The organism is Citrifermentans bremense R1 (assembly GCF_000426865.1).
GTDB lineage: Bacteria > Desulfobacterota > Desulfuromonadia > Geobacterales > Geobacteraceae > Geomonas > Geomonas bremensis.
Window position 1 is genome coordinate 56822 of record NZ_AUGE01000005.1, and the last position, 56923, is coordinate 113744.

The 56923-nt window shown below is 60.7% G+C and carries 53 protein-coding genes and 3 tRNA genes (2 of these 56 cut by a window edge); 12 read left to right on the forward strand and 44 right to left on the reverse strand.

Annotated features, from left to right (window positions below):
• Nucleotides 1–684 carry the beginning of a type VI secretion system baseplate subunit TssK gene (gene tssK, locus K419_RS0104820; RefSeq protein ID WP_026840593.1) on the reverse strand. Its footprint begins 711 nt before the window's first position, so 684 of the gene's 1395 nt are visible here — the first part of the coding sequence; the start codon lies at nt 682–684; its stop codon lies beyond the left edge, outside the window.
• Nucleotides 681–1169: a type VI secretion system lipoprotein TssJ gene (gene tssJ / locus K419_RS0104825; protein WP_026840594.1), complete on the reverse strand. Its 489-nt coding sequence runs from the start codon at nt 1167–1169 to the stop codon at nt 681–683. Before tssJ ends, tssK begins: the two co-directional genes overlap by 4 nt.
• Nucleotides 1170–1444: 275 nt before the next feature.
• Here tssJ and K419_RS0104830 point away from each other — a divergent pair, with 275 nt between their 5' ends.
• Nucleotides 1445–1642 (forward strand): twin-arginine translocase TatA/TatE family subunit, encoded by a 198-nt coding sequence (locus K419_RS0104830; RefSeq protein WP_026840595.1) that lies wholly within the window; start codon nt 1445–1447, stop codon nt 1640–1642.
• Between the two features lie 53 nt (nt 1643–1695).
• Nucleotides 1696–2196 (forward strand): molybdopterin-guanine dinucleotide biosynthesis protein B, encoded by a 501-nt coding sequence (gene mobB / locus K419_RS0104835; protein WP_035496904.1) that lies wholly within the window; start codon nt 1696–1698, stop codon nt 2194–2196.
• 184 nt (nt 2197–2380) lie between these two features.
• On the opposite strand, the gene K419_RS0104840 is transcribed toward mobB, so the two are convergent.
• The 7 genes from K419_RS0104840 to K419_RS0104870 form a co-directional block, all read right to left on the reverse strand.
• The gene (locus K419_RS0104840) at nt 2381–5224 is read right to left on the reverse strand and encodes an MASE3 domain-containing protein (RefSeq protein ID WP_026840597.1); all 2844 of its coding nucleotides are present in this window, start codon (nt 5222–5224) and stop codon (nt 2381–2383) included.
• Between the two features lie 201 nt (nt 5225–5425).
• Nucleotides 5426–5776 carry a cytochrome c3 family protein gene (locus K419_RS24030; RefSeq protein WP_026840598.1) on the reverse strand — a complete coding sequence of 117 codons (351 nt, stop codon included), beginning with the start codon at nt 5774–5776 and terminating at the stop codon, nt 5426–5428.
• On the reverse strand, nt 5777–6688 hold the full coding sequence (locus K419_RS24035; protein ID WP_026840599.1) for a CxxxxCH/CxxCH domain c-type cytochrome: 912 nt from the start codon (nt 6686–6688) through the stop codon (nt 5777–5779).
• A gap of 24 nt (nt 6689–6712) precedes the next feature.
• Nucleotides 6713–7825, reverse strand: a complete 1113-nt coding sequence (locus K419_RS24040; RefSeq protein WP_318842528.1) for a cytochrome c3 family protein — start codon at nt 7823–7825, stop codon at nt 6713–6715.
• Nucleotides 7800–8819: an NHL repeat-containing protein gene (locus tag K419_RS21615; protein WP_226377621.1), complete on the reverse strand. Its 1020-nt coding sequence runs from the start codon at nt 8817–8819 to the stop codon at nt 7800–7802. The genes K419_RS24040 and K419_RS21615 overlap by 26 nt, the downstream gene beginning before the upstream one ends.
• Nucleotides 8820–9571: 752 nt before the next feature.
• Nucleotides 9572–9841, reverse strand: a complete 270-nt coding sequence (locus K419_RS0104865) for a hypothetical protein (protein WP_156912174.1) — start codon at nt 9839–9841, stop codon at nt 9572–9574.
• Nucleotides 9842–9937: 96 nt separating this feature from the next.
• Nucleotides 9938–13831: a multiheme c-type cytochrome gene (locus K419_RS0104870; RefSeq protein WP_026840602.1), complete on the reverse strand. Its 3894-nt coding sequence runs from the start codon at nt 13829–13831 to the stop codon at nt 9938–9940.
• Nucleotides 13832–14471: 640 nt separating this feature from the next.
• Between K419_RS0104870 and K419_RS23450 the strand changes: the two genes are divergently transcribed.
• A complete protein-coding gene (locus tag K419_RS23450) occupies nt 14472–14627 on the forward strand; it encodes a hypothetical protein (RefSeq protein ID WP_156912175.1) in 156 nt (51 codons plus the stop codon).
• Nucleotides 14628–14710: 83 nt separating this feature from the next.
• Here the strand turns inward: K419_RS23450 and K419_RS0104880 are convergent.
• A tRNA-Gly gene (locus K419_RS0104880) sits at nt 14711–14785 on the reverse strand.
• A gap of 134 nt (nt 14786–14919) precedes the next feature.
• On the opposite strand from K419_RS0104880, the gene K419_RS0104885 reads away from it, so the two are divergent.
• From K419_RS0104885 to K419_RS23020, 3 genes are read left to right on the forward strand one after another with little or no spacing between them, the layout of a single operon-like run.
• The gene (locus tag K419_RS0104885; protein WP_026840603.1) at nt 14920–15543 is read left to right on the forward strand and encodes a nucleotidyltransferase domain-containing protein; all 624 of its coding nucleotides are present in this window, start codon (nt 14920–14922) and stop codon (nt 15541–15543) included.
• Complete coding sequence (locus tag K419_RS0104890) at nt 15543–15977, forward strand: acyl-CoA thioesterase (RefSeq protein WP_026840604.1); 435 nt, start codon at nt 15543–15545, stop codon at nt 15975–15977. Before K419_RS0104885 ends, K419_RS0104890 begins: the two co-directional genes overlap by 1 nt.
• Nucleotides 15941–16183, forward strand: a complete 243-nt coding sequence (locus K419_RS23020) for a hypothetical protein (protein ID WP_226377622.1) — start codon at nt 15941–15943, stop codon at nt 16181–16183. Before K419_RS0104890 ends, K419_RS23020 begins: the two co-directional genes overlap by 37 nt.
• 114 nt (nt 16184–16297) lie before the next feature.
• On the opposite strand, the gene gluQRS is transcribed toward K419_RS23020, so the two are convergent.
• From gluQRS to K419_RS0104930, 7 genes are all read right to left on the reverse strand, one after another.
• A complete protein-coding gene (gluQRS, locus tag K419_RS0104900; RefSeq protein ID WP_026840606.1) occupies nt 16298–17230 on the reverse strand; it encodes a tRNA glutamyl-Q(34) synthetase GluQRS in 933 nt (310 codons plus the stop codon).
• 97 nt (nt 17231–17327) lie between these two features.
• Nucleotides 17328–17639 carry a pyrimidine/purine nucleoside phosphorylase gene (gene ppnP / locus K419_RS0104905; protein WP_026840607.1) on the reverse strand — a complete coding sequence of 104 codons (312 nt, stop codon included), beginning with the start codon at nt 17637–17639 and terminating at the stop codon, nt 17328–17330.
• A gap of 28 nt (nt 17640–17667) precedes the next feature.
• Nucleotides 17668–18015 (reverse strand): hypothetical protein, encoded by a 348-nt coding sequence (locus tag K419_RS0104910; protein WP_026840608.1) that lies wholly within the window; start codon nt 18013–18015, stop codon nt 17668–17670.
• Between the two features lie 210 nt (nt 18016–18225).
• The gene (locus K419_RS0104915; RefSeq protein ID WP_026840609.1) at nt 18226–18765 is read right to left on the reverse strand and encodes a PEP-CTERM sorting domain-containing protein; all 540 of its coding nucleotides are present in this window, start codon (nt 18763–18765) and stop codon (nt 18226–18228) included.
• Between the two features lie 227 nt (nt 18766–18992).
• Nucleotides 18993–20405, reverse strand: coding sequence for a type I glutamate--ammonia ligase (glnA, locus tag K419_RS0104920; RefSeq protein WP_026840610.1), 1413 nt, complete (start codon nt 20403–20405; stop codon nt 18993–18995).
• 39 nt (nt 20406–20444) lie between these two features.
• Entirely contained in the window at nt 20445–20783 is a 339-nt protein-coding gene (locus K419_RS0104925; protein ID WP_012531513.1) for a P-II family nitrogen regulator, read from the reverse strand.
• Nucleotides 20784–21015: 232 nt separating this feature from the next.
• A complete protein-coding gene (locus K419_RS0104930; protein WP_226377640.1) occupies nt 21016–23097 on the reverse strand; it encodes a glutamine synthetase III family protein in 2082 nt (693 codons plus the stop codon).
• A gap of 375 nt (nt 23098–23472) precedes the next feature.
• Here K419_RS0104930 and K419_RS0104935 point away from each other — a divergent pair, with 375 nt between their 5' ends.
• Entirely contained in the window at nt 23473–24216 is a 744-nt protein-coding gene (locus tag K419_RS0104935; protein WP_226377623.1) for a peptidoglycan DD-metalloendopeptidase family protein, read from the forward strand.
• A gap of 262 nt (nt 24217–24478) precedes the next feature.
• On the opposite strand, the gene hrpB is transcribed toward K419_RS0104935, so the two are convergent.
• The 9 genes from hrpB to K419_RS23025 form a co-directional block, all read right to left on the reverse strand.
• On the reverse strand, nt 24479–26962 hold the full coding sequence (gene hrpB / locus K419_RS0104940) for an ATP-dependent helicase HrpB (protein ID WP_026840613.1): 2484 nt from the start codon (nt 26960–26962) through the stop codon (nt 24479–24481).
• Between the two features lie 7 nt (nt 26963–26969).
• Nucleotides 26970–27644 (reverse strand): HAD family hydrolase, encoded by a 675-nt coding sequence (locus K419_RS0104945; protein WP_026840614.1) that lies wholly within the window; start codon nt 27642–27644, stop codon nt 26970–26972.
• A gap of 21 nt (nt 27645–27665) precedes the next feature.
• A complete protein-coding gene (locus K419_RS0104950; RefSeq protein ID WP_226377624.1) occupies nt 27666–28463 on the reverse strand; it encodes a phosphatase PAP2 family protein in 798 nt (265 codons plus the stop codon).
• A gap of 178 nt (nt 28464–28641) precedes the next feature.
• Nucleotides 28642–28716: transfer RNA gene (locus K419_RS0104955), tRNA-Glu, on the reverse strand.
• A 41-nt stretch (nt 28717–28757) separates the two neighbouring features.
• Nucleotides 28758–28831, reverse strand: a tRNA-Gln gene (locus K419_RS0104960).
• 41 nt (nt 28832–28872) lie between these two features.
• Nucleotides 28873–29424: a 2-oxoacid:acceptor oxidoreductase family protein gene (locus K419_RS0104965; RefSeq protein ID WP_026840616.1), complete on the reverse strand. Its 552-nt coding sequence runs from the start codon at nt 29422–29424 to the stop codon at nt 28873–28875.
• Between the two features lie 75 nt (nt 29425–29499).
• On the reverse strand, nt 29500–30240 hold the full coding sequence (locus K419_RS0104970; protein WP_012531520.1) for a thiamine pyrophosphate-dependent enzyme: 741 nt from the start codon (nt 30238–30240) through the stop codon (nt 29500–29502).
• Nucleotides 30241–30258: 18 nt separating this feature from the next.
• A complete protein-coding gene (locus K419_RS0104975; protein ID WP_026840617.1) occupies nt 30259–31329 on the reverse strand; it encodes a 3-methyl-2-oxobutanoate dehydrogenase subunit VorB in 1071 nt (356 codons plus the stop codon).
• 115 nt (nt 31330–31444) lie between these two features.
• A complete protein-coding gene (locus tag K419_RS23025) occupies nt 31445–31648 on the reverse strand; it encodes an indolepyruvate ferredoxin oxidoreductase subunit alpha (RefSeq protein WP_012531522.1) in 204 nt (67 codons plus the stop codon).
• Nucleotides 31649–31842: 194 nt separating this feature from the next.
• On the opposite strand from K419_RS23025, the gene K419_RS0104980 reads away from it, so the two are divergent.
• The gene (locus tag K419_RS0104980; RefSeq protein ID WP_026840618.1) at nt 31843–32352 is read left to right on the forward strand and encodes a MucR family transcriptional regulator; all 510 of its coding nucleotides are present in this window, start codon (nt 31843–31845) and stop codon (nt 32350–32352) included.
• A gap of 193 nt (nt 32353–32545) precedes the next feature.
• Here the strand turns inward: K419_RS0104980 and K419_RS0104985 are convergent, their stop codons facing one another.
• Nucleotides 32546–33346 (reverse strand): pseudouridine synthase, encoded by an 801-nt coding sequence (locus tag K419_RS0104985; protein ID WP_026840619.1) that lies wholly within the window; start codon nt 33344–33346, stop codon nt 32546–32548.
• Nucleotides 33347–33595: 249 nt separating this feature from the next.
• On the opposite strand from K419_RS0104985, the gene K419_RS0104990 reads away from it, so the two are divergent.
• Nucleotides 33596–34861 (forward strand): DUF445 domain-containing protein, encoded by a 1266-nt coding sequence (locus tag K419_RS0104990; RefSeq protein WP_026840620.1) that lies wholly within the window; start codon nt 33596–33598, stop codon nt 34859–34861.
• 74 nt (nt 34862–34935) lie between these two features.
• Here K419_RS0104990 and K419_RS0104995 read toward each other — a convergent pair whose 3' ends face one another.
• Together K419_RS0104995 and dnaE are read right to left on the reverse strand one after the other, a co-directional pair.
• Nucleotides 34936–35895 (reverse strand): acetyl-CoA carboxylase carboxyltransferase subunit alpha, encoded by a 960-nt coding sequence (locus K419_RS0104995; RefSeq protein WP_026840621.1) that lies wholly within the window; start codon nt 35893–35895, stop codon nt 34936–34938.
• Nucleotides 35896–36025: 130 nt separating this feature from the next.
• Entirely contained in the window at nt 36026–39496 is a 3471-nt protein-coding gene (gene dnaE / locus K419_RS0105000; protein ID WP_026840622.1) for a DNA polymerase III subunit alpha, read from the reverse strand.
• Nucleotides 39497–39903: 407 nt separating this feature from the next.
• On the opposite strand from dnaE, the gene K419_RS0105005 reads away from it, so the two are divergent.
• Together K419_RS0105005 and K419_RS21620 are read left to right on the forward strand one after the other, a co-directional pair.
• A complete protein-coding gene (locus K419_RS0105005) occupies nt 39904–40134 on the forward strand; it encodes a CDGSH iron-sulfur domain-containing protein (protein ID WP_012531528.1) in 231 nt (76 codons plus the stop codon).
• 254 nt (nt 40135–40388) lie between these two features.
• Entirely contained in the window at nt 40389–41087 is a 699-nt protein-coding gene (locus K419_RS21620) for a pirin family protein (protein WP_035496907.1), read from the forward strand.
• A 227-nt stretch (nt 41088–41314) separates the two neighbouring features.
• On the opposite strand, the gene hisS is transcribed toward K419_RS21620, so the two are convergent.
• From hisS to K419_RS0105030, 3 genes are all read right to left on the reverse strand, one after another.
• Nucleotides 41315–42598 carry a histidine--tRNA ligase gene (gene hisS, locus K419_RS0105020; RefSeq protein ID WP_026840624.1) on the reverse strand — a complete coding sequence of 428 codons (1284 nt, stop codon included), beginning with the start codon at nt 42596–42598 and terminating at the stop codon, nt 41315–41317.
• A 92-nt stretch (nt 42599–42690) separates the two neighbouring features.
• The gene (locus tag K419_RS0105025; RefSeq protein ID WP_026840625.1) at nt 42691–44067 is read right to left on the reverse strand and encodes a GGDEF domain-containing response regulator; all 1377 of its coding nucleotides are present in this window, start codon (nt 44065–44067) and stop codon (nt 42691–42693) included.
• Between the two features lie 74 nt (nt 44068–44141).
• Entirely contained in the window at nt 44142–46475 is a 2334-nt protein-coding gene (locus tag K419_RS0105030; RefSeq protein ID WP_051292895.1) for a DNA internalization-related competence protein ComEC/Rec2, read from the reverse strand.
• A gap of 396 nt (nt 46476–46871) precedes the next feature.
• Here K419_RS0105030 and K419_RS0105035 point away from each other — a divergent pair, with 396 nt between their 5' ends.
• Nucleotides 46872–47330: a hypothetical protein gene (locus tag K419_RS0105035; RefSeq protein ID WP_026840627.1), complete on the forward strand. Its 459-nt coding sequence runs from the start codon at nt 46872–46874 to the stop codon at nt 47328–47330.
• A 16-nt stretch (nt 47331–47346) separates the two neighbouring features.
• Here K419_RS0105035 and K419_RS0105040 read toward each other — a convergent pair whose 3' ends face one another.
• From K419_RS0105040 to K419_RS0105095, 12 genes are all read right to left on the reverse strand, one after another.
• The gene (locus K419_RS0105040; RefSeq protein WP_026840628.1) at nt 47347–48234 is read right to left on the reverse strand and encodes a radical SAM protein; all 888 of its coding nucleotides are present in this window, start codon (nt 48232–48234) and stop codon (nt 47347–47349) included.
• A gap of 87 nt (nt 48235–48321) precedes the next feature.
• Nucleotides 48322–48756, reverse strand: coding sequence for a hypothetical protein (locus K419_RS0105045; RefSeq protein ID WP_226377625.1), 435 nt, complete (start codon nt 48754–48756; stop codon nt 48322–48324).
• 445 nt (nt 48757–49201) lie between these two features.
• Nucleotides 49202–50449: a serine hydroxymethyltransferase gene (gene glyA / locus K419_RS0105050; protein WP_026840630.1), complete on the reverse strand. Its 1248-nt coding sequence runs from the start codon at nt 50447–50449 to the stop codon at nt 49202–49204.
• A gap of 93 nt (nt 50450–50542) precedes the next feature.
• Nucleotides 50543–50998, reverse strand: a complete 456-nt coding sequence (gene rpiB, locus K419_RS0105055) for a ribose 5-phosphate isomerase B (protein ID WP_026840631.1) — start codon at nt 50996–50998, stop codon at nt 50543–50545.
• A gap of 2 nt (nt 50999–51000) precedes the next feature.
• The gene (gene fabF, locus K419_RS0105060; protein WP_026840632.1) at nt 51001–52233 is read right to left on the reverse strand and encodes a beta-ketoacyl-ACP synthase II; all 1233 of its coding nucleotides are present in this window, start codon (nt 52231–52233) and stop codon (nt 51001–51003) included.
• Nucleotides 52234–52320: 87 nt separating this feature from the next.
• Nucleotides 52321–52554, reverse strand: a complete 234-nt coding sequence (gene acpP / locus K419_RS0105065; protein ID WP_012531540.1) for an acyl carrier protein — start codon at nt 52552–52554, stop codon at nt 52321–52323.
• A gap of 139 nt (nt 52555–52693) precedes the next feature.
• Nucleotides 52694–53434: a 3-oxoacyl-[acyl-carrier-protein] reductase gene (gene fabG, locus K419_RS0105070; protein WP_012531541.1), complete on the reverse strand. Its 741-nt coding sequence runs from the start codon at nt 53432–53434 to the stop codon at nt 52694–52696.
• Nucleotides 53431–54366, reverse strand: coding sequence for an ACP S-malonyltransferase (fabD, locus tag K419_RS0105075; protein ID WP_026840633.1), 936 nt, complete (start codon nt 54364–54366; stop codon nt 53431–53433). Before fabD ends, fabG begins: the two co-directional genes overlap by 4 nt.
• A gap of 130 nt (nt 54367–54496) precedes the next feature.
• Complete coding sequence (locus K419_RS0105080) at nt 54497–55477, reverse strand: beta-ketoacyl-ACP synthase III (RefSeq protein ID WP_012531543.1); 981 nt, start codon at nt 55475–55477, stop codon at nt 54497–54499.
• Entirely contained in the window at nt 55474–56532 is a 1059-nt protein-coding gene (gene plsX / locus K419_RS0105085; RefSeq protein ID WP_026840634.1) for a phosphate acyltransferase PlsX, read from the reverse strand. The genes K419_RS0105080 and plsX overlap by 4 nt, the downstream gene beginning before the upstream one ends.
• A gap of 54 nt (nt 56533–56586) precedes the next feature.
• The gene (gene rpmF / locus K419_RS0105090) at nt 56587–56769 is read right to left on the reverse strand and encodes a 50S ribosomal protein L32 (protein WP_012531545.1); all 183 of its coding nucleotides are present in this window, start codon (nt 56767–56769) and stop codon (nt 56587–56589) included.
• 15 nt (nt 56770–56784) lie between these two features.
• Nucleotides 56785–56923, reverse strand: the 3' portion of a protein-coding gene (locus K419_RS0105095; protein WP_026840635.1) for a YceD family protein. Its footprint extends 398 nt past the window's final position; only the last 139 of its 537 coding nucleotides appear in the window; its start codon lies off the right edge, out of view; the stop codon is at nt 56785–56787.

Sequence of the window (56923 nt, forward strand, 5' to 3'; positions counted from 1 at the left end):
GTATCCCTCCAGCCAGCGGCAGCGGGAGGCCAGCTGTTCCCGGATTTCCTGGAGCAGATCGAGGAGCGCGGATGAGCCGGCCAGGGTGATGCAGGGGGGGATAAAGTCACGGGAAAGGACGGCAGTTTCGCCGCGCAGCGCGAGCCGGGCGACAGGGATGAGCAGGTAATCCCCCAACGACTCCAACTCGCTCTCCCAGAAAAGCTGCAGGGCCAAGGCCATCTGCCGCACCTCCGCCTGAGCCCCCCCGGCGTGGAGATCGGCACGGGGGGTGGCGTCGGAGTCGGCAACGAACCGCGTAGCTACCTTGAAGAGGGGGGCGCCAGGTAGCAAGGTGGTGACGTTCTGGCCGGCGGGACTCCATTTCTTCAGGCCAAGGTAGACGGTGCAGGCATCCCTTCCCGCCACAGCCTCTTCCAGGACCGGCCTGGACTCGACCCGCGCGTTCTCAGGGACGACGGCATAGGTGCCATCGGGAAAAAGGAAGGCGCCGGAGATTTCGAGGCTAGGTATCCCGCCGGCCGTGCACCTGATCTCCATCCGATGCACGCCCCAAAAGTCCGGCATGAGGCACAACTGGTACGGAGCCAGTTGCGACTGCAACGAGCGCTCTGACAGCTGGAAATGCTGGGGCTGCAGAAACAGCCCCTGGTGCCAGAATATAGGCCTCTCGATTGGCGTCATTTCACCCTCACCTGTCTTATTTCCTGTGCCCCCAGTTCGATACGGAGCACGCTCTCCCTCTGGTCCTCGGGAATTGTCGCGAGCGCGGTCATCTTCTTTTTGCCTGTGCTGTAGTAGCCGGTAGCTATTCCAAGGTACCGTGCACCGTTTCCCCTCTCGGCAATCTCTTTCAGTTCCTGCCCAGGCTGCACCACCACCTGCCGTACGTGCACCACCGTCCCGTCGAACCTGCCGCATTCAAGAAGTTTCGGCATCCCCTCGGTTCCCTGGGCCAGCCGCGTGAAGCTCTCGGCATCGCTTAACTGGTAGAGGCAAAGCACGAGCGCATGGGAGTTTTTCTCGTAGCGGTTCAGTTGAGGGTCCGCCGCAATTTCGAACAGGACCGAGTCCTTCGAATCATTTCCCCGCGCGCCGGCCGTTCCGCCGCCGGTCGAGCAACCGACACCAATTAAAGCCAGCAGCACCGCAACAAGCATTCTTTTCATGATCACTCCATCAGCCGTTTCCCAATGGGAACAGGCCCCCTACCCAAAGAGGAATAAACGTTGTGTTTCCGGTAGCTTGAAAGACGACCGCAGTTACACCCCCGACGACAGACAAGATTAACATAGTTTTATTAAGTGCAAACTTCGCGGAGATAAATTTTATTTTGGGCGGAAGGAATCGGGACGGACAGATTCTGCTGCCTCAACGCGCCCTAATTGTGATATAAACGGTGCTGTCTCAAAACCCACATGAGAAGGCAATCGGGAGGTATCAAATGTTTGGATTCGGCATGCCGGAGCTCATCGTCATTCTGGTCATCCTGCTGGTGGTTTTCGGCCCCGGCAAACTCCCGCAGTTGGGGGCATCGTTGGGAGGGGCAATCAGGAACTTCAAGAAGGCTCAAAATGAAGACGGCAAGGTGATAAACCCGCCGGACGAAGGGAAGCAGGACCAGGCCAGAAAGGAGCAGTAAGCGCCTTTACGGACGGCCAAGGGAATACGGGCGCAGCCCATGGAGGAGTGTTGATGGTAAAGGCAGTTTCATTCGTCGCAAAATCGGGGACGGGCAAGACCACTTTGCTCGAAAAGGTAATCGTGTCCCTTAAGGCCCGCGGCTACAAGGTCGGCGTCATCAAGCACGATGCGCACCGCTTCGACATCGACCACCCCGGCAAGGACAGCCACCGCCTCACCGCGGCAGGCGCCGACACCATGCTGATTTCGTCGCCGGAGAAACTGGCGCTGGTGAAGAGACACCGGGAGGCTCCTGCCATAGAGGAACTGATCGAGACCTATTTCTCCGATGTGGACATCGTCCTTACCGAGGGATTCAAGAAGAGCGGCATGCCGAAGATAGAGGTGAACCGCCTGGAACGGAGCGCTACGCTGCTTTGCCGCGGCGAGGTAACGGACCCGACGCTGATCGCCGTTGCCAGCGACGCTCCGCTGGAACTCGACGTGCCGGTGCTGGGCTTGAACGACCCGGAGGCCGTTGCCGATTTCATCGAGAAGACTTTTCTGCAGTAAAAGTTGCAGTTGGAAGGGGTTGCCGCGCCGCAGCCTAGACCAGCGAAGGGCAATAAAAAACCCGGCAAGCCAAAAGGCGCCGGGTTTTTTATTGCTGGCTCTGAAGTCCGCTGCAAGATCCGCTACAGGTCCGCTATCGGCCTCCTCACCCGAAGACAATTATCTTCTGTGACATCCGGGCTGTTCACCGTCTGCAGGCGAACCCCTTTACCTTTTCGATGCACTCCTTGAAGTTGATCGGCTTGGAGATGTAGTCGTCCATGCCGGCGTCGAGGCAGCGCCGCTGGTCTTCTTTCATGGCATGAGCCGTCATGGCTATGATGGGAATCCGCCCCCCCTGCTCCTGTTCCCGGATGGCGCGAGTGGCCTGAAAGCCATCCATACGCGGCATCTGCACATCCATCAGTATCAGGTCGTACTCCCCTTGCCGCCACATCTCAACGACCTTTGAGCCGTCCTCGGCGAAATCCACCGAGAACTGCAGCCTCTGCAGCATCGTTGCCAGCACCTGCCTGATAGTGGCGTCGTCTTCTGCAATCAGCAGGCGCAACCCGGCGAGCTCCTGTCCGCCGGGATCGGGTGCGACGCTCTCGCTCACGGCTACCTCGGCAGGCTGTTCGTCAGGGTGCGGGACGACCAGGCGCGCAGTGAAGGTGAAGGTGCTTCCCACCCCCTCCCCGCTTTCGAAACCGATCTCCCCCCCCATCCGCTGAACGATCTCCTTGCTGATGGCAAGGCCAAGGCCGGTCCCCCCGTAGTTGCGGGTATTGGAATCGTCGATCTGGCTGAAGGCCTGGAAGAGCAGGTGCCTCTTGTCCTGCGGAATCCCTATGCCCGTGTCGCTCACACGGAAGCGCAGCAGCAACTCTCCCTCAGGCGTTTTTTCCGCCACCTCGACCTGCACCGTTACCCGCCCCCGCTCCGTGAACTTCACGGCGTTGCCGACCAGGTTGGTCAGTACCTGGCGCAGCCTGACCTGGTCGCCGGCCACATGCGCCGGCAGGTCCTGCGCGAGGTCGAGCTCCAGCTCGAGCCCCTTGCGCTTCGCCTCGGGAGCGGCGATATCTACCGCCTCAGCTACGCAACTCTTGAGGGAAAAAGGCTTTAAATCCAGCGAATACTTCCCGGCTTCCACCTTGGAGAGATCGAGGATGTCGTTCAGTATCTGCAACAGCGATCGCCCCGAGCGGTAGGCGGTCCGGATGTAATCGCTTCGCTCCAGATCGGAAGGGGATTGCAGTGCCAGGTCCAGCATCCCCAGCACCCCCGTCATAGGGGTTCTCAGCTCATGGCTCATATTGGCAAGGAACTGGCTCTTGGTCCTGCTGGCCGCTTCTGCCGCCTGTTTGGCCTGCTGCAGATTCTCCTCGGTGGTTTTCCGCTCCATTGCTATGGAAACCTGATCCGCCACCGCCTTCATGAGCGAAAGGTCGTCCTCGCTGAAGGTTTTCCTGGTCCTGGTCCCGAAGGAGAGAGTCCCGAGCACCCGGCCGTGCGACATGAGAGGATGACAGGCATAGGCCGTGATGCCGAGCGATTTCACCAGTTCCGTACGTGGATCTGGCACCTCCGGAATGTTCTCGGCCACTATGCGGCAAGCATCCCTGGCAGCACAGCCACAGACCGCCACCCCGTACTCTAGGTACCGCAGGGACTCCGCGCATTCGGCGCTTATGCCGGCGCAGGCATTCAGGCGCAGACATCCCGCCTGCTCATCTACCAGGAAGTTGAAATAGGCATCGCAGGAAACATAGGACATCACCTTCTGGCACAACTCATCGACCAGTTGCTGCGGCGCGTCGCTTTCCAAGAGCCTGCTCGCGTTGGAGGCCAGCAGGTCCAGGCGCAGGTTCCCTCTTTGCAGGGCGGCTTCACTTTCCCGGCGCTCGGTGATGTCAACCGCCATGCAGACCACGAAACGCCGGCCATCCTGCAGGGTTCCCGGTGAAGATGCGCTGATGTTCCAATAACGAGAGCGCCCGTCACGGGTGAGAATCGACATCTCCCACCGAAAGCTCTGCCTGTTGCCGGCACAAAGTTCACTTACGGCCGTGCGTACGGCATCACAGTCCGCGGCAGAAACCGCCCGGTCGAGCCAGGCCTTCAGGGTCGGGATATCTTCCACAGCGTACCCGGTGAGTTCAGTCCAGGAACCGCTCACCTGTAACACCTCGCCATCCTCGGCATGCATGATGACAGGGATGGGCGCGTCTGCTATGGATCTGCGGAACTGCTCCCTGCTGAGCTCGAGGCTGCGAAACAACAGGGCAGCGGGATCCTCAATCCCCGTCACCACGATGGCCCGGTATACCAGGAAGGCGGAAAGAAGGAGAAAGAGATGCCCCAAGAGGTTTGCCGAACCATAAACGCTAACGTACTTGGTGAAGGCCACATCGGCCGCGGCCGCCGCCGTCAGCGACCAGATGAGCGCCCGCAGGACACGGGTATCGAAGGCCTCCTTCTTGGCAAGCAGCAGCATGGTGGCAGCTGCCAGGACGGCGATAATAACGTATTCGCTGTACACCTTGAACGGCGTCAACCCTGATCCTTCTACGAAGCAGTCAGGGAAGTTGCCCGAGAATACGGCGCTGACCAGCAAGGCGGTGATGCAGGCGAATGCAGTCAGCGTAACCGCCACCTTAAGCCTGCGGACGATGAACACAGGGGCTATGAGGAAGGAGAGGCTGAAGACGTATCGCGAAGCTATCCAGAACTGGGTGGGGAGATTGGCGTCATACCCGGGGAATATCGACAACCCCTTGTAGGCCAGTGTGTGCAAAAGCTCAAAGGTACCGGAAGAGAGAAAGGAGATGGCGAGAAACAAGAAGTAGTGATTATCCAGCTGCCTGCGTGAGTTCCATGCCACCACGAAAGAACCGAGCAGTACCAGGATGCAGAAGATTTCCACCAGGGCATGAAACAAGAGGTAAGAGCTGAGGCTGCTTACATAGAGTCCGCATACGGCAAAAGTAAATACGATGAAAGGAATTGCGGCGTCTCCGTCAGCTAGATCTGTCTTTGTTGCCATGCCACTCCTCGTATTCCAAGTCGCTCGGCCAGAATTCCTCAGCAGGTTAAGACAAGTAAAGCCGAAAGTCAAAGAAATCAAGGAGGCCGCAAAGGGGGACAGCCGCAAAGGGGGACAGGCTACTTTTTGTTTTGGAAAAGTAGCCTGTCCCCTTTTTATCCTTTTTTATCGCCAAGACCGTACTAGAAACGCGCCCCCGGCTCAGACATGCGGGTGGCAGGAGAGGCAGCCCGAGGTCGGGTGATCGGTTTCGGGAATTCCGGCGCGGTAGTGGACGGTCTGAGTGTGGCAGACCTGGCAAAGGCCCTGGTTGGTCGAAGTGTTCACCAAACCGTTCTCTATGTCGTTGAAGACGATCTCCTTGCCGTTGATGACGGCTCTGATCATCTTGAGGTTAGCGGAGCCGTGCGGGTCGTGGCACTGTGCGCAGGCCATGGCGGGGCTCCCCCCCTTGGTCAGGAAGTGGGTGCTCATGTTTTGGAAGGCTCCGGTGACCACCACCGAGGCGTTGTCGTGGCAGTACCTGCATTCGGCGTTTAGGCTCCCCTTCAATTACGGCTGCAGCCTGCTGCCGCCGTTTATGTGCCGCGCGTTGCGCTCGTGGCAGGCGGTGCACCCCCTCCCTATCGCGGAGGTCCCGTGTCCGGCCGTTGCAGCAAGGCTCTTGTCCGGCGCGGTGGCCCCGTTTATCACCGACAGGGCGCCGGTGTGGCAGCTCTCGCAGGTTACCGCTCCGGTGGTCCAGTTCACCTGCGCTGCATGGCAGGGGGTGCAGGTGCCGGTGCCGTTGCGCTGGTAGCCGAGCGTGCCGTTGAGGTCGATGCTCTGGTTGACGTGGTTGGCGCTGCTTAGGTTGTGGCAGGCCTGGCAGCCGGTCGAGTTTTGCGTGGTCAGCATCGGCCCGTAGGCGGCAGCCGAGGTGCTGAAGTGGGCGAAATGGGCGCCGCTTGCGATGAGAGCGCCGCCGAGACCTGGGGCCGTGGCATGGCAGGAGCCGCACGCGCCGGTGGCCTTCATGGTCCAGTTGGGCGAGGAGTAGACCCCTCTGCCGTTTGAGTGGCAGTAGCTCGTGGTGCAGGTGTCGGAGACGTCGATCTCGGTACCGAGGGCTGCGCCGGCGAAGGACATTTCCTTGATCCCGTTCACGTGCTTCGAGGCGTCCTTGATGCTGCTGTTGGTAGCGGCCGTTGCGGCGTGGCACACAGCGCAGCTGTAGCCACGCGAGAGGTGGCCCGTGTGGGCGTTGGTACCGGGGGCCGCGTCGTGGCAGGCGGAGCACTCCCCTGGGGTCCCGACGATGCTGTTCTTGCCGAAGGCCCAGGACGCGGTCTTGTAAACCGGCAGCGCACTGGAAGGTACCCCGTTACTGTGGCAGTAGTTGGTGAGGCAGCTCCCCGAGCCGGTCGGATCGTAGCTCGGAGTGGCGCCGTAGTAGGTCGCCGTGCCGGAAGGCGTCCTGAACACCTGTTGGAAATCCCCACTGGCGTGCTAGTTGCCGGAGTGGCAGGCAGCGCAGGTTAAGCCCCTGCTTGTGTGTGCCAGGTGCGGGGTGAGCGACTCGTCCTTGAAGACGCCGCTGGTAGCGTAGTTGGAGCTGCCGCTGCTGGCGTAGCCGCTCGGGCCGGCAGCGTTTATCTGCGGCGGATTGCCGTGGCAGGAGTTGCACCCTGCTGCGAATGAGCCGTCGACGCTGTCATGAACGTGGCAGCTGCGGCAGACGTTGGGGTCGAGGCTTGCGTGTTCGGGGGGGTAATTCCCGCCCGGAGCCGGGATGGCGTGGCAGGCCACGCAGACGCCGTCGGGGCCGGCCCAGTTGCTTCCTGCGTCCTTGTACTGGTTGACGACCTTCGTGTTGGTGGTCAGCGGTTTCATGTAGCGGCGCACCAGCCAGACGTTAGGCGCGGTGCCGTCCAGGGGGTCTACGTGGGCGGCGTGGCAGTCGGCGCACTGGATGTTTTGTCCCTTGCCGTTATGCGCCCGTTTGCCGGCGTGGCAGTTGGTACAGATGTTCACCTCATTGGCGCTCCCCCCCCTCACGTCGGTGCGCAAAAGCCGTCCTCTAGAGGAGGAAAGGAGCCCGAAGGTGGAGGAGGAAGCGTTGTCGAAGGTGCGCGCGTTGGAGTCGGCGTAGTGAGGGGCGTGGCAGGTGGTGCAGACCATCTTCCCACTCGGGAACAGCATGGCGGAAGTCGGGTTCGCCGAATTGGCGTTGACCGGGTCCTTGAAGAATTTTGACGGTGCCAGCTTCACCTTCGAGGTGGCGCTCGTGTAGTTGAAGTTGACCGGATGGGTGCCGCTTTGGACATCGCGCTGGTTGCGCTGGCGGTGGCAGTCGAGACAAAGGGTGTCGCCTGGGCGTCTCAGCAACAGATCTCCGGTGAACGAGTGGTGATTGTGGCAGCTGGTGCAACCGATTACTCCCGCCTTCGTGGGCCGAAGCGCGAGTATCGCTGGATCTGTCGAGATTTGCGCAGCTGCGGCCGGCATATTGACCGGTCCGGCCCAGTTGTGGGAGGTCTGCAACTGCTCGGACGGAAAGAGCCCCGTGTCGGTTGACCCGAACGGGTTCGCTATGTCACTGGCCGAGAACCCGCGCGCCATCGTCTGCGGGTTGTGGCACTTCAGGCAAAGGTTGTTGACACCGTCGGCGTCGACTAGTGTGGCTACGTAGACGCCGTCGATGAGCGCTATGGTATGACACCCCATGGTCCCAGAGCAGGACATATTGGATATGTGCGGCGACTCGATGGCAAAGGCAGTCGAGATGCGGCAGACCCGGGTTCCCCCCTCCGTCGATGCCGAACAGGTGCAGGCGCCCGTTCCCGTTCGCGACTATGAGGCGCTTGTTGAGCGGATCGAAGCCGAGCGCCATAGGATCCATGAAGGTGCCGCTCACCAGCCCGCTGAACCCGATGAACTTCAGGAAGGTGCCGATTCCAGCCGGGTCGAGCACCTGCACCTTGCTCATATGGAGGTCCGTCACGTACATCCGGTTCAACTGGCCGGCTTGGTCGTATTCGAAAGCCGCGCCTACTGGATATTGGAATTGGAGCGGGCCGGTGCCGTAAGTCCCGATGGACTTGACGAAAGCGTTGTTGCTGCCGGCGTCGAAAAACTGCAGACGGTGGTTGCCTGCATCGGCCACCACCACCTGGTCGGCAGCCTTCTCGTAGGAGACCCCGACCGGGAAGTCGAACTGCCCGGAGGCGTTACCGATCCCCCCGATGGTCTTCACCAGAGTTCCGGCCGAGGTGAAAATGGTTACGTTGTGCGCTTCGTTGTCGGCGACCCAGATATAGCCCCGGGCATCGACCGCAATGCCGATGGCGTATTTGAACTGCCCCAGCCCCGAGCCGAGGAGCAGCTTCTGGGCACCCTGCTGATCGAGCAGTGCTACCGAGGTCCCCATGCTCACCACCAAGTTGCCGCGGTTATCCAGGGCCACCGCGCGCGCGGGGGATGCTGTCCGGAACAACTGGAGCAACTTCCCCGAGAGATCGAACTTGTTGACGCCACCCTTGCGGGGGTCCGCCACGTAGTAGAAGCCACGCGGGTCCATCGCAATGGAGACCGGGGTGCCCAGGTTTTCGTACATGGGCGGTGTCAGCACAGTCGTCACCGGCGCCGTCCCGGCCATCGCGGTTGTCGTGGGAAAACGAAGCGAGCATGGCCAGCAGCATTGCGGCCCACCCTACCTTTTTCTGCAAAGAAACCAGCATGATAACTCCTCCTTGGTACAAGGTAAAAACTGCGCGTCAGCCATGGATGGATCAGGCGCAGGCGCGCCTCCGGGAAACCGAGACGCAGCGTAGCCGCCGGTCAAAATTAAGCGGTTGCTAATGCTCACGCCGTTCCTGAAATAGTTTTTTTATATGAATTATTTATTATTTTTTCCAATTGGAACCAATCAGTTACGGTTCTAATGTTCCGTCTATTGGAGTTTTCTAATATTGAGGAAAAGAGGGTTTCCTGCGAGGTATGAATTTCTTCCTTCTTCAGCGAGAGCAGCAGAGGCTTTCAAATTAAAAGGAAGAATGAATACAGATGCGGAAGGGAGGAAACTCGGGGTAAGGAGTGTGGCATTGGGGGGTGCGACGCTGGCGCAAAAGAAAGTTAAACCGTGGTACAGGCCGCGCGATTACAGGTGAGGCGAGGCGGCAACTGATTTGACACGGGGAGGGCAGCCTCAGGTTTTACTTTCGGGATGTTTTAGAGGGGTTGAAACGAGAAAACCCCGACCCACTGAGCGAAGGCTTCGGCAGATCGGGGCAAAAAATGAAGAATCCCGTAGATTCTCTGGCAGTTATTCTAACAGGTGGTCTTCTTATAATGTCAAACTTGCCCTCCCTACTGCGGCGGCTGCTCGGCGGGGGGAGTATGCGGTACCCAGTTGCCGCCGTCGAAGATGTACTCGATGTTGCTGGTGCTGCCCACCCAGATCATGCCCACTACCGCCTTGGGCGGAGCGGTGTCGCTCACCACCTTGCCGGTTGGCGGCAGCGACGGGAGGTCGCTTTCCGTGGCCAGCGTCGTCCCCCCGGGTACCGGTTCCGCAGCGCACACCGTGGCCCACAACAACAGAGTTCCCATAAAGCCGGACGCAATCAAGATCGTCACAAACCGTTTCATTCGGATATCCTCCTCAAATAGTTCCCGCTCGTAATCTCCCTGCACGGCTCGGACCGAGATCAGAGGTCCGAGCCTCCCCTAGTCCTAGTGGCACCCGAAGCAGGTCGACTTGAAGGCACCCTGCACGTTGAGCGTGCCGTTTCGGTGCTGCGTCGGGTTGGTGATCGTCGTCCCCTGCCCGTTCACGCTGCTCACGTCGGGGTGGCACAACTGGCACTGGTTCAGGCTCGAGGTCGGACCCTGGTTGCCGTGGTTCCGGCTGTGCCATACCCTGGCGTCCGCAGGCGGATTGCCGTGGCAGGCCGCACACTGCTGACCGGTCGCATTCCAGGCCGAGGTCCGCTGCGCACCACCGTAGTTCACCGTGATCAAATCGTAGTCATCGCTTCCCTGGTTGTAGGAGTAGTAGCTGAAGCTGCCCGCCTTCACAGCGTGGCAGGATACGTTCGAGCAGCTCTTCCCGGAATCGTACAGCGGCACAGAGCCCCCAGTGAAGCTGTACTGGGTATCGACGGCAACAGTCACGTTCGACTGGTGGTCCTTGATGGGGAGCACCATGAGGTGGCTGGCCGCCCCGCCGCTGTGGCACGGCGTGCAGTTGTTCCACCCCTCCGAAGCCTTGGCCGTCTTCGCCACGTGCGTCAGGTGCGCTCCGCCGCCGCCCGAGTAGGACTCGAAGCGTGCCCCGGACCAGTTGTTCATAGTGCCGAAGCTAAGACCGGCGCGCTTGGGCAGTGGCGGATAGCCGTGGCAGGCGTCACAGGTGCCAAAGGGCTTGAAGGCACCTCCGGCAGCGTTATGCCGATGGCAGTTCAGGCAGCCGGTGGTCGGGTGGCCGGTCTCAGGAACCCCATTGCGGAAGTGCGCGGTCACGGTGTGGCAAACCTGGCAAAGCCCGAGGTTGGTCCCCAGGTCGACCAGCCCCGTGGTGCTGTTGGTAAAGGTGATGGCGACGCCATTGATCATGGATCTGATCATGGAACGGTTGGCGCTGCCGTGGGTGTCGTGGCAGGCGACGCACCCCATGGTCTGGCCGCTCCCTTTGGCGGTGAAGTGGCTACTCATGTTGAGGAATGCCGGGCGAACCAGAGCCGCGTCGTTGTGGCAGGAGGCACACAGGGCATTTCCGGAAACGGACAGGCGGATGTAGGAACCGAACGACCCGGAGATGTGCCGGCTGTTTTGATCGTGGCAGTCGGTACACCTGCTGCTTGCGGCGTAGCGGCCATGACCGGTGTTGTCGAAGTTCGCCTGGTACGGCGCGGCTACCCCGTTCGGCAGTACCGACGGCTGCGCCGCGTGGCAGGAGGTGCAGGACAACCGGCCGCCGCTCCAGGAGGGGACGCCGCCCGGATGGCAGCCGACGCAGGCGGAACCCGCGCCGTTGATGAGATCCACCGAGCCGTTTAAGTGGGTGGCAGGATCGAAGCCGTGGCAGTTCTGGCAGACAGTCACCCCGTTACCGAGGTAGTTCCCCGGGCCATAGGCGAGGGTTACGTGGGCGCTGTGCCCACCGGTGGCCATCGGCTGCGCGCTGGCCGCGCTGCCGCCGTGGCAGGTGGTGCAGCTGTCTTTCACCTGGTAACTGGCGAAGCTGTCCGCCATGGCCTGGCTGACGGCACCCGAGGCGACGAGATTGGGGATCGCCAGGGTTGCTACCGAGTTGTCCAGCTGGGCGTTGTCGAGGTAATCGAGGGAGTCGAGCAGCAGTTGCTGCGTATACCTCGGGTTGTGGGCGTAGGCCCCTGGCTCGCTGGCCAGTAGCACGTAGTTGAAGGCGGCCCCCATGGTGTTGGCCCCGTTCTCTGCGGAGCCCCAGTTGGTGGTGCTGAAACCGGCAGTCGGGGAGGTCGTACCGAAGCCTTTGGCGGCAAGCTGCGCCTTGAGGATCTCCAGCCCGTTCAGGAGGGCGGCGCGCTCAGCGGCAAGCCCCGCCTCGCTAAGGGAGCTACCGTGGCAGCCGGCACAGACCGGCAGCGCCCCGGTGACGAAGGTGTGGCCGTTGCTGGCGTTCTTGTGGCAGGCGACACAGGGGCCGCTCGCGTCGCTTAGGCCGAGCCTGGTGTGGGTAGACTCGCCGCTGTAGCTGCGCCCCGGGAAGTGGTACCCACCCTTGGCGTAGCTGGTGCCGCCCACCGCCATGAAGTGCGGATCGATGAACTTGAGGTTGCCGAAATCGGCGAAGTTATCGCGCCGGACCGCGATGCTCTGCCCGTTGTTGGTGCCGCTGTGGCAGCCAAGGCAGATGTTCGACTTGCCGAGGTTCGGGTTCTGGTAACCGGGGTCCTCGGCATAGGGGCGCACCGGAGTGACCGAGCGCAGGATCCCGTTGCTGATGTCGCTGTGGCAGCCGACACAGTTCAGCACCTCCTTGGTCTTGTCGGCCGCGCTTCCCCAGGCTGCGGTAACCTTGGCGCTGGACCAGGCCACAAAGCCGGTTGTGGTGTGGCACTGCACGCAGCCCGCCTTGGTCTTGAAGTCCTCCCCTTTCCAGGGAGCATCAGCGACTGCGGCGTGTGCCGAGCGCGCCCACTGCTGACGCACCGCGAGGTTTGAGCTGCTGTCGGCATGGCAGTTGGAGCAGTTGGAGCGCGAGGTCACGTAGGAGGCCGGGTAGCCGGCGGCGGTCATGGTGTTGAAGTGCACGGGGGTCGCCCCTGCGGCACTTCCTGCGGTACTGTGCGGGTTATGGCAGGCGATGCAGGGATTGGCGCCGATGGCAAACGGGTGGTTGGCGACGTTGCCATTGGAGTCGCGGTGGCAGCCGTTGCAGACGCTGTCGGCGACGTCAGGCCGGTGGCCGCCCCCCGTGTGGCAGGTCGAGCAGGTCAGGCCGCTGGCATTGTGGGGCGAGCCGGAAAATGCCGTGACGATCGAGGTCGGGTGGCAGGTGGCGCAAAAATTGGATCCGACGGTCCCGGCACTTGCGTAGGCGATCGTGAACGTGGAACTGTTCACCGTGTTGGTGTTGACCGGCGTCGGCATCGCCGAATTGGTGTGACAGGTTATGCAGTGTATCCCGGCCGTCTTGTGCGATCCGGTCGACCACAAAGAGAACGCCGTGGAAGGGTACAACCCCTGCGAGCTGTGGCAGCCGTTGCAACTGGTGCGCATGTAGCCGGTTACCGAGTTGGTGACGGTGATCTGTACCGTGTCGGAGGCAAGCGTCTTGGTCCCCGCCATCTCCGCCAGTTGCAGAACGTAGGTACCCGGAACGACGGGGATGAAGGAGGGGGTCAGGGTGTTCCAGGCGCTTGTGTCGACGGTGGCGGGACCGCTTACAAAGCTCCAGGCGAGGGTGCCGCTTCCGGTGAGGGTACCGGTCAGGTTGACCACCTGGTTGGTCTGCGCTACCTGGTCCACGCCGGCATTGACGGTGGCCTGCATGAACGTTGCGGTCACCGTTCGCGGCGCGGTGACGTTGGCGACGGTGATCTTGACGGCACCACCGTAGGGGTAGCTGACAGGACTTCCGTAGATATCGGCCACGGTGCCGCCGGTCACCCCCATGAGGTAGCAGTTGGTATAGGTTGGCGTTGCCGTCAGAACAGCCGAGTTGTTATAGGAGACCAGTACGGAGGTGGCAGAGATGCTGCCGGGCCCTATGGCGGAGGCAGTTACCTGGTACTGCCTCGCGATGAAACCGGCCACCAGGGATTGCGTGGTGCCGTTTGCCTTGTTGAAGGTCGTCGCATACTGGCTGGTGTAGTTGCCGAGAGGCACCGCAGTGCCGCTCTTGGTCAGGGCGGAGATCTTGTATCCCACATTCGCCGAGACCGTCACCGGCACGTTGGCGCTGGTGGTGAAGTTGGTGTACACGACACTGCCGGCAGTGGTCTGGGTGGCATTGTTGCGTACCTTGAGCGTTCCACCCGTCGTACTCAGCTTCGTCTGCAACTGCCATGTGGTCGCGGCCCAAGCATACAGACCCCCCGCCGTCAGCAAGCAGACGAGAACAGATAGTACTCTCTTCAACATAAAGCCCCCCTTGTCTTTAGTAAAAGACGGTCAGCGGCGACTTTCCGCTGAACGCGGTGCCATCTTGAAACATTTCCCGAACCATCCGTACAACAACTCTTAACGCTGCGCTGCAGTTGTCAGGGGCATAGTCGGGCTCCTGTCACAAAGCAGCTGATAAGCTCAATCCAATGAGCACAGAGCGACATTAGCGACCACAGGTACCTGTTTCCCAGACGAGGACTCACTCAAATACAAAGACTTAGAGTTAATCTACCTCTCATTACAAGATTTGGTCCAAAATACTACAATGAATATAATTTTAAAAAAACTCTTCTAAAATAGCTGGATGAGGGAGTCGGCAGACTGAAGACAAGTGACACTGCCAGTGGGACCTGTCTTTTGGCGGGAGCAACCGCGAATTCACTAATGCGAAACATATTGCTGGCGATGCTGTGCCGGCGTAAGCTTCACAGGTTCAGTGCGATGCCCGATATTGCCCCACCCGATCATAGCTTCAACCTTGTTCATCTGCCGTAGATGAATAGATACACACTAACCTGTTTTAAAAAAACATGCCTACTACTGACAGCAGTACCCTTCTGAGAGTGTAGTTATAATTGTGACTGCCACTGATGGGATTTGAGATAGGGAAAATGGGGTGCAAGTGCACTTGAGGGAAGGACTGGTGAACCTGATGGGACACGCCAGCAAGCAGATGATCTACGAGCTGTACGGGCGCTACGTGGAGGGGCTGGAACAGGACCGCTTGAAGATTCTCGCCTACTTCGGGCGGGACTTCAAAAAGGGCAGATAAGCGAAAGCCCCGGCTGCATGCGGAAGTTCATGCGAAAGCCGGGGCTTAAAGAAAAGAATCCGTAAGGATTCCTTGTAGATAGATGGAGCGGGAAACGGGATTCGAACCCGCGACTTCAACCTTGGCAAGGTTGCACTCTACCACTGAGTTATTCCCGCTCAATGGAGATCCTGTTTATAGCAAAGACGCCTCCCGCAGTCAACCTCTTTTTTTTAATGACAAAGAAAATTTCCGGCCCGCACCAGCGCCAAATGTCGTATCATATCGCGCACTACTGGCTATACTCTCCATCATGAGAAAAACGGACAAAATACGCAGCCAAATAGCGTGCGAGGCCGCGAGGCTCATGTACGAGGACGGGGTGAGGGAGTACCGCGATGCCAAGAGGAAGGCGGCCAAGCGCTTCGGGCCGGAAAAGGCGCTTTCCCTCGGATCGCACCTGCCGACGAACGCGGAGATCCACGAGGAGCTGGCCAGGCTCATCGCCGCCAACGAGGAGGATGTCCTTCCGGAACGCCTGCTGCGGCTGAGGCAGACAGCCCTCTCCTACCTCGACCTATTCACCGACTTCTCTCCTTACCTGGTGGGGTCGGTCCTGTCGGGAGCCGTGACCAGCAAAAGCGACATCGACATCCACCTCTTCACCGATTCCACAGAGGCGGTGGAGACTCTACTTGAGGAGCGCGGCATCGCATTCCAGACCGAAACGGTACCGGTCAGGAAGCATGGCGTCATCAAGGATTACACCCACATCTACCTTGAAGACGACGGGGTGGTGATAGAGTGCTCCGTCTACCCCGCAGACGAGCGGCGCAACCGCACCGTAAGCAGCATCACCGGAAGACCGATGGAACGGGCCGGCGCCTTCCGGCTGAAAAAGATCATCGCCCAGTCGCTGGGCGAAGAGGAGCGATAATGGAAAACCGCAAGGCAGAACTGATCGAGACGCTGCTCCCCAAAGACACCAATTCCTACGGCAACATCTTCGGCGGCGTCATCATGAGCATCATGGACAAAACGGCTGGGGTGGTCTGCTGGCGCTACGCCAGGAAAAGGGTCGTCACCGCCTGCGCCCACCGCATCGACTTCTACACCCCGATAAACGTCGGGGAAGTGGTCTATTCGAGAGCGACCATCATCCATGTCGGGCGATCTTCAATGGAGGTCGAACTGGAAGTGGAGGTGGAAAACGTCACCGACGGCTCCACGCGCCGTGCCGCAAGCGGCCTTTTCACCATGGTGGCAGTCGACGAAAACTGGCACACCTCCCCGGTGCCGCAGTGGCAACCGGTGACCGAGGAGGAGATCGAGAAATGGCGGGAAGTAGAGAAGAGGAGAAAGGGTGCGTGACGCGGAGGCTCTTACTGCTTTGCGCGCTCGCCTTACTGGCGGGGTGCGAATCGCTGAACGATACGCTGGTGAGGCAGATGTACATCGATCACGGGGTGAGCCGCGAAGTCGGAGACCAGATCAGGGAGGGGCTGGAACGGCGACAAAAGGCTCCTGCCGCGAAACTGCCGAGGAAACCTGCACCGCCATTTCTCGACCTGGGCTAGATCCTGCAACTCCTGCAACTCCTGCAACTCCTGCAACTCCTGCAACTCCTGCAACTCCTGCAACTCCTGCCACGAACCCACCTTGTCTCTCAACAGTTTCTATCTTTGAAATGGTCAGAGCGGGAAAGGACCGGGCTTTTTCGGGATGGAAGCAACGTCCAGGTGAGATACCCCCCACTGCAGCATCTCCGCCGGAGGGGCTTTTTCCAAGGCGACCGGGGGGGACTGCCCCAAGAACCTGAGCGCACCTGCCAAAAGCTTCCCCCCCTCTTTCGACAGGTCGCGACCGTGCGCCAGAGAAACGGCGTGGTCCCGCTTGCTCAGTTTCGCACCGTCGGGGCCGGTCACCAGCGGCAGATGCCAGTAGCTGGGCGTCGAGTAGTTGAACAGCCTCTGCAGGTAGATCTGGCGCGGCGTCGAACTGAGAAGGTCCGCACCTCGCACCACCTGGTTCACCCCGGCGGCCGCATCATCGACTACAACAGCCAAATGGTAGGCGTAAGGGCCGTCGGCGCGATGAATGACGAAGTCGCCGCAAGAAGCCGTCAGATGCTGGCCGTAGAGCCCCATGATTCCGTCCTGGAAGGAGATAACCTCGTCGTACACCTTCACCCTGAGCGCCCTCTCCACCTTATCAGGCGGCACCCCCTCGCGGCATAGCCCCGGATATACCAGCCCATCCTCATGCGGCGCGGAGGCTATTTGTGCTATCTCGCTCCTGGTACAGCCGCAGGGATATGCCAGCCTCCGCCGCACCAGTTCGTCGGCGGCCTCACGGTAATAATCGGTGCGCCTGCTTTGGTAGAAGACCTCGCCATCCCACTGGAAGCCGAGCGTTTCCAGCGTCGAGAGCATGTCGGCGGCAATACCCGGAACCACCCGCGGCAGGTCCAGGTCCTCCATGCGAAGGAACCACAGCCCACCCGCTTGTCTCGCCAGGATGTAGCTTCCCACTGCAGCGACCAGCGAGCCGACATGCAGCGGCCCGGTGGGAGAGGGAGCGAAACGCCCGATGACCGGGGTATTTTCGGATGCACTGTTTCTCATACTGATGAAAACCTTTGGACACGGAGAACTTCTGAAGAATCGTGGGCTAACCCCGAGTTCTCAGATTCTCTCCGTGGCACAGGTTTGCCTTCCCGGTTTAGAGGAAGGAACAGATGTAGTCGGAAACGGCGGTAACGTTGACCTTGAAGCTGGCGTTTTCGGGCACTTCGAACGCCTCTCCACCCTTGATGGCGACCGGGTCGGGAGAACCGGGCAAAACCACCGTCATCTCGCCGGAAAGGATCTCCATGAGCTCCGCGGAGCCGGTGTTGAAGGTGTATTCGCCCGGGAGCATCACCCCCAAGGTCTTGCGCGACCCGTCAGGGAATATGACGGTGCGGCTGGTCACCTTGCCCTCGAAATAGATGTTGGCCTCTTTTACCACACTTACGTTGTTGAATTCGGACACTGCACACCTCCTGATTTTGATTAAAGTTCTACTTGTTCCAATCCCCGGACTCCCACCGCTCCAACGCAGCCTGCGCCCTGAATCCTGTCAGCCCGGGCAGGGCCGAAAGCCGCACCAGTACCTCCCGGCAGCGGTCGGGCTCTTCGCGCATGGCGTACACGGCAGCCATGCCGGCAACCCTGACGTCTTCGTTATCCAGCAGCGTGAGAAAAAGGTCCAAGGCCCCTTCGCGCAGCACTGCAGCGTAAAACCTGTCCAGGTCCTCCACCTGCGCAGCGGAGACCTCTTCCTGCAGATTTTCCATGGCCTCGGCATGCCTGATCGCAGCTTTGCAGAACCACTCGATAAGTTTGGCGGCCTTCGCTTCTCGCAGCACCTGCTGCCTCCTCGCACTTTGCTCCTGTCCCCGTGGTGAGCCTGGAAATTCCGCACCTTAGCAGTTTTTGGGGACCCCTTCAACCTAAATGAGTAAGGACACTTGTTGTGGCGGCACACAAAGGTAAATCGCCAAGGGCGAAGTCGCCAATGAACAAAAAAACCGCGATTGCTCGCGGCCATTTTCTCCTAATTCCGGCTGCCTACGGCTTCAGCTACGATGCATCGACCGGAACAGACCGAGAGCGCCAAAGCCCGCGCCCAGCAGAAGCAAAGTGGAGGGCTCAGGAACCGCGGCAGGCGCTACCGCGGAGAAATCAGCCTTGGCCGATCCTTCCGTGAGACCAGGGGCGTTAGCGGTCACGAAGAAGGTAAAGGTATGGGTCCCGGCCGTAAGGGCCAGATCATCGAACACGCCGTGGAAATAGCCGGAACCGTCGTGGAAGGTCGAAGTCCACCCGGTGAGCAGGCCGTCAAAGTAGAAAGCGAATTCATCTCCTACAGCATACTCATCGAACGCAGTAACGAGGGGCATGACGCAGTCGCTGCTCGTTGAGATGCTCCAATCGGAACTCCACCACTCGTCTTCGTTGGGCGTGGTGATAAAACCGATCGGTCCGATGCCGTCAAACCAGGCAAACTCGCCGCTCCATCCCAATGCGGGGTCAATGACGACGGTGGCCTGGCAGGGAAGGGCTGAAACAGTCAAAAAGGAAGAGAACGCGAGTGCAGCAAGAAATTTTCTCGACATGAGACACCTCCCGGATTGAGCTACCTCCTGATGTGTAAGCCGCACGTGAACTCCCCAACCGCTCCAATGGTTCCCGATACGTATCTACAAGTTAGGCCATTGCAATTATCGAGTCAATTCTTTCCACGCGCCCCGGTGCCCCACCTCGATAGCCGCTATCGCGGACCACAAATAGGAAAAGGCGGGGTTTCCCCCGCCTTTCTATGCTGCCTTTATGCCTGAAGCTATTAAATGTCGAAGTACAGTGCGAACTCGAGCGGTACCGGACGCATACGGACCGGGTTGACTTCGGCTTCGGTCTTGTACTCGATCCACTTCTCGACGACGTCCGGGGTGAAGACGTCACCTTTGTAGAGGAACTCGTTGTCCTCGGTCAGCGCCTTGAGAGCCTCCTCGAGGGAGCCCGGTGCCGACGGGATGGTGGCGAGTTCTTCCGGGGACAGGCCGTAGATGTCCTTGTCCAGCGGCTGGCCCGGATCGATCTTGTTCTCGATGCCGTCGAGGCCTGCCATCAGCAGAGCTGCGAAGGCGAGGTAGCCGTTGCAGGACGGGTCCGGAGTACGGTACTCGATCCTCTTCGCCTTGGGGTTCGAGGAGAACATCGGGATACGGAGCGCAGCCGAACGGTTACGGCTGGAGTACGCCATGTTCACCGGAGCCTCGAAGCCCGGCACCAGACGTTTGTAGGAGTTGGTGGTCGGGTTGGTGAAGGCGCAGAGGGCACGGGCGTGCTTGATGATGCCGCCGATGTACCAGAGAGCCATCTGGGAAAGCCCGCCGTATTTGTCGCCGGCGAAGAGGTTGGTGCCGTCCTTCCAGAGGGACATGTGGCAGTGCATGCCGGAACCGTTGTCGCCGTAAAGCGGCTTCGGCATGAAGGTTACGGTCTTGCCGTTGCGGTTTGCCACGTTCTTGATGACGTACTTGAACCACTGCAGCTGATCGGCGATGTCGACCAGCGAGGAGAAGCGCATGTCGATCTCTGCCTGGCCGCCGGTAGCGACCTCGTGGTGCTGGCACTCGACGCGGATGCCGACTTTCTGCAGTTCCAGGACCATCTCGTTGCGGAGGTCGTTCTGGGAGTCGGTCGGGGCAACCGGGAAGTAGCCTTCTTTGTGGCGCGGCTTGTAGCCGAGGTTCGGGAACTCTTCGCGGCCGGTGTTCCATGCGCCTTCGACGGAGTCAACGGCGTAGAAGGAGGAGTTGGCGGTGGAGTCGTAACGGACGTCGTCGAAGATGAAGAATTCCGCTTCCGGTCCGAAGTATGCGGTGTCGGCAAGGCCGGTCGACTTCAGGTAGTTCTCGGCTTTCTTGGCGATGTTACGCGGGTCGCGGGTGTAGTCTTCTTTGGTGATCGGGTCGAAGATGTCGCAGATAAGCGAAAGAGTGGGAATTGCGGTGAACGGGTCCATCTTCGCGGTCTTCGGGTCCGGAATGATGATCATGTCGGAGGCATGGATCGGCTGCCACCCACGGATGGAGGAGCCGTCAAAGCCCTGCCCTTCTTCGAAGGTGTCCTCGCCGAACTCGCTCATCGGCACGGTGAAGTGCTGCCAGATGCCGACGAAGTCCATGAATTTGAAATCGACCATAAGTACGCCGTTTTCTTTTGCAAACTCCACTACTTGTTTAGGTGTCATCTACAATCTCCTTTCAAATTAAGTAAAAACCAGTGCCGATTAGAGAGCGTCCTCGCCCCTCTCACCGGTCCTGATCCGAACTACTTCCTCCACTGGAGTCACGAAGATCTTGCCGTCGCCGATCCGGCCGGTCTTGGCAGCCTGCTCGATGGCGTCGACAACCTTGCCGACAACTTCGTCAGATACGATGATTTCCATCTTGATCTTGGGAATGAAATCGACCACGTACTCCGCGCCGCGGTAAAGCTCGGTGTGCCCTTTCTGGCGACCGAAACCTTTCACTTCACCGATGGTGATCCCCTGGATGCCGATCTCATTGAGTGCTTCTTTCACTTCATCAAGCTTGAAAGGTTTTATGATTGCTTCGACTTTTTTCAAGGCAGTTATCCTCCGCTTGTTGTTCAGTGCGCCGCGAATTATAAATAGCTTGCCATTGATTTGCAAGGTTATAAATCCCGGACTGATGGTTTGCTCAGCAGCAGGTTGCCGAACTCTTGTTGGTCAACTTATATTAGAACAATCCTGAACTGATCGTGCCTTGACTGTGGCGTAGCTATAAATAGGAGCCCCCGGCAGGAGGCTCCTATTTAGGCAGATAAAGATCCAGGGATTACAGGACGAAAAGCATCTCCCTGTAGGTCGGCAGAGGCCAGTATTTGGCACCTATGATTTTTTCCAGCGCATCGCCAGTGGCGCGCAGTTCAAGCATTTTGGTAAACACGCTTTCCCTGAATGCAGCGGCCTGCTTCTCGGCATCGGCGATGTTCAGCGCGTTCTCAAGCGCCTTCTCCAGCGCTTTGGTATTGGCGCTCATCAAAGCCAGTTTCTCGCAGAGTTCATCCAACAATTCCTTCTGTGTCGAGACGTCCAGCTTGCTGGATACAGCGGCGACCGCATTGACAGAGTTTGCCACCGTTGTCGCATACTCGATGGCGGTAGGGATTATGCTTTGGTTGGCCATGTCGATCATGGTCAGCGCTTCGATGTTCAGGGTCTTGACGTACTGCTCGACCATGATTTCGTAACGTGCATGGACTTCCTTTTCGTTGAAGACATTGTGAGCAGTGAACGCCTTGACCGCTTCCTTGGAGACCAGTTCCTTGAGTGCGTCAGGAGTGTTGGGAATGTTCGGCAGGCCACGTTTTGCTGCTTCCTGAACCCACTCGTCGGAGTAGTTGTTGCCGTTAAAGATCACACGCTGGTGTTTTTTAGCGGTTTCCTGAAGCAGCTTGTCGAGGTCGGCGTCGAAGTCGGTGGATTTCTCCAGCACGTCGGCAAACTCTTTCAGCGCCTCGGCAATGATGGTGTTGATGATGATGTTGGGGCCCGAAATGGAGAAGGAAGAACCGAGCATCCTGAATTCGAATTTGTTGCCGGTAAAGGCGAAAGGGGAGGTCCTGTTCCTGTCGGTGGCGTCCTTGGGCAGCGAGGGAAGGGTATTTACGCCGATGTCCATGAGACCGCTCATGGAGGACGATTTCGCTATGCCTGCAACGATCTGGTCGATGATATTGGCAAGCTGCTCGCCGAGGAAAACCGAAATGATCGCCGGAGGTGCTTCATTGGCGCCCAGGCGATGGTCATTGCCGGCATTGGCGCAGGAGCAGCGCAGCAGCCCGGCATAGGTGTCCACAGCCTTGATGGTAGCCATGAGGAAGGTCAGGAACTGGGCGTTCTCATGGGGGGTGTGGCCGGGCTCCAGCAGGTTCTGGCCGTCGTTGGAACTCATGGACCAGTTGTTGTGCTTTCCGGAACCATTGACGCCGGCAAAGGGTTTCTCGTGCAGCAGGCAGACCATGTCGTGTCTGAGGGCGACCCGCTTGAGAACTTCCATGACCATCTGGTTGTGGTCGGTGGCGATGTTGGTGTTTTCGAAAATCGGTGCTAGTTCAAACTGTCCGGGTGCTACTTCGTTGTGCTGGGTTTTGGCAGTAACGCCCAGTTTCCACAGTTCCTCGTTCACTTCCTTCATGTACGACAGCACTCTTTCCTTGATACTGCCGAAGTAGTGGTCTTCCATTTCCTGCCCTTTTGTGGACATGGCGCCGAAAAGGGTTCTGCCTGCCATCATCAGGTCGGGTCTTTTCAGGTAGAAAGACTTGTCCACCAGGAAGTATTCCTGCTCGGCTCCGACAGTCGAGGTTACCCTGGTGACACTGGTGTTTCCGAACAGCTTGAGAACACGCACGGCCTGCGTGGAAAGCGCTTCCATGGAACGAAGCAGAGGAACCTTCTTGTCCAGCGCCTCACCGGTGTAGGAGCAGAAGGCGGTAGGGATGCAGAGAGTGATGACGTCAGCCTCTTCTCTCAGGAAGGCAGGCGAGGTGCAGTCCCAGGCTGTGTATCCCCTGGCTTCGAAGGTTGCCCTCAGGCCGCCGCTGGGGAAAGAGGACGCATCCGGCTCACCCTTGACCAGTTCTTTACCGGAGAATTCAAGCAGTACCCCGCCATCCGTCGGCGAAATGAAAGAGTCATGTTTCTCCGCGGTAATGCCGGTCATCGGCTGGAACCAATGGGTAAAATGTGTTGCGCCTCTTTCAACGGCCCACTCTTTCATTGCCGATGCGACAACATCTGCGATGGAGGGATCAAGCGGCAGACCTTCGTCAATGGTCTTCTTCAGGTTCTTGAAAACACCTTTCGGCAACCTATCTCTCATAACAGACTGGTTAAATACGTTTTGCCCAAACATCTCCACGGTACAGCCTCCTTTTTATGCAGCGGTGTCTAAAAAATAAGCACTATGATTGTCGAAGCAACGGGGTTCCAAGTATTTACAGGATCATTGCGCTAAACATCCAATATGTAGCAAGAGAAATGCCCAGTACGACACACAGCCGATTAATCTTTCCACACCGGGAAAAGCCCTCCGGCACGACCGCCGGCGCAGTCAATGCCTGGTCCGCCGGATAGCAGGTGCCTGTCCCCTTGATGCTGTCCCCCTTATTGTTTAAGAGCGGCGCCTGCTAGGTAAATGAGCAGCGAGCCGCCCCCCCAGTCGCCTCTTGCCAAGCGCCGGCCGTCATACTATAGTACGGGCGGCTTTAGGGATCAGGGAGCCCGGATTTTGGGCGAAGGATTGATGGTGAAGAAACTGGAAATCGCACTACGGTGGAAGAAAGCATCACAGCTTGCGCGTACACTCCTGCCTGCAGCGGTGCTTTGCGCGCTCTTCGTCTCGCCGGCGCAGGCCGACTTTTTCCGTTACACGGGGGAGGACGGGGTGGAAACCTTCACCAACACCCCGACCAGCGGGGGCGCGGTCAGGGTTCTGCGCGAGGGGAAGCCAAAAAGGACGGCGAAGATCCAACCGGAGGCGCTCAAGAGCGAGCCGGGTTTTACCGAGAAAGACCCCCGGATGCCGGTCCAGGGGGTCGTCACCTCCAGGGTCGGGCTGCGCCACGACCCGATCGACGGCGGCATGAAACATCATAACGGAGTCGACATAGCGGTCCCGACCGGCACCAGGGTTAAGGCGATCGCGGCCGGCAGGGTGGTCGAGAGTGCTGCGCGCGGCGGATATGGCAATCTGGTGACCATCGAGCATGAAGGAGGGATGGTTTCCCTGTACGGGCACAATGCACAACTGGAGGTAAAGATCGGGGACCGGGTAGAGGCGGGGCAGACGGTCGCGCTCTCCGGCTCCACCGGGAGATCCACAGGACCGCACCTGCACTTCGAGCTCTGGAAGGACGGGTTAAACGTGACGCAGGCCTACTTGGAGAACGGGATGGGAATTCCGGAGGTGCCGGAAAGCATCAGGAGCTACCTGTCGAAAGACGGCTCGCTCGTTTTCACCAACATGAGGTGAACCAAAAGCAATTGACAATTGACAATTGACGATTGACAACTAAACCACTACTCCATTCATTTCCAGCTCCCAACTCATCCAACTCACAATCAACAAGCCAGAACCAATTGTTAATTGGCAACTAGACAGTTGACAACTAACCACTGCTCCCTTCATTTTCAACTCACAACACATATTGCAACGACAGTCCAGGTCTTACATACCCACAATTTAAAAGCTCTTATTAGGTTGTTCATTGTCAATTGTCAATCGTCAATTGCCTCTACGATATCCTCTTCTTCACATGCCTGGTAGCCGGCGCATTCCACGGGTCGTCCGGCCAGGGGTGCTTCGGGTAGCGACCCTTCAACTCCTTGCACACCTCGCGGTAGGCCCCGTTCCAGAAGCTCTTCAAGTCCGAGGTCACCTGAATGGGACGCCGGGCAGGCGACAGCAGGTGGATCACTACCGGAACCCTTCCCTTTGCCACCCGCGGCGTCTCGGCAAGTCCGAACATCTCCTGCAGTTTGACGGCTAGAAAGGGATCCCCCTCGGCCGGGTATTCCAGGGCGATGCGGGAGCCGCTGGGGACCTTGAGATGGGTCGGAGCCTCCTCGTCGACGAGCTTTTGCTGCCGCCACTCAAGCATCCCCTTCAAGGGCTCCCGAAGGTCCACCCGCGCCAGGTGGGCGAGCGACCTCACCCCATCTAGGTAGGGAAGGAGCCAGCGCTCCAGGTGTTCCGTCAGCGCCCGGTCCGAGAGGTCCGGCAGCTCCTCCTCCGGCAGCACGCGGCGCAGGAAATTCACACGGTTTTGAAACTGCCGTGCCTCGTCGGTCCAGTTAAGCCCGGACAGGCCGGGGCCTGACAAGATGCCCCCCAAAAGGGCTGCGCCGATCTCCCCCTTGTCCGGGGTCGCGGCACGCTCAGAAAGAACGATGGCCCCGAGGCGCTCCTCTTCGCGGGCCACCACCCTCCCCTCTCGCTCATCCCAAAAGACCCGCCGCTCGCGGGTAATGGCGCCGGCACACCCGGAGCGCACCGCGTCGAGCGTGACGGCGCTCGCCATATGTATCTCGCCCTCGGCCCCGCCCCCCTCGACCTCTACCGCCACGATGAACGGCTGCGATCTCAGGTTGCTTCTGCGCGACAGGCGCGCGCCGCTGCCGTTGACCATCAGGTAGCGGCCGGAACCGGGGGTTCTCTCCCGCGCCACCCGGTCGGGATACGCCATCAGGAGGAGTTCTCCCACCACCGAGGCGTCCCCCTGCACATGCCCCCCCTGCACCCCGAGGGCGTTCCTGAAATAAGTCGCGAGCCTCTCCACGGTGCGGGACGCCTGCGGGTCCCGGCGCTCGGCGAATGCGTCCAGCCGGTCGAGAAGGTCGCTGTCGGAAACCGCTCCGCCCCCGCGCGGCAGGAGGTCGCGCTCGGAGAGGATGGCTGCCAGCGTGCAGGCAAGCCCCCTTTGGCCGGTCGCCAGCGAACCGGCCAGCATGGCGGACAGGCGCGGGTGCATGGGGAGCGCCGCCATCTTCTTTCCCAGGGGGGTGATGTTCCCGCGCCCATCGAGTGCCCCGAGGGATTGCAAGAGCGCCCTCCCCTCGGCGAGATGGGCTGCCGGCGGCAGGTCGAGAAAGCTCAGCGAAGCGGGATCTGACACGCCCCACTGCGCCAGGTCGAGGGCGAGGGGTGCAAGGTCGGATACCCTGATCTCTGCGGGGGTGAACGGGAGGAGGGTCGTTTGGGCGTGCTCGGTCCAAAGGCGATAGCAGACGCCGGGTGCCACCCTGCCGGCACGGCCGGCGCGCTGCTGGGCGGAGGCAGCCGATATCCGCATGGTGTCCAGGCGGTTCAGGCCGGTCGAGGGATCGAAGCGGAGCTGCCGCGAGAAGCCGGAATCCACTACCACCCGGACCCCCTCGATGGTGAGGCTGGTTTCTGCGATGTTGGTGGCGAGGACCACCTTGCGGCGATCCGCCGGCAAGATGGCGCGCTCCTGCGCGGCGAAGGGGAGATCCCCGTAGAGGACCGCAACCATGACGTCGGGGCCGAGCTTTTGCTGCAGCAGGGTTTCGCAGCGCCTGATGTCGCCGGCGCCGGGGAGAAAAACGAGGATGTCGCCTTTAGTCTCGGAGAGAGCGCGCAGGACCGAGGCGCAGGTGGTTTCCGCCAGCCGCCCCGAAGGCTCGCTCTTCAGGTACCTGATTTCCACCGGGTACTGTCGCCCCTCAGTGGTTATGAGAGGCGCGCCGCCGAGAAGCTGCGCCACAGGCTCGGCATCGAGCGTAGCCGACATGACCAGGAGCCGAAGGTCCTCGCGCAGCCCCAGCTGCACGTCCCGGCAAAGCGCAAGCGAAAGGTCGCAGGTAAGGCTCCGCTCGTGAAACTCGTCGAAGATCACCGCCGACACACCTTCCAGCAGCGGGTCGCTTTGCAGCCTCCGGGCCAGGATCCCCTCGGTAACCACCTCGATGCGGGTGGCGGGGGAAACCTTGCGCTCGAACCTGATGCAGTAGCCTACGCGCCTCCCCACCTCTTCGCCCAGACACTGGGCCATGTAGCGGGCGGCGTTCACGGCGGCCAGTCGGCGCGGCTCGAGCATGATGATCTTTCCCCCCTGGAGAAAGGGGGCGTCCATCAGGGCCAGGGGGACGCGCGTCGTCTTCCCGGCGCCCGGGGGGGCCTGGAGCACGGCTACGTTGCGCAGCTCCAGCGCCTCGGCCAGTTGCGGGAGGACGGCATCGATGGTGGCGGGTTTGAGCATGGCGGCGTCAGACGAGGAGGCGAAGCCCTTCGAGATCGACTCCGGACAGGGAATTGAGCACCCGGCAGGCGCCGGTCAGCCGCTCCCTGGGATAGCTGTTGGTCACGGCGAGCACCTTGAGAGCTGCGCCGGTCGCCGAGGCGATTCCCGCCGGGGTGTCCTCGATGGCGATCGAGGCAGAAGCGTCAACCTTGCCTGGGAAGGCCTCCTGGAGCCTCGTGACCGCTAGCCGATAGCTTTCCGGGTCGGGCTTGCTGGCCGCCACCTCGTCGGCGGTCACCATGACGTCGAAGGCGTCGGAAAGGCCCAGCTGCGCCAGGATGGGGTCTATGTCGCTGCGCAGGGCACCGCTGCAAAGGGCAAGCGGCAGGTTGCCGGAGATGGAGCGGATCAGCTCCACCACCCCGGCATATGGGGCAACACCAACCGAGACGATGCGCAGAAACGCCTGCGCCTTGCCGTGGATCAGCTCCTTCAACTCGCCGTCGGAGAGGGCACGCCCGGCGACAGCGAAGGCCTCGCGGAAGGCATCCCGGTCGTCGAAACCGATGTAGCGGTCCAGGTACTCTTCCCAGGAATAACCAAGCCCAAGCGGCACCAGCAGTTCCTGAAAGGCCTTGTAGTGCAGCGGTTCGGTGTCCACGATGACGCCGTCAAAGTCGAAGATGACTGCGCTAAGCATGCAAAGCTCCTTTATCGTCTTTTAGAATTTCCCGACCAGCGCCAGCGCCGGGGCGCCGCCAATCGCCGTGGGGGCGACGCTCACCTTGCCCGGCTGCAGGGCGCGGTACCTCGTCACCGCATCCCCGGCCAGTTCGCCGATAGCGGCCCCGACCAGCACGTCGCTCGCCCAGTGTTTCCCTTGGTAGACCCTGGAGAAGCCGGCCAGACCGGCTGCGGCGTAACAGGCAAACTTCGAAGGCCAGCTTTCACTATGAGAAGCGGCCACATGGGCCAAAGCGAAAGAGCTCGCGGTGTGCATCGAAGGGAGCGAGTCGTAACCTCCCTCGAACTGGAAGGGACGAAAGCTCGACTTGCTCTCCGTCTGGTAGGGACGCCCCCGGCCGATGGCGCCCTTGAGCACGAAGGTGGCGCTATCCGCCAGAACTAGCGCCTCCCCCATCTCCTCACCGAGATCCATCACGCCGGCGTTCCCGGAAGCGGCCCCGGCGGTGTAGACGGTCGCGGCGATACCCAGGTGGAGAAAGGGGTTGCTGGCGTTGCTGCCGGCGTCCGTGATCCCCCTGAGAACGCCGTGGTGCGAACCGCTCGAGCTGAGCTGTTTATCGAAGATGTAGGCGACGGCAATGAGACCCGCCGCGGCTCCGGTCTGCGCCAGGTAAGGGTCGACGGGGGCCTTTAGGAAGAGCGTTCCCTCCGAGCCCAGGCGCCCCAGTTCCTCCTTGATGGCTGCCCCGCTGTTGAACAGGTTCTCCCCCGCATGAAGCTGCGAAGGGAAGAGGGTGCTGCAACAAAGCATCAGGAAAAGAAGAAGGGCCAACCGGGCGGGGATTGCTCCGACAAAGGCAGCTGCGCATGCAGTAGCTGGAGAGCAATAAGATGTCCTACAAGAGATGACTACTGTCATAGCAAAGCCTCCGACCATGGATTCAGAGTTACTTGAGAAGAGTGCAGATAAAAAAAAAGACAGCGCCCTGCTTCAAGGCGCTGTCTTCAAATGGTGATCCCAAGGGGACTTGAACCCCTGTTACCGACGTGAAAGGCCGGTGTCCTAACCACTAGACGATGGGACCAATTATGTTCAGCTTGCTGCATCGCTAGCTCGTGAGGAGGTTGGCTGGGGTGCAAGGATTCGAACCTTGGATGACGGAGTCAGAGTCCGTTGCCTTACCGCTTGGCGACACCCCATCGAAAGAGACCAGTTTAATACCAGATTCCTCTTCGGGAAGTCAAGCTGTTTTTTCCGATGCGACCTGTGCGCCTGTTTCAATCGCCTTCACGTTGGCGGGGATGTACTTGTGGTTTCGCTCCGGCAGTGCCTCTTTGAGCGCGCCCGCCAGGGTGGCGAGTTCGACCGCGCCGGAAACGGCGGCGTAGGCGCCCAAGGCCACCATGTTGACCATCCTCAAGTCGCCGAGCTCAGTGGCAATCTCGTTCATGGGGACCGGGATGATCCTGATGTCGTCCCTCCCCAGGGCGCAGACGTCGACGAGCGACGAGTTGACGATGCAGACGCCGCCGGGACGGACACGGGCGCCGAAGCGCTCCAGCGACGCCTGATTCAGCACCACTAGCGTCGAGGGCTGCCCGACCACCGGGGAGCCTACCGCGCCGTCGGCAATGACCACGGTGCAGGTGGCCGAACCGCCGCGCTTTTCAACCCCGTAGGCGGGAAAATAACTGACGTTCTTTCCTTCTTCTATCGCGGCATAGGAGAGCAGATTCCCGGCCAAGAGCACACCCTGCCCGCCGAAGCCTGCTATCAACACATCTTTACGCATCGAACCTCCAAACACGAACGCTCGCCGTCCGTGTCCTGCATTCATAGTTAAACCGCCCCTTAAGCTAGCGGCCGCCTACGCCTCTTCCTTCTTGAAGACCCCCAACTGGAAGTAAGGGATCATCTCCTCGCCGACCCGCGCGTTCGCCTTGAGCGGGTTCATCCCCCAGTTGGTCGGGCAGGCGGAGAGCACTTCCACGAAGGAGAACCCCCTCCCCTGCACCTGGTAGCCGAACGCCTCGCGGATCACCTTTTTCGCTTCCAGGACGTGCTTGGGAGAATCCACGGCCACGCGGGCCGAGTAGGCCACGCCGCCCAGCTGCGCCATCAGTTCCGCCATCCTGATCGGGGAGCCGTCCTTGGACTTGTCCCTGCCGTACGGGGAGGTAGAGGTCTTCTGACCGACCAGGGTGGTCGGGGCCATCTGGCCGCCGGTCATGCCGTAGGTCGTGTTGTTGACGAAGATGACGGTGATGTCCTCGCCCCGGTTGGCGGCGTGGATGATCTCCGCGGTCCCGATGGCGGCAAGGTCGCCGTCGCCCTGGTAGGTGAACACGAAGTTGTCCGGCTTCGCGCGCTTGACGCCGGTCGCTACCGCGGGAGCACGGCCGTGGGGAGCCTCGACGACGTCGATGTCGAAGTAGCCGTAGAGAAAGACGGAACAGCCGACCGACGCCACCCCGATGGTCCTTTCCTGCACGCCGTGGAGGTCCATGGCGTCCGCCACCAGGCGGTGGATGGTGCCGTGATGGCACCCGGGGCAGAAATGGGTCTGCACGTCCTTCAAGCTTTGCGGTCTCTTAAAAACCTGTTGCATGTGGATATACCTCTTAGCCTACTGCGGCGCCTGGTCGTAGTTCTTCCTGATGACGTCGAGGATCTCCTCCGGCGACGGAAGCGACCCTGCCCCCGGCGGCCTGCCGTAGAAGGAAACCTGGGCTCGCGCACCTACGCTCAGGCGGACGTCTTCAACCATCTGTCCGGTGTTGAGCTCGATCACCAGCACGCGGCCGGCATGGCCGGCGGCCTCCGCCAGCGCCTTCTCCGGGAAGGGGAAGAGCGTAACCGGACGGAACAGCCCCACCTTGAGCCCTTCTTCGCGCGCCATGGCCACCGCGGTCTGGGCGATCCTGGAGACGGAGCCGAAACCGGTCACGATCAGTTTCGCGTCCGCGGTCTCGAACTCCTCGGAGATGCACTCCTTCTCCTTCATCACCTGGTACTTCGCGTGCAGGCGCCAGTTATGCGCCTCCAGCTCGCCGTCCCCAAGGAAAAGGGACTTCACCACCCTCTGCCCGGCGCTCCCCTTGCCGCGGACCGCCCATTCCTTCTCGGGCAGCTCGCGTACCGGGCGCGGATTGGGAACGAGAGCCTCCTTCATCTGGCCGACCACCGAATCGCCCAGGAGCATCACCGGTGTGCGGTAGAGGTCCGCCAGGTCGAAGGCGTGCAAGGTCAGGTCGTACATCTCCTGCACCGAGTTAGGTGCCAGCACCGGGATGTGGTAGCCGCCGTGCCCCCCCCCCTTCACGGCCTGGAAGTAGTCCGACTGCGAGGCATCGATGCCGCCCAGGCCCGGGCCGGAACGGGAGATGTTGATAATGACGCCGGGAAGCTCCGCACCCGCCATGTAGGAGATCCCCTCCTGCTTCAGCGAGATGCCCGGGCTGGAGGAGGAAGTCATGGCGCGCACGCCCGTGGCGGAGGCGCCCAGAAGCATGTTGATCGCGCCGATCTCGCTCTCCGCCTGGATGAACTCGCCTTTAAGCTTGGGGAGCTCCCGCGAGAGGTATTCGGGAATGTCGCTTTGCGGGGTGATGGGATACCCGAAGTAGTAGCGGCACCCGGCGGCCACGGCACCCATGGCGGCGGCCTCATTCCCCTTTACAAACAGACGTTTCGACAATTGTCCCTCCAGGGAATCCTGCTGGGCCAGGTGCACGGACAGCTCCGCCGCACGCTCAAACCGCACGCGCGGTTGCTCAGTCAGGATCAATGAATCTCACTGTGGAAGTAAAAAATTATTTGAAGACAGTTATGGCTACGTCAGGACAAATTTCGGCGCAGAGAGCACACCCGGTACAGAGTTCCTGATTGGGAGATTCTGCAGGTGCGTATCCCTGGATATTGACCTTCTCACACAGCCTGATCAGCTTTTTTGGGCAAGCAATGGTGCAGATACCGCATCCTTTGCATCTCAATTCGTCTATTACAATTCGTCCCATTCTAAGTCACCCTCATAGTCCGGCGGCCGCTTCCCGCCCATGCAATCAGCCGAGGAAACCTAGCAGAAATTTAACTTGGCAGTCAACTTTTTTGTTTACGTTTAACATTTAAGGCTTGATTTTAAATATGTATGTAGTTTAATAATACACGGCTAATGTTTTCACCTCAAAACTATGAAAGGAGGAGCGAAAAGATGGCATCATCACTGCTCGAATTGACGGCCAATATTGTCTCTTCACATGCCTCGGTGACAGAGATGTCCGGTGAAGATCTGCTTCTTGAGCTGCAGAAGGTGCATGTCGCACTGCAGAAGCTGGAAGTGGAGGCTGGTGAAGAAGCGGAGAAGGCCGATGCTAGAGGGCCGGCCATCTCCCTGAAGAAGGCTTTCCAGCCGGACCAGGTAAGCTGCATGCTCTGCGGCAAGAGCGGCATGAAAACGCTCGCTCGCCACTTGGCCCAGGTCCACGGCATGAAGCCTGGCGAATACAGGAAACTGTTCGGCATCCCCAGCGGACAGGCGCTGACCGCGCGCAACTTCTCCGAGGCGCGCAGAAGGATGGCGCAGGAGAAGGGGCTCGCGGACAACCTGGCCAAGGCCCGTGCAGTACGGGCGGCCAAACTTGCCGCCAAAGGGGGGCCAGCCGAGAAAAAGCCCCCCAAGACGCCGCGCGTGCCGAAGCAGAAGCAGCAGATGAGCGCATGACGCCTGAAGTTATCGGCGCAGCCTCCCCCCGCCTCCCTGACCCGCAGCTAAACCACACTGACTAACTGCCCCTGCCCTGTCTCCCCGAGTGAGATAGCAGGCATTGCACTCATATAAAAAAAGCCGCCCCAAAGGGTGGCTTTTTCTTGTGTCCGGTTTTACTGTGTCTGGTCCATCCACGGGTTTCGCTTTGTCAGCGTGTTCCCCTTCCTGTGCCTGTCGAACCTCGCCGCGCTACCACTCCGGTCTTGCGTGGACCGCGCCCTGTGCCTACCGGGGCCATCTTCCTGTTGAGCCGGGTCACTTCTTCAGGCGCCAGGTGCCTGTACTCCCCGGGCTTCATGTCGCCTATCTCAAGGAAGTCGTACCGGGCCCGCTTCAGGCGCACCACGTTCAGCCCCACAGCCTCGCACATGCGCCGCACCTGGCGATAGCGCCCCTCGTGGATGGTGATCGAGATCCAGGAGTTGTTCTCGCTCTCGCTCACCGGGAGCACCTTGGCGGGAGCGGTCATGCCGTCCTCCAGTTTCACCCCCTCGGAGAGCTTCTTGATCTGGAGAGGAGATACCTGTCCGCTCACCCTTACCAGGTACCCCTTGTCCACCTCATGGCTTGGGTGCATCAGCGAGTTGGCGAGCGCCCCGTCATTGGTCAAAAGGAGCAGCCCCTCGGTGTTGTAGTCCAGGCGGCCGATGGGGTACACCCGCTCCTTCACCCCCTTGAGAAGATCGCTCACGATCGGGCGCCCTTCGGGGTCCTTCATGGTGGTCATGTAGCCGACCGGCTTGTAGAGCAGGATGTAGACGCGCTTCTCTTCGATGGTGATCGGCTTGCCGTCCAGGGTTATGGTGTCGGTGTCGGGGTCCGCCTTCGTCCCCAACTCCGTTGCCACCGTGCCGTTAACGGCCACCCTCCCCGCGGCGATTATCCCTTCCGACTCGCGTCGGGAAGCAACGCCTGCCTGCGAGAGTATCTTCTGTAAACGTTCCAGCATTATTTTCTCCTTACCTGGGTTCTCCCCGGTGACTACAGATAGACGTTCAGTCTTACCATAGCATCGACAGTTGCCGCAACCTTTAACGGCCGAAGCGTACTGAGTCCGGGAAGGTTGAGACAGGTGCCTGTTACCTTTTGTCATTGACGCTGACGTATTGCCTTGTAGGTCACAAACTGATAGAAAGAAGGGCTCGCCCGGATCAGTCAAGGCACAAGCAGAAACCTAGAAGGCAAGGAGTAGACGCTGATGTTGGATGAGAGAAGAACTGCACTGAAAAAGAACAAGATGATCGCCGTAGCCCTCATGGCAGGCGCCGCCGTCCTATTCATCGTGGCCCGCCTGCAGCGGGGAAGCGGCGGCTGGGAATGGGTGGCCGCGTTCGCCGAGGCCGCCATGGTCGGCGCCCTTGCCGACTGGTTCGCCGTGGTGGCCCTGTTCAGGCACCCGCTGGGACTTCCAATACCGCACACCGCCATCATCGCCGACAAGAGGGAAACCATCGCCGACAACCTGGCCCGCTTCATCCAGGAGAAGTTCCTGACCACCGAGGTGCTGGTGGAAAAGATGAAGGAATTCGACCCCGCGCGGCAGCTTTGCCGTTATCTCACCTCGCGGGAAAACGCGGAGGGGCTGGCAAGGGGGGTAGCGCGTATCCTCTCAGAATCGATCGGGTTTTTGGAGGACGAACGTGTCAGCAGGATAGTCATGGCCGCAATGCACGACCGGATCGGGAAATTCGACCTGGCCGGCTCCGCTGCCGGCCTCCTCGAATCCCTGAGAAAGGACGATCGCCATCAGGCCGTTCTGGACGAGATCCTGAGGCGGCTGGGCGCCTGGCTTGGGACCCCCGAGTCGCAGGAGAAGATCGCCATAGCGCTGGACAACTGGGTCGACACCGAATACCCGCTCCTGAGCAAATTCATCCCGAACCGTCCGCAGTTCTCCAGGAGCGCCGGCGAAAAAATCATAGATAAGGTGAGCGGCTTCCTGAACCTGGTCAACGCCGACCCGGACCACGAGCTGCGCCAGGAGTTCGACCGGGCCGTGGGCGACTTCATCGCGAAGCTTAAACACGACTCCGGCACCAGGGAGAAGGTGGCCGAGCTGAAGCGGGAGGTGCTCGATAACGAACAGCTCTCGCATTACGCCAAGAACCTCGTGGCCGACCTGAAGCAATGGATGGCAGATGACCTGGACCGGCCGTTATCGAGCATTCGCGCCAAGATAGCCGACGCCGCGGTTGGCCTTGGCAACACCCTTGCCGAGAATGCCGATTTGGCCGATTCTGTCAACGAGCACCTGGAGCGCGTGGTAAGAAACTACGCCGACAGCCTGAGAGCCGGGTTCTCCCGTCACATCGCCGGGACCGTGAAGGAGTGGAAAGAAGAGGAGTTCATCGAGGAGATCGAGCTCAGCATAGGGAGCGATCTGCAGTTCATCAGGATGAACGGCACGCTCGTCGGCGGCATGATCGGCATCCTGCTGCACGCGGTGTCGCTGCTCATAGGATGAAAAGGTAAAAAGGGGACAGGCTACTTTTTCATTTCGAAAAGTAGCCTGTCCCCCTTTTCTGTATTCTGCTTTTGTTACCCGGCGAAGCGGCTCATCTTGCGGAACTTCTGGTAACGCTGCTCGATCAGATCTTCTGCCGCAATCCCTTTCAGCTCCTTCAGGTTCTTCGAAAGCGCCTCGTGCAGGTTCTTGGCCATGGCCTCGTGGTCGCGGTGCGCGCCGCCGGCCGGCTCGGGTACGATCTCGTCGATGACTTCGAGTTCCTTGATGTCCTTCGCGGTCAGCTTCAGCGCCTCGGCGGCCTGGGCTCCCTTGGTGCCATCGGACCACAGGATCGCGGCGCAACCCTCGGGGGAGATGACGGCGTAGACGGAGTGCTGCAGCATGAGGATCCTGTCGCCTACGGCTATGGCCAGCGCGCCGCCGGAGCCACCCTCACCGGTGATGACGACGATGATGGGGACGGTCAGCCGGGACATCTCGCGCAGGTTGCGGGCGATCGCCTCTGCCTGGCCGCGCTCCTCGGCGCCGATGCCGGGGAAGGCGCCCGGGGTGTCGACGAAGGTGATGACGGGAAGCTTGAAGCGCTCGGCCATCTCCATGAGACGCAGCGCCTTGCGGTACCCTTCGGGGTTCGGCATGCCGAAGTTGCGGAAGACCTTCTCTTTGGTGTCGCGCCCCTTCTGATGGCCGATCACCATCACCGGCTCGCCGTCCAGCCTGGCCAGGCCGCCGACGATGGCGTGGTCGTCGCCGAAGTTGCGGTCGCCGTGCAGTTCCACGAACTCGGTGAAGATCAGCTCCAGGTAATCGAGGGTGAAGGGACGGTTGATGTGGCGCGCCACCTGGGCGGTCTGCCAGCGGGATAGGTTGGCGAACATCTCCTCGCGCATCTTTTCGGACTTTTGCTCCAGCTTGGCGATCTCAGCCGAGAGGTCCACCCCTTGCGTCGAAAACCCATGCAGTTCCTGGATCTTCTTGTCCAGTTCGGCCAGCGGCTTCTCAAAGTCCAGATAGCTTTGTTGCAGTGCCATATATTTTCATCTCCTTGATTTCAGATTAACTCGCAGAAGCGGCATTCCTGACGCGACTGCTGTGGCAGTATCACGGCTGGAATGCCGCTCCTACAGACAAAACTCACCTATGCCGGGAATAGAATTGAGGTCACTCGAAAGACACGGCATTATAGCCGAAGAGGTTGCTCACTTCCACTGTTAATTCTTCACTTGCCGAGACTTTGTATACATCGGGAAGCTTGATGGTGACTCTGGAGCTGTTCTCTATGTCAAGGTGCAGGAAGCTGCGACAGATTCCCTGATAGCGGGAGATGATGTCCTTGAGCGTTTTGAGCTTCCCTTCATCGGCCTCTTTGGCGTCTATGGTGAAATTCACCTTTCTCGTTTCACGCTCAACCAGGTCGCGCAGAAGGACGATGTCGCTCGCCATCACCTTGGCCCCCTTCTCGCTCAACTCCACGGTGCCGGTGACGTGGATGGGATCGTCCCCCCTGAGCACCTCGGAACACTTGGCGTAGGTTTCCGGAAAGACCACCACCTCGACCGAACCCACCAGGTCCTCCAGCGCGAGGAAGGCCATACGGTCCCCCTTCTTGGTGATCAGCTCCTTGACGCTGGCCGGCACGCCGCAGATCCTCACCTCGCTCTTTTCCTTGGCGTCCAGGATGGTGGAGCAGTCCACGCTGGAGAAGCGCCTCATATCGGCGACGTAGCGGTCCAGCGGGTGCCCGGTGATGAAGAAGCCGATCGCCTCTTTCTCGCACCCCAGCCGATACTTCTCGTCCCACTCGGGGATGTCGGGAAGCCGGTTGCCGCCGCCGTTGGCGCCGCGCACGATCTCTGCCGCGCCGAAAAGAGACGCCTGCGCGCTCTCGCGCTCCTGCTGCACCCTCTGCCCGGCAGACGCGGCATCCTCCAGCCCCGCCATGAGCTGAGAGCGTTTGGCCCCGGTGCAGTCGAAGGCGCCGCACTTGATGAGAGCCTCTATCACCCTTTTGTTGACCCGGCGCAGGTCGACGCGCTCGCAGAAATCGAAGAGGTCCTTGAAAGGCTCGTCGCCGCGCGCCTCGATGATCGCCTCGATGGCGCCTTCGCCCACGTTCTTCACGGCCCCCAGACCGAAGCGCATCGCCTTGTCCAGCACGCGGAAGGAGCGGTCCGATTCGTTGATGTCGGGGGGGAGCACCTCGATCCCCATCTCGCGGCAGTCGCCGATGCTCTTGATGACCTTGTCGGTGTTCCCCATGTCCTCGGTCAAGAGGGCAGCCATGAACTCGACCGGGTAGTGGGCCTTCAGGAATGCGGTCTGGTAGGCGACCAGGGCGTAGGCTGCGGAGTGCGACTTGTTGAAGCCGTACTCGGCGAACTTCGCCATCAGGTCGAAGATGGCGGCGCACTTCTTCCCGTCCAGGCCAAGCTTCTCGGACCCCTCCAGGAACTTGTCGCGCTCCTTCGCCATCTGCTCGGCGTCCTTCTTACCCATGGCGCGGCGCAAAAGGTCCGCGCCGCCAAGCGAGTAGCCGGCGAGCGATCGGGAGATCTGCATGACCTGTTCCTGGTAGACGATGACGCCGTAGGTGTCTTTCAGGACCGGTTCAAGCTGCGGCAGGTCGTAGACGGTCTGCTTGCGGCCGTGCTTTCTTTCGATGAAGTCGTCCACCATGCCGCTGCCCAAGGGACCCGGACGGTAGAGGGCGCAGACCGCGATGATGTCCTCGAAGCAGGAAGGCTTCAGCTTGACCAGGAGTTCCTTCATGCCGCTGGACTCCAGCTGGAACACGCCTGTCGTGTTGCCGGCCTGCAGGAGCTTGTAGGATTCCTCGTCGTCGTCGCGCAATAGCGTGATGTCGAAGTTGGGGTCCTTGCCGTTTCTGATGTGCTTGCAGGCGTTGTCGATGACGGTCAGGTTCTTGAGCCCCAGGAAGTCGAACTTCACCAGACCGATCTTTTCCACGTACTTCATCGAGTACTGCGTGGTCAAGGAGCCGGTCTTCTGGTCCTTGTAGACGGGGCAGAATTCCTCCATCTGCCTCGGCGCGACCACGAGGCCGGCCGCATGCGTCGAGGCGTGGCGGGCAAGCCCCTCCAGCCTGAGCGCGACGGTCATGACCTCTTTCACCTTGGGGTCGGCCGCCATCAGCTCCTTCAGCTTCGGCTCCTGCTCCAGCGCCTTCTCCAGCGTGATGCCGAGCACCTCGGGGACCAGCTTCGCGATCCGGTCCACCTCGCCGAAGGTCAAATCGAGCGCGCGCCCCACGTCGCGGATGACGCCGCGCGCAGCCATGGTACCGAAGGTGATGATCTGGCAGACCTTCTCCCGGCCGTACTTCTCGACCATGTACTGGATCACCTCTTCGCGGCGATCCTGGCAGAAGTCGACGTCGATATCCGGCATGGAGATACGTTCCGGGTTCAGGAAGCGCTCGAAGAGGAGGTTGTACGGCATCGGATCGATATCGGTGATCCTGATGCAGAAGGCGACGAGAGAGCCCGCCGCCGAACCCCTGCCCGGGCCGACCGGGATGCCGTGGTCTTTGGCCCAGTTGATGAAGTCGGCGACGATCAGGAAGTACCCCGGGAACCCCATCTGCTTGATGCAGTCCAGCTCGATGCGCAGCCGGGCGTGGTAGGCCTGTTCCTGCTCTTCGGTCAAGTTGTACTTGATGCGGATCTTTTTCAGCCGCTCGACGAGGCCGACGGTCGCCTCGCGCTCCAGCTGCTGGTCAAGCGTCTCCCCTTCCGGGGCCTCGTAGGCGGGGAAGTAGTAGGTCTTGAAGTCGAATTCGAGGTTGCAGCGCTCGGCGATCTTGACCGTGTTCTCGATCGCCTCAGGGGCGTAATGAAACGCCTGCGCCATCTCCTGCGGCGTCTTCACGTAGAACTCGTCCACGGAGAACGCCATGTGGGTCGGGTCGCTCATGGTCTTGCCGGTCTGGATGCAGAGGAGGATCTCGTGGGCCCTCGCATCCTCGCGGTTCAGGTAATGGCAGTCGTTGGTGGCGACGAGCGGCAGGTCCATCTCACGCGCGATCTCCATGAGCCTGCGGTTGGCGACGTCCTGCTCGGGGAGCTTGTTCTCCTGCAGCTCGATGTAGTAGCTACCCGGGAAATGCTCGGCGTACCAGGAAGCCGCGGCGCGCGCCTCGTCCATCTTGTTCCTGCCGGCAAGGTACGCCACCTCCCCCTGCAGGCAGGCGGAGAGGACGATGAGCCCCTCCTTGTGCTTCAAAAGGAGCTCCTTGTCGATGCGGGGGCGGCGGTAGAACCCTTCCTTGTACCCTGCCGATACCAGGTAGGAGAGGTTCTTGAAGCCGATCATGTTTTCGCACAGAAGGATCAGGTGATAGCTGGAGGCCTGGTCGGGGCTGGAGGGAGCCTGCTTCAGAAACCTGTCCTGCGGCGCTATGTACACCTCGCTCCCCAGGATCGGCTTGATCCCTTTGTCCTTGCACTTCAAATAGAACTCAAGGGTGCCGAACATGTTGCCGTGGTCGGTCATGGCCACGGCCGGCATGTGGCACTCCTTCACCTTCTTCAGGAGGTCACCGATGCGGATCGCCCCGTCGAGGAGCGAGTACTGGGAGTGGAGATGGAGGTGAACGAAATTTGTTGAATCCATAAGGTGAACGTCCTGGCAAAGAAACGGCGGGAACTGGCTGAATCGAAACAATAAAAGGAGCCATCGCCTTAGGCGGCTCCTGTCTCTGTAACGGCGAAAAAAATGCGGTTAAATATGCCACGAATGGAGCCGCTATGTCAATGAGACACAGCTGGCTGCTCTCCTAATTTGCCGGTGAATCGCACGTCGGGCTTGGGGGGCATCACGGGGCAAAGAAGGGTGGCGCAGAAATTACTTGACTCGGAGCGAGAAATAAGTTTAACATCAAGCTATAAGAAATCAAACTAGATCCGGCGCTACCCCGAGCCTGCCTTTCCCGAACAGCTCGGGATTTATTTGCAGGATACAGTTTGACATCAAGCTGGTTAATATTGAACCGGACATCCAAGAACAGGAGGAGCAAACGCATGAACCAGAGCACCACCACCCAGGGACCCATTGTTGTCGATCTCGAGCCGGGCACCTACTACCGCTGTACCTGCGGCAAGTCGGCTACACCTTTTTGCGACGGCGCCCACGCGGGGAGCGACAAAGCGCCGCTGGCGTTCGAGGTCAAGGAAAAACAGCAGGTGTACCTGTGCAACTGCGGGAAAACCGCCAACGCGCCCTACTGCGACGGCAGCTGTCAGAAGGGGTAAATAGGACGTCGAAGCGCCAGGGTTGCCGGTGCAGGAAACGCGAGGTTGAACAAATGTTGAAATCAGTACATTGCATACTGCTGCTGACAGCCCTGGCCTACGCGGCTTGGATCGAGTGGTCCGTTCTCACCAGCGCGGGCTTACTGTGGGGGATCTTTTTCGGGTGCTTCATCGTCCCCTTTGCTCTCTTCGCCGTTCTGGGTTTAGCTCCGAAGAAAATGCCGGCCCGCGAGTAGGGTCGGGAAGGAGACATCATGATCACGATCAGAAAATCTGAAGACAGAGGGCATGCCGACCACGGCTGGCTCAACACCTATCACAGCTTTTCCTTCGCCGGATACTACGATCCGCGGCACATGGGTTTCAGCAACCTCCGGGTCATAAACGAAGACCGGGTGCAGCCGGGAGAGGGGTTCCCCACCCACCCCCACCGGGACATGGAGATCATCAGCTACGTTCTGGAAGGGGCACTGGAGCACCGCGACAGCATGGGAAACGGTTCGGTGATACGGCCGGGGGAAGTGCAGAGGATGAGCGCCGGCACCGGCATCACCCACAGCGAGTTCAACCATTCCAAAGAAGAGGGCCTTCACTTCTTCCAGATCTGGATCCTGCCGCAAAGCGAGGGGATCGCGCCGAGTTACGAGCAGAAGCTCTTTCCGGAGCAGGAAAAAAGAGGAGCCTTGCGGCTCATCGCCTCGGCAGACGGCGCCGAGGGCTCAGTCACCATAAACCAGGACGCGAGGTTGTACGCGACCCTTATCGATGGCGGGCAGGAAGTGGTGCACCACCTGGCGCGGGGGCGCCACGCATGGGTTCAAGCGGCACGCGGCAGCATAACCGTCAACGGCCATCTGCTCGAAGCAGGAGACGGCGCAGCGGTAAGCGGCGAGGACCTGGTGCGCCTGACGGCAAGGCAAAAAAGCGAGGTGCTGCTTTTCGATCTACCGTAAAGCGGGGTTGACACTGTTAAAACGAACGCGGCAGGGATACCGCTCCACCACGGCATAAACCGGGTTGAGCGGCACGCCTGCCGCGTTTTTTCGTTTTCAAAGGCTGAAAGCCATTTAACAGGGATGAAGGGGATAAAGGGGATATTCAAAAACCTTCAATCAGTTTTTTGTCTTTATCCCTTTCATCCCCTCCATCCCTGTAGATTGCCTTTAGCTAATACAGCGAACTATTCGATAATTATAGTTTCACTCGGTACGGAATAGATGCCGTTCATCCCGGCTCTGATGCTCTCCGCATCGAGCGGCACCTCGGACTGGGTGCCGCCGTCCATGTCCTTCAGGGGAGCGGTGCCGCGGGAGAGCTCGTCGCCGCCTATGATCAGCGTGAAGCGCGAGTTGAACTTGTCGGCGCGCCTCATCTGGCTCTTCAGGCTCTTCCCTTCATAGTCGATCTCCACGGCCGCGCCGCCGCGCTGCAGGGCCGACATGAGACGGAACGCCTCGGCGTGCGCATCCTCCCCCATGGCCGCGATGAAGAGGTCGGGGCGGCGCGAGAACTCCTTCTCGGCCAGAAGGAGCGCAACCCGCTCGACCCCCATGGCGAAGCCTATACCGGGTATCTGCGGCCCGCCGATCTCGGCGATGAGCCCGTCGTAGCGCCCCCCCGCCGCCACGGCGCTCTGGGCGCCCAGTAGCGTCGTCACCATCTCGAAGGTGGTCCGGGTGTAGTAGTCGAGGCCGCGCACCATCCTCTTGTTGATGGCGTAGGGGGTGCCGGCGAGCTCCAGGTATTTCCTGGTCTGGTCGAAGTGGGCGCTGCACTCGCCGCAAAGGTAGTCGAGCATGGAGGGAGCGCCCTTTGTCGCCTCCTGGCAGCCTGCGGACTTGCAGTCCAAGGCGCGCAGCGGGTTCGACTCGTAGCGGCGCTTGCAGTCCTCGCACAGGCTGTCGATCCGGTCCAGGAGAAACTTCTTGAGCGCGTCGCGGTAGAGCGGACGGCAGCAGGGGCATCCCAGCGAGTTGATCTGCAGGCTGGGCTCGGTCAATCCCAGTTCGTTGAAGAAATGGGTCAGCATGGTGAGCACCTGAGCGTCGACGCTCGGGGCGGCCACCCCGGTGATCTCGGCGCCGATCTGGTGGAACTGGCGGTAGCGCCCCTTTTGGGGACGCTCGTAACGGAACATCGGCCCCATGTAGTAAAGGCGCGCCACCGGGTCGACGGCGTGCATCTTGTGCTCGACGTAAGCCCGCATCACCGACGCGGTCCCCTCCGGGCGCATGGTCACCTTGTTCTCCCCCTTGTCCACGAAGGAGTACATCTCCTTTTCCACGATGTCGGTCGCATCGCCAATGGAGCGGCAGAAAAGCTCGGTCTTCTCGAGGATGGGAATCCTGATCTCGGAGAGCCCGTAAAGTTCGAAAACCCGCCGCGCAGTCGCCTCGATGTACTGCCACTTCTCGACTTCGCCCGGGAGAATGTCGTTGAAACCCTTGATACCTGTTATGGCCACGTCAATAACTCTCCTTGTGCAGATTTATAAAAAACAAAAGAGCCGGGAGGCTCCAAGACCTGATTCGTTTGGGGGGAAACGGCTTGCTCTGATCAGGGAGGGGTGGTCAGCCTCTGGGCGTGGAAGGCCTTGTTCTTGCCGGCGGTCTTGCCGCGGTACATCGCCTGATCCGCCATCTCGAGGAGTTCCGTTTTCGTGGAGGCGTCGTCCGGGGAGCAGGCGTAGCCGAGGCTGACGGTGAGCTTGATGGAGAGCCCGTCGGCCTTGGAGAAGGTATGTGCCTCCACCATCTTCCTGATACGCTCGGCTACTATCGCGGCGCCGTCCAGCCCGGTCTCGACCAGCACGATGGTGTACTCGTCGCCGCCGTAGCGGATCACGGCATCCACGTCGCGGACGCTCTTTCTGAGCAGGCTGCCGATCTCCCGCAGCACCCGGCTGCCGATCAGGTGCCCGAAGGTGTCGTTCACCGATTTGAAGAGGTCGATGTCCAGAAAGAGCACGGAGAGGTTGGAACCGTAGCGCTCCGAGCGCTTCAGCTCCCGCTCCAGCACCACGTCGAGGTATCGGTAGTTGTAAAGGCCGGTCAACTCGTCGATGTAGAGCAGGTCTTTGGCGAAGTTGTAACGTGCGGCGTTGTCGAGAGCCAGCGAGGCTTGATCGAGTAGGAAGGTGACGTGCTTGCGGTTCACCTCCCTGGGGAGCGTGGAGTCGGGGTCGTTGAACAGGATGATGACCCCTTCCAGCGTGCTTTTCTGGCGGATATAGAGGCAGATCGCCTCCCTGATCTCGCCGAATCCCGCCCCTTCCGGAAGAAAATCCCTGAGCATGACCAGGTTGCTGACGCCGTCGTCATGCAGGTCGCACTCGGCGATCACCGCCTGACCCAGCAGGGGTGCGCTCTGCTCGTCGATCCCCTTCAGCTCGTGCAGCACCAGCTGCCCACCCTCGCTGAAGTAGCCCAACCCACGGTTGGCGCCGATCTCTTTGGACAGCGCCTCCATCAAAAGAGGATAGATGCGCTCCAATTCCAGGCAGTTGGCTATGTTCTGGCTTACCTGGAACAGGTTGACCAGCCCTTTCAGCTCGAGGTTCTCGTCCAGGAGCCTGCGCTGCTCCAGGCAGTGCGCGACGATATGCCGGAACTCGTCGTGGTTGATAGGTTTGATGAGGTAGTCGGTCGCCCCGTTTTTCAGCGCGTAGATGGCGGTTTCCACATTGGCGTGCCCGGTCACCATGATGACCGCCGTGGCAGGGTCCAGCCTCTTTACCGTCGACAGAATGTCCAGTCCGCTGACGTCGCGCATCACCAGGTCGGTGACAACCAGGTGATACCCGCCCTTTCCTATCATCTCCAATGCCTCTTCACCGGAGACGGCCACCTCGACGCTGTAGCCATCTTCCTTGAGAAGGTCTGTGAAGATCTCTCTGAAGAAGCTGTCGTCTTCGACTAAAAGAATCCTTTCCATACAACGGATCTCCAGGAATGCCGGGTATATTCTGGACAATTCCCGCCTAAACTATCAGATAGACGTTCGAAGTGTCAATTAAAATGCCCCCAAGGCATTGATACAATAACGGTACCTTCTTGTGCCAGTACCGCCTCTACTGTACCTTCATGGTCGGTGCGATAGACCCTGACGCCGTGCCTTTGCAGCCGGGACATGGTAGCGGGAGCGGGGAGACGGAAGACGTTCGCATATCCGACTGAAATCACTGCGTCTTTCGGAGCCAGCGCACCGATAAACGGGTCGCAGGTCGAGTACCGGCTGCCATGATGCGCCACCTTTAAGAGGGAAGAGCGTGAGAGCGTCCCCCGCGCCAGGAGTTCCCGTTCGCCTTTTTCCCCCAGGTCTGCTGCAAGAAACACCGACGCCGCCCCGTGGCTCAACCTGAACACCAGCGAGGAGTCGTTGGCGTCTCCGGAAGCAGGCGGGTCCGGCGACGACGGCCATAACGGCTGCACGGTCGCGCCGCCGGCGCTGAACTCCCCCAGCGCGCCGTTCACCCTGCGCACCGCAACCCCGCGTGCGGCCAAGATCCACTTGAGCTGTCCGTACTCGTAGGAGGCAGACGGAACGCCGCTTTCCCAGAACTCCCCCACCTCGAACCTGGCGGCAAGATAGGAGACCCCCTGCAGATGGTCGGGGTGCTCGTGGGTGAGCACCAGGTAGTCGATGCGCCGCACCCCTAAAGCGTTCAGCGCCGGCAGCAGCAGGCGCGGCCCGACCTTGGCCGACGCATCATTGGCATTCCCCCCGCCGTCCACCAGCATCCACTTCCCGTCGGGCAAATGGGCCAGCGTCGCGTCCCCCTGCCCCACGCTCAGAAAGTACAGGTGCAACAGCCCATCGCCGGCGCCCCCTGCCGGAACGGCCCGCCAAACCAGCGCCAGGAGCAGGGGGGAGAGCGCCGCCAGCCGCTTGACCTTGGAGTCCGGGAAGGTGACCGCGCAAAGTGCCAGGCAGGCGAGCAGCAGGTCGAGCTTCCCCGGTAGGTATCCGGTCAAAACCGGGGCCAGGGAGAGGTATTCGATCACCCGGTCCGAAAGACGAACCAGCAGGCCTGCGAGCTGCAGCAGCGCCTGCGCGGCCGGTTCGGCGAGACGGCTCAAGGAAAGCGAGGCGAAGCCGGCTACGACCGCGCCGTACCCCATGAGCGGCACCACCAGCAGGTTCGCGACCAGCCCAACCAGGCTCACCCGTTGAAAGTAATACGCCACCGGGACCAGCGTCGCCAAGACCGCAGCCAGCGAGGCTGCCGCCAAAAGCCACAGCCAGCGCAGCAGCGCAGGGAGCTTGGTGACGGGCGCCGCCAGAGGGGGAGCGAGGACGACCAGTCCCCAGATGGCCAGGAAGGAGAGTTGGAACGACACCTCGAACAAGTCCTGAGGAGCAAGGAACAAGATGGCGCAGGCGGCGAGCATGACGGTATTGACCGGATCCATCTCGCGCCTTAGATATAGCGCCGCCACCACCGCGCCGATCATCAGCACGCTTCTCAGCGTGGCCGGTGCCGCCCCGGTCAGGAACAGGTAAAAGACCAGCACCGGCAGCACCAAAAGCGGAAGCACCTGCCTCAGGTTCAGGCGCAGGGCCAACGGCTCGCAGCGGCGCGCCGCGAAGAACAGCAGCTGAAACAAGGCCAGGAAGATGATTCCCACATGGAAGCCGGATATGGAGAGGATGTGGTTCACCCCGCTTCTGGCGTAGGCATCCTGCAACTGCTCCGGCACATCCCCCTTGTCCCCGAGGAGCAGCGCCTTCAGCACGCCCCCCTCGCTGCCGGGGACCTCCCTCATGACGAAGTGCCCGAGCGAAGCCGCCAGCCGGTCCATCCGGTGAGCCAGTCCCGTCCCCGAACGCAGCAGCACGATCTCCTCTGCCTTTAGTACGAAGCCGGTGGCGAAAACGCCTTGATAGGCAAGGCGGCGCGCCTGCTCCACCTCTCCCGGCAAACCCAGGTTGCGCGGTTTGCGAATCCTGGAACGGAAAAGGATCCGGTCGCCGCTGCAAAAGGGCACCCTCCCCTCCCTGACGTAAACGAGCAGGCGCCCCCGTGCTTCAGTCTCGCCGGATCCGGTCCGAAGCTGCTCCACCTGCAGGTACAGCTTCGCGCCTCCAGTCACCGTACCCTCCGGGCGCTGGTCCACGACCCCCTCGACCAGCACCGGCCCAGCGCCGGCCACCGCGGCAAGGCGGTCGGCAGGGCGCAGAAATACAGAGAGAGAAAGGGCGCCCCAGACGAAGAACAGCAGGGAAAGCGAGAGCCTAAAGGGGAAGGGGCTTCGGACGAAACAGGCGGTAAAGGTAATGGCGAGGAGTGCTATCAGGGTCCAGAACGGGGGGAGGGCATCGAGAAGATCGGCGCTGACCAAGCCGGCGACCAGGGAGGCAAGCGGTACCAGCAGGGGTCTCTCCAGAGGGCGCCTCCTCTTTTCCTTATTGCGGCCGCAGGCGGGTCTGCGGCGCAGGATCAACCACCGGGGTTTATCTACAGTTGATCCTTCCCACAAACTAACCTGCGGCTGGACAGCCCCTGTTCACAGTTCGCCACTGAGCTAAAGCATTGAATTGACAGCTATTGATCACCGACTGAACCGCGCATGTGCATCTTTAGCACAGTGGCACTTGCAAAAGCTGCATCAAAATCCCAGACGATACTGCCGACATTCTGACGCTATTACAACAGGTTACAGGAAAACAACCGACTGTCGCGGTTTTGGTATGGCGGTTGAAAAGAAGAAACAAACGGCATATACGGGGGTGACACGATGGGATACCGAGATCGCAGCACTGACGACAGGTCTGGAGCTTACGGCTACTGCATCATGGAAGTGCGGCTCAGGAAAAAGAACGCTCCGGCCGGCACGAAAGACGATCTGCGGTTAATGACCGTCGACAGCCACTGGGACACCCTGCGCTTCGTCCAGGACAACATGGATGACTGCGTGCGCAACGTGGTGCGGCTCAAGCGCATGGAACCGGCAGCCGAGCAGCGGGTGGATGAAAGCGCGGCGCTCTTCGAGAGAAACCTTGAGCCGCTGGTCTCTACTCTGGCAGCCGCCCAGGGGCAAGGGGTGATGGACAAGCTGTCGACGTCGTTGAAAAAAGCCCTCCTGCTCATGGTGATGGAGCGCTACCAGAGCGACCGGGAAAAAGCCTGCCGCGTGCTCGGCATCTCCCGCGAGAAGCTTGAAAAGGAACTGAAACTCTGCGGCGTTCCCCGCTGACGGGAACCTGCGTCGCCTAATAGTATTCTTCCTGATAAGAGGGGATCTCCGCGCACCAGCGGGGGTCCCTTTTTGCGTGCTGCAAGGCCTCATCCACAGTCTCGATCAGGCGCTCCCGGTCCTTTGGGTAGCTGCCGGCGAGGTTCAAAAAGTTGGAGACGTGGTTCGAGCGCAGGATGGTCCCCTGGGGGTGCAGCCCTTCCAGAAGGGCGCGTGTTTCCAGCAGGATCTCTCCGTGGCTCAAAGGCTCGATCAGCTTCAGGAAATCGTCGTTGTGGCGCTGGAACATGGTGAGCAGCGAGAAGTACTCGGGGGAAAGCGCGCTCACCCACTTTGCCGTGGCGGCGGCATGCTCGGCGCTCCGTTTTCTGCCGGCAAGCCCCAGGATGGCCGTCACCGACAGCTTGATCCCCGCGCTCTTCGCCTTGCGGCACAGCTCCAGCATCTCCTCCGGCTCAAACCCCTTGTCCACCAGCTTGAGCGTCTCCGCGTCCCCGCTTTCCAGCCCGAAGTAGAGGATGCGCAATTTCTTGCCGCGCAAAACGGCCAGCTCATCGACGCTTTTGGTGCCGAGGCTGTTCGGGGAGGCATAGCCGCCGACCCGGGTCAGCGCGGGAAAGGTCTCGGCCAGCAAATCGAGGATCGACTCCAACCCCTTTTGCGGGTAGATGAGCGCGTCCCCGTCGGCAAGAAATACCCGCTTCACTTGGGCGCGGTAGCGCGGGGGGATGGAGCCGATCTCGGCCCGCACCTCGTCGAGGCTGCGGATGCGGAAGCGCTTCATCTTGTACATGCCGCAGAACTTGCAGCTGTTCTGGGAGCAGCCGATGGTGATCTGGAAGATCAGGCTCCCCGCCTCCGAGGGGGGGCGAAAGAGCGGCTCGTCGTAGTTGAAGAAGTACATGGCAGGTTCTCTCCATCGTGAATGGTCCCGGTGCTGCGGACCCGCCCACCATACCGGAGTACCCCCCGCCCTTTCCAGAAAAAAGTGCTACTCCACCACGCGCAGCCCCTTGAGCGCCGCGGTAAAGGGTGCCGAGACGCCGACCTCCCCCTTCCCCAGCGCTGCCAGGTCGGTGATCCTGGCGAGAATCCACCCGTCCCCGCTTTCGTCCCTGATCACGACCAAAGCGCCGGGACGGAGATCGACGGCGGATGCAGCGCGGCTTTTCCAGTAGTGGGATCCCATGACGACCGTGCCGTCTGGCTGCCTGACGCAGCTTTGGGACGCTTCGGATTCCCCGGTCGCGGCAAGCTCCTCCGTGCAGGGGCGGACCCCCAGCCAGCCGTTGGAACCGATCTCCTCGTCTGCCACGAAATAGAGATGGTCGTCCTCGGGAAGCCTCTGCATCGCGGCCTCAGCCAAAGCTGCTTCCACGCTGCGGTTTTCCTCCCGCACTCTCAGGGTCCGTTGCATGGTTCTCATAGTGTCCTCTACGGTGTTCAAGGACTCCAATGGATCTTCGGCATGACAGGGGACAGTAATGGCAATAAATAGGAACATGACAAGAGCACGCATAGCCCACCTCCTCAAGCGATCTCACAGTAACATTACCATCCATTAATTTTCATTGCAACAGCAAGACATAAATTATTTTTCATGACTATTACTGTCAGGAAGATACCGGCACAAAGACAGGGGGTTGGGAGTTCTGTGTATCAAGAAGGTTGTGGGATAGGGATATGTCAGACGAGGAGGAAGAATCAGGTTTTATCTTCTTATGACAGAGTATGAAGACGCAGCCTGCCTTTAGTCTATGACAATAAGACGAGGGCACCTGCCTCTACAGGGTAAGCCGCCCGTAGCGCAGATAGAAAAAGGGGGGCGACAAGCTCGCCCCCCTTCCCTTTGCTACTCTGGTTGCCGGCCTCTAGGCGAGGCGGTTGGCGTACATGGGGAAACGCTTCATCAGCGCGTTGACCTGGCCCTTTACTGCGGCGAGCTTGGCCTCGTCGGTGACGTTGCCAAGGACTTCGGCGATGAACCCTGCCACCTGCTCCATCTCGGCCTCTTTCAGCCCGTGGCTGGTCGCAGCCGGGGTGCCGATGCGGATGCCGGAGGTGATGAACGGCGAGCGGGTGTCGAAGGGGATGCCGTTCTTGTTGACGGTGATCCCGGCGCGGTCGAGCGCCTCTTCGGCTACCTTGCCGGTCAGCTCGGTCTGGGAGAGGTCCACCAGCATCAGGTGGTTGTCGGTCCCGCCGGAGGTGAGCTTGAAGCCGCGCTTGGTGAGCCCTTCGGCGAGCGCCTTGGCGTTCTTCACGATCTGCCCCTGGTACTGCTTGAACTCCGGGGTCAGCGCCTCCTTGAAGGCGACGGCCTTGGCGGCGATCACGTGCATGAGCGGGCCGCCCTGGATCCCCGGGAAGATGTTGGAGTTAAGGGTCTTGGCCCAGTCCTCGCGGCACATGATCATGCCGCCGCGCGGTCCGCGCAGGGTCTTGTGGGTGGTGGTGGTGACGAACTCGGCGTAGGGAACCGGGCTCGGGTGCAGCCCTGCCGCGACGAGGCCGGCGATGTGCGCCATGTCCACCATGACCACTGCGCCCACCTTGTCGGCGATGCGGCGGAAGGCCTCGAAGTCGATGATGCGCGGATAGGCCGAGGCGCCGACGACGATCATCTTCGGCTTGTGCTCGAGGGCGAGGCGCTCGGTCTCCTCGTAGTCGATGGTCTGGGTCTCCTTGGAGACGCCGTAGGGGACGATGTTGAAGAGCTTGCCGGAGAAGTTGACCGGGCTGCCGTGGGTCAGGTGGCCGCCGTGGGCGAGGTTCATCCCGAGCACGGTGTCGCCGGGCTTCAGCACGGAGAAGTAGACAGCCATGTTGGCCTGGGAACCGGAGTGCGGCTGCACGTTCACGTGGTCGGCGCCGAAGAGCTCCTTGGCGCGGTCGATGGCGAGGTTCTCCACCACGTCGACGCAGTGGCAGCCGCCGTAGTAACGCTTGCCGGGATACCCTTCGGCGTACTTGTTGGTGAGGACCGAGCCCTGCGCCTCGAGCACCGCCGGGGAGACGAAGTTCTCCGAGGCGATCAGTTCGAGGTTGTACTCCTGGCGCTCGGTCTCGTGCCTGATGACCTCAGCGACTGCCGGATCGAATGTTTCCAGTACTGACATTTTTGTTTCTCCTAAAAAGCGTGTTGAAATGAGAAAACGGGACTCCGGAGAGTCCCGTTGTTGCTGGTAACGGATGCTGCTGGTGGGCGAAAATCAGGAAAGCTTGGTTCCCAATTGGCGCTCGACTGCGGCGATCTTGTCCAGGCGCCCCTGGTGCCTTCCCGCGGCGAACGCGGTGTCCAGCCAGGCGGCCACCATCTCGCGGGCGAGTTCGGTTTTCAGCACGCGCCCGCCGAGCACCAGTATGTTCGCGTTGTTGTGCTCCTTGGCCATGGTCGCCATGAAGACGTCCGTGGCAAGTGCCGCGCGTACCCCGGGGAACTTGTTGGCCACGATGGACATGCCGATTCCGGTGCCGCAGACCAGGATCCCCTTCTCCGCGCTCCCTTCCGAGACGCGGCGGGACACGGCCACCCCGAAATCGGGGTAGTCGACGGAGTCTCCGTTATGGGTGCCGAGGTCTTCGCAGGGGATCCCCCTCGCGTCTAGGAGGTTCTTGATCTCGTTCTTCAGCTCGAGGCCGCCGTGATCGCTGCCGAGGACTATCATGCCTACACCTTCTTAAAGAGCAGCGACGCGTTGGTCCCGCCGAAGCCGAAGGAGTTGCTCATGGCGTACTCCACCTTGGCGTCGCGCGCCGTATTCGGGACGTAGTCCAGGTCGCACTCGGGGTCCGGATCCGTGTAGTTGATGGTCGGGGGCACCACGGAGTTCTGCATCGCCATGAGCGAGAAGCAGGCCTCTATGCCGCCGGCGGCTCCCAGCAGGTGGCCGGTCATCGACTTCGTGGAAGATACCATGAGCTTGAAGGCGTGGTCGCCGAAGACGGTCTTGATGGCCGTGGTCTCGCCGACGTCGCCGTACGGGGTGGAAGTGCCGTGGGCGTTGATGTAGTCGACCTGCTCCGGGTTGATGCCTGCGGTCCTGAGCGCCATCTTCATGCAGCGCGCCGCCCCCTCGCCGCCGGGGGCGGGAGATGTCAGGTGATAGGCGTCGCCGGAAAGGCCGTAGCCGACCACCTCGCCGTAGATCTTGGCGCCGCGTGCCTTGGCCGCCTCGTACTCCTCCAGCACCACGATGCCGGCCCCTTCGGAGAGGATGAAGCCGTCCCTCCCCTTGTCGAAGGGTCTGGAGGCGCCTGCCGGGTTGTCGTTGTTGGTGGAGAGCGCCTTCATGACGGAGAAACCGCCGATCCCCAGGGGGGTCACGGTCGATTCGGTGCCGCCGGCGATCATGGCGTCTGCATCGCCGCGCTGAATCATGTGGTAGGCGTCGCCGATGGAGTGGGTGCCCGTAGCGCAGGCCGAGACGGAAGAGACGTTGGGTCCCTTAGCGCCGTACTTGATGGAGATGTGCCCCGGAGCCAGGTTGATGATCAGCATCGGGATGAAGAACGGGGAGATCTTCTTGTACCCCCCTTCCTGCAGCGCCGTGTGGTAGCGCTCGATGGCGGGGAGGCCGCCCAGCCCGGCGCCGACCAGGACGCCGATGCGCTCGGCGTTCTCTTCGTCGATCACGAGGCCGGAGTCTTCCATGGCGAAATGGGCTGCGGCAAGCGCGTACTGGATGAAGAGATCCATCTTCTTGATCTCTTTTTTATCGATGAAATCCTCGGGGACGAAGTCCTTCACCTCACCCGCGATCTTCACCGGCAGGTCAGAGGCATCAAAACGGGTGATCGGGGCGATGCCGGACTTGCCGGCCACCAGTGCATCCCAGTTCTTGCCGTTTCCGGTCCCAAGCGGGGAAACCACACCGACTCCCGTAACAACAACTCTTCTCATACTCTCAACTCTCCTTGGAAACTGTCTCGAACATGGCCGCCGAAACAGGCGGCATGAAAAAGGGGAAGTAAAACTCCCCCCTTTCTACTAGGTATGATCGGTGATGTAGTCGATTGCGTCCTGGACGGACTGGATTTTTTCGGCGTCTTCGTCAGAGATTTCGATTTCAAACTCTTCTTCGAGGGCCATTACCAGTTCCACGGTATCCAGCGAGTCAGCGCCGAGGTCATCCATGAAGGAAGACTCATTGGTCACCTGAGCCTCGTCTACACCAAGCTGTTCGGCAACTATTTCTTTAATGCGTTTTTCGATCGAAGCCATCTATACCACCTCCATTTGATTGAAACGTTCAGACGATTTTGATTTTGTTCTGGTGAAGCCTGCTATTTCATAGCATGAAAAGTTAAATTTGCAAAAGGTATTTTTGGCGCTGAAAGTAAAAAGAATGCCGTTAGCCGGCTCACATGTACATGCCGCCGTTGACTGACAGGACATGCCCGGTAATGTAGGCTGCCGCGTCCGAAACGAGGAACAAAACGGCCCCGGAGATGTCGTCGGCGGAGCCCAGCCGCCCCATGGGGATCTGCTCCTGGAGCGACTCGCGGGTCTTCTCGGAGAGCTCGCTGGTCATGTCGGTCTCTATGAAGCCCGGCGTCACCGCGTTCACCGTTACGTTCCTGCGGGCCAGTTCCCTGGCTACCGACTTGGTGAGGCCGATCATCCCCGCCTTGGAGGCGCAGTAGTTGGCCTGCCCCGGGTTCCCCATCTCGCCGACGACCGAGGAGACGTTGACGATCCTGCCGTAGCGCGCCTTGGACATGATCTTCGCGGCCTCGCGGGTGCAGTTGAAGCTCCCCTTCAGGTTCACGTCGAGCACCGCGTCCCAGTCCTCTTCCTTCATCCTGAGAAGGAGGCCGTCCTTGGTGATCCCGGCGTTGTTCACCAGGATGTCGACCTTGCCGAAGGCGGCTACCGCCTCTTTGAAGAGCGCCTCGACCTCGGAGACGACGGAGACGTCGACCTTTACCGCGAGTGCACGGCCGCCGGCAGCTGCGATCTCGTCCGCTGTGCGCGCAGCACCTTCCTTGGTGGTGGCGGTGACCACCACGGCGGCCCCCTGTAGCGCGAGCTTCAGCGCGATGGCGCGGCCGATGCCGCGGGAGGCGCCGGTAACTATCGCTACCTGTCCGTTCAAGCTCATATAGCCCCTCCTGTCAAAGCCTTAATGCCGGTCACGTCCTGCACGTTGAAGCTGGCGGTTTCCTTGTTGATCCTCTTCACCAGGCCGGCGAGCACCTTGCCCGGGCCGATCTCGACGAAGTTGGTGACGCCGGCGGCGACGATCTGCTGCACGATCTGGTCCCAGAGGACCGGGGCGCAGACCTGCTCCACCAGAAGCGGCTTCACGCGTGCGGGGTCGGAGTTGGGCTTCGCCTCCACGTTGGTGACCACCGGGGTCGCGAGCGGGTTCACCTGCACCGGCTGAAGCGTCTCGGCCAGCCGCTCGGCCGCCTTCTGCATCAGGGCGCAATGGAAAGGGGCGCTGACCGGAAGGAGCATCGCCTTCCTGAAACCTTTGGCCTTGGCGATCTCGATGGCGCGGTTGACCGCCGCCGTGTGGCCGGCGACGACGATCTGCCCCGGCGAATTGAAGTTCGCGGGAGAGACCACCTCGCCCTGAGCCGCCTCGGCGCAGATCTCGGCCAACTGCTCGGCCTCGGCCCCCAGGATGGCAGCCATGGCGCCCACGCCGACCGGGACCGCGTCCTGCATGAAGCTGCCGCGCGCCCTAACCGTCCTCAGCGCGTCGGCGAAGTCGAGCGCGCCCGAGGCTACCAGCGCGGAGTACTCGCCCAGCGAGTGGCCGGCCAGAAACGACGGGGTGAGCGGCGTCTCCTCCCGGAGAACCCTCAAGGCCGCTACGCTCGCCGCGAGGATCGCCGGCTGCGTGTTGGCGGTGAGCTTCAGTGCCTCCTCGGGCCCTTCGAAGCAAAGGCGCGACAGGGAGAAACCAAGCGCGTCGTCCGCCTCCTCGAAACTGATCCTGGCGCTCTTGAAGTTCTCCGCCAGCTCCTTGCCCATCCCGGCGTGCTGCGACCCCTGCCCCGGGAAGATGAATGCATAAGATTGCATAAATAACCTCTTTTCTGTTTAGTGCAGCGACTGTGCACCTCCCCCTGGAGCGGGGAAGTCGTATCGAGCCGCTACGCGCCCCCTCCCTGTCCCTCCCCCTCCGGGGGAGGGAACGTCGATGGGAGACTATCTACCAGCGGATCAGGGAGGCGCCCCAGGTGAGGCCGCCGCCGAAGGCGTCGATAAGCAGGATGTCCCCTTCCTTGAGCCGGCCGGCGCGCACCGCCTCGTCCAGCGCGATCGGGATCGACGCAGCCGAGGTGTTGCCGTAGCGGTCCAGGTTGACGAAGACGCGCTCGCCGGTGATGCCGAGCCTCTTGCCGATGGAATCGACGATCCTCTGGTTGGCCTGGTGCGGGATGAAAAGGGAGACGTCATCGGGGGTGAGCCCGTTTGCCGCAAGCGCCTCCTGGGCGACCTCGCCCATGGCGCGCACCGCCAGCTTGAACACCTCGTTCCCCTGCATGGTCAGGTAGACCAGGCGGTCGTCCAGGTTCTTCTGGGTCGCCGGGTTGCGGCTGCCGGCCCCCTTCTGGTACAGGATCTCCCAGTAGTTGCCGTCGCTGTGCATGTGGGTGGAGAGGATGCCGCTCTCACCCTCGACCGCCTCCAGGACCACCGCCCCGGAACCGTCGCCGAAAAGAAGGCAGGTGTTGCGGTCGGTCCAGTCCACGATGCGGGAAAGGACCTCGGCGCCTATGACCAGCGCCTTCTTGACCTTGCCGGAGAGGATGTATTTCTCGGCGGTGGCCAAGGCGTAGATGAAACCGGAGCAGGCGGCGGAGAGGTCGAAGCAGAATGCGTTGGGGGCCTTGATGATCTGTTGCACGATGCAGGCGGTAGCGGGGAAGGGGAAGTCGGGGGTCAGGGTGCCGACCACGATGAGGTCGAGCTCTTCCGGCGCCACCCCCGCTGCCTCCAGCGCCCTTTGTGCCGCCAGCGCAGCGAAGGTCGAGGTGAATTCCCCTTCCGAGGCGATGCGCCTCTCCCGGATTCCGGTACGGGAGACGATCCATTCGTCGCTGGTGTCCACCATTTTTTCAATGTCGAAATTGGTCAGTACTTTCTGCGGCACGGCGGAGCCGGTACCGGTGATCTTCGGACGAATCATGAAGCAACCCTTTCTGTTCCTGCGTCGGGCGCCTGGGCGCCCTCACGCTCACGTGCGTCGCCGGGGAAACTCTCGTTGAGCTTCTCGGCCATGCGGCCGTTAACCCCCTTGAGCGCATATTCATGAGCAAAGCGGATAGCGTTTTTGATAGCTTTGGGATTGGAACCGCCGTGGCAGATCATGCCGACGCCGTTGATCCCAAGCAGGGGCGCGCCGCCATACTCTGCGTAATCTACGGTTTTCTTGAAGTTATTGAAGGCCTTGCGGCTTAGGAGGTAGCCGATCTGGGACAGGAAGCTGCTTTTGATCTCGGCCTTGAGCATCTTGCCCACGGCTTCGGCGAGTCCTTCGGAGAGTTTCAGCGCAACGTTGCCGACGAAGCCGTCGCAAACGACCACATCGACCGAGCCGTTGAAGATGTCTCGCCCCTCGACGTAGCCGATGTAGTTGATCGGCTTTTCGCGCAACAAGGCGCTGGTTTCGCGGGTGAGCTCATTCCCCTTGCTCGCCTCCTCGCCGTTGGAAAGGAGGCCGACCTTGGGGTTGTCGACCCCCATGACGAACCTGGCGTACACCTCGCCCATGACGGCGAACTGCACCAGGTGTATCGGCTTGCAGTCGACGTTGCCGCCGACGTCGAGCACCAGGGTCTTGCCGGAGACGGTGGGAAAAAGCTGGGCGATCGCGGCGCGGTCTATCCCCTTCATCCTTTTCAGCACGAACATGCCGGCCGCCATGGTGGCGCCAGAGTTGCCGGCGCTTACCACTGCTACAGCCTCGCCCCCCTTGACCAGTTCAAAGGCGACGCGGATGGAGGAGTCCTTCTTCTTGCGTACCGCGTCGGAGGCGGAGTCGTGCATGCCGACCACTTCGGAGGCATGCCAGACCTCGATGTCGAGTCCCTTGCAGTCGTAGCGGGCCAGTTCAGCCCGAACCTTTTCGGCGTCTCCGACCAGGGTGACCGGCACGCCGAACTCCCTGGCCGCAGCTACTGCACCTTCTACTTCAACATGAGGGGCGTTGTCGCCCCCCATTACATCGACAGCAACTCTCATATTTCCCCTGGGGAACGTATTCCGTACAGTCACGACAGTGTGAAACCGAGAAGACTAGAGTTCTTCGGCTTTCAGCACCTGGCGTCCCTTGTAGGTGCCGCAGGAGGGGCAGACGCAATGCGGGAGCTTGGGGGCTTTGCACTGGGGGCAGGTCGAGACAGTGGGAGGAGTCAGGAAGTCATGTGCACGCCTCATGTTCTTGCGCGACTTGGAGGTCTTCTTCTTAGGTACAGCCATGGTAATTCTCCTTTTTTACTTTTCTATCTTGATCTTCTTCAGGGCGGCCATCTTCAAATTAATCCCGCCGCGATCGCAGCCGCATTCTCCGGCGTTAAGGTCAGCGCCGCACTGCGGGCAAAGCCCCAGGCACGACTCTTTGCACAAAGGCTTA

Coding starts and splice junctions, on each gene's coding strand:
- fabF (WP_026840632.1), bottom strand. CDS start 52,233: ATGAGAAGAGTTGTTGTTACGGGAGTCGGTGTGGTTTCCCCGCTTGGG.
- K419_RS0104985 (WP_026840619.1), bottom strand. CDS start 33,346: ATGCTGGAACGTTTACAGAAGATACTCTCGCAGGCAGGCGTTGCTTCC.
- K419_RS0105080 (WP_012531543.1), bottom strand. CDS start 55,477: ATGATTCGTCCGAAGATCACCGGTACCGGCTCCGCCGTGCCGCAGAAA.
- K419_RS0104980 (WP_026840618.1), top strand. CDS start 31,843: ATGGCATCATCACTGCTCGAATTGACGGCCAATATTGTCTCTTCACAT.
- glyA (WP_026840630.1), bottom strand. CDS start 50,449: ATGTCAGTACTGGAAACATTCGATCCGGCAGTCGCTGAGGTCATCAGG.
- fabG (WP_012531541.1), bottom strand. CDS start 53,434: ATGAGCTTGAACGGACAGGTAGCGATAGTTACCGGCGCCTCCCGCGGC.
- K419_RS23020 (WP_226377622.1), top strand. CDS start 15,941: ATGGCGGGAAGTAGAGAAGAGGAGAAAGGGTGCGTGACGCGGAGGCTC.
- plsX (WP_026840634.1), bottom strand. CDS start 56,532: ATGAGAGTTGCTGTCGATGTAATGGGGGGCGACAACGCCCCTCATGTT.
- K419_RS0104990 (WP_026840620.1), top strand. CDS start 33,596: ATGTTGGATGAGAGAAGAACTGCACTGAAAAAGAACAAGATGATCGCC.
- K419_RS0104885 (WP_026840603.1), top strand. CDS start 14,920: ATGAGAAAAACGGACAAAATACGCAGCCAAATAGCGTGCGAGGCCGCG.
- K419_RS24040 (WP_318842528.1), bottom strand. CDS start 7,825: ATGGCGCGCGGGTTCTCGGCCAGTGACATAGCGAACCCGTTCGGGTCA.
- K419_RS0105035 (WP_026840627.1), top strand. CDS start 46,872: ATGGGATACCGAGATCGCAGCACTGACGACAGGTCTGGAGCTTACGGC.
- K419_RS0104965 (WP_026840616.1), bottom strand. CDS start 29,424: ATGCGTAAAGATGTGTTGATAGCAGGCTTCGGCGGGCAGGGTGTGCTC.
- acpP (WP_012531540.1), bottom strand. CDS start 52,554: ATGGCTTCGATCGAAAAACGCATTAAAGAAATAGTTGCCGAACAGCTT.
- K419_RS21620 (WP_035496907.1), top strand. CDS start 40,389: ATGATCACGATCAGAAAATCTGAAGACAGAGGGCATGCCGACCACGGC.
- rpmF (WP_012531545.1), bottom strand. CDS start 56,769: ATGGCTGTACCTAAGAAGAAGACCTCCAAGTCGCGCAAGAACATGAGG.
- gluQRS (WP_026840606.1), bottom strand. CDS start 17,230: ATGAGAAACAGTGCATCCGAAAATACCCCGGTCATCGGGCGTTTCGCT.
- tssJ (WP_026840594.1), bottom strand. CDS start 1,169: ATGAAAAGAATGCTTGTTGCGGTGCTGCTGGCTTTAATTGGTGTCGGT.
- rpiB (WP_026840631.1), bottom strand. CDS start 50,998: ATGATAGTCCTCGGCAGCGATCACGGCGGCCTCGAGCTGAAGAACGAG.
- K419_RS0104890 (WP_026840604.1), top strand. CDS start 15,543: ATGGAAAACCGCAAGGCAGAACTGATCGAGACGCTGCTCCCCAAAGAC.
- K419_RS0104870 (WP_026840602.1), bottom strand. CDS start 13,831: ATGTTGAAGAGAGTACTATCTGTTCTCGTCTGCTTGCTGACGGCGGGG.
- K419_RS0104915 (WP_026840609.1), bottom strand. CDS start 18,765: ATGTCGAGAAAATTTCTTGCTGCACTCGCGTTCTCTTCCTTTTTGACT.
- K419_RS0105025 (WP_026840625.1), bottom strand. CDS start 44,067: ATGGAAAGGATTCTTTTAGTCGAAGACGACAGCTTCTTCAGAGAGATC.
- K419_RS0105045 (WP_226377625.1), bottom strand. CDS start 48,756: ATGAGAACCATGCAACGGACCCTGAGAGTGCGGGAGGAAAACCGCAGC.
- K419_RS0104930 (WP_226377640.1), bottom strand. CDS start 23,097: ATGTTTGGGCAAAACGTATTTAACCAGTCTGTTATGAGAGATAGGTTG.
- hrpB (WP_026840613.1), bottom strand. CDS start 26,962: ATGCTCAAACCCGCCACCATCGATGCCGTCCTCCCGCAACTGGCCGAG.
- K419_RS0104970 (WP_012531520.1), bottom strand. CDS start 30,240: ATGCAACAGGTTTTTAAGAGACCGCAAAGCTTGAAGGACGTGCAGACC.
- K419_RS0104840 (WP_026840597.1), bottom strand. CDS start 5,224: ATGGCAACAAAGACAGATCTAGCTGACGGAGACGCCGCAATTCCTTTC.
- K419_RS23025 (WP_012531522.1), bottom strand. CDS start 31,648: ATGGGACGAATTGTAATAGACGAATTGAGATGCAAAGGATGCGGTATC.
- glnA (WP_026840610.1), bottom strand. CDS start 20,405: ATGACACCTAAACAAGTAGTGGAGTTTGCAAAAGAAAACGGCGTACTT.
- K419_RS0105040 (WP_026840628.1), bottom strand. CDS start 48,234: ATGTACTTCTTCAACTACGACGAGCCGCTCTTTCGCCCCCCCTCGGAG.
- mobB (WP_035496904.1), top strand. CDS start 1,696: ATGGTAAAGGCAGTTTCATTCGTCGCAAAATCGGGGACGGGCAAGACC.
- K419_RS21615 (WP_226377621.1), bottom strand. CDS start 8,819: ATGTACGAAAACCTGGGCACCCCGGTCTCCATTGCGATGGACCCGCGT.
- K419_RS0104995 (WP_026840621.1), bottom strand. CDS start 35,895: ATGGCACTGCAACAAAGCTATCTGGACTTTGAGAAGCCGCTGGCCGAA.
- dnaE (WP_026840622.1), bottom strand. CDS start 39,496: ATGGATTCAACAAATTTCGTTCACCTCCATCTCCACTCCCAGTACTCG.
- fabD (WP_026840633.1), bottom strand. CDS start 54,366: ATGCAATCTTATGCATTCATCTTCCCGGGGCAGGGGTCGCAGCACGCC.
- K419_RS0104945 (WP_026840614.1), bottom strand. CDS start 27,644: ATGCTTAGCGCAGTCATCTTCGACTTTGACGGCGTCATCGTGGACACC.
- K419_RS0105005 (WP_012531528.1), top strand. CDS start 39,904: ATGAACCAGAGCACCACCACCCAGGGACCCATTGTTGTCGATCTCGAG.
- K419_RS0104830 (WP_026840595.1), top strand. CDS start 1,445: ATGTTTGGATTCGGCATGCCGGAGCTCATCGTCATTCTGGTCATCCTG.